This window comes from Loktanella fryxellensis (assembly GCF_900110065.1).
Classification (GTDB): Bacteria; Pseudomonadota; Alphaproteobacteria; order Rhodobacterales; family Rhodobacteraceae; genus Loktanella; species Loktanella fryxellensis.
Genome location: NZ_FOCI01000003.1, coordinates 1 through 56,887, shown reverse-complemented (window position 1 = coordinate 56,887; position 56,887 = coordinate 1). Strand labels below are relative to the sequence as shown.

The following is a 56,887-nucleotide window of genomic DNA, read 5'->3' as shown; positions in this document are numbered from 1 at the left end:
ACGAGCTGATCAGCCGCACCTGGCCGCTGGAGGAGATCAACGCCGCCATCGCCGATACCCGCACCGGGTCGGCAAAGCGGAACGTGATCGTCTTCGACTAACCGGCCCGGTCAGGTCGCGGGGCCCGCGTAATCGTCGCCGCTGACCGCCTGCCCCCATGTCACGGCGCTGCCATCAACCGCCTCATGCACGGCAATGTGGCTCATCGCGTGATCCGGGGTGGCCCCGTGCCAATGGTTTTCACCGGGGGCAAAGCGCACCACGTCGCCCGCGCGTATCACCCGCACCGGGCCGCCCATCGTCTGCACGCGCCCCACCCCTTCGGTCACGATCAGCACCTGTCCCAGCGGATGCGTGTGCCAGTGCGTCCGCGCGCCGGGGGCGAAGCGGACCAAAGCACCCGCCACCCGGCTGGGTGCTGCGTCGCCGAACAGCGGCGTCATCGTCACGTCGCCGGTGAACCAGTCGGGCGATCCTGCACGGCTGGGGCGGTCGGTCAGGGGGGTGATCTGCATGGATTGGCCTTTCGGACGGGGGTCCATAGTCGGCCTGCGCACGCCCTCGTGTAAAGCCCAAGTCATCACCGGGCATGAAAAAACCGGCCCCGCGATGGGGGCCGGTTTCGTGTCGCATGCAGTAGGTCAGCAGACCTTGACGGCGGCGCGGCGCGCCTCGGGGATGTCGAAACGGTCGAGCATCATGACCTTGTGCCACGCCTTGACGAAGTCGCGGACCAGCCGCGCATGGCCGTCGGCTGCGGCATAGACCTCTGCCACCTGACGCAGTTGCGCGTTGGCGCCGAACACCAGATCGCAGCGCGTCGCGGTATACCGGGTCTCGCCGCCGTTCCGCGTGACCAGATCGAAGGTCTGCTCACGGCTGTCCTGCGGCTTCACCTCGTACTCCATGCTGGTCAGCACGGTGAAGAAGTCGTTGGTCAGCACACCGGGGCGGTCGGTGAACACGCCATGCGCCGATCCGTCGTAGGTGCCCGCGATGACCTTCAATCCGCCAGTCAGGGCGGTCCATTCCGGTGCCGTCAGTTCCAGCAGATGCGCGCGGTCAAGGAACAGATGCTCCGCTGCCACGTGATAGCCCACGTCCGGGTTGGTGTAGTTGCGGAAACCGTCGACGACCGGCTGCAGCCAGTTGGTCATCTCGATGTCCGTCCACTCCTGCGTGGTGTCCATGCGGCCGCCGACGAAGGGCACGTCGACCGCCACGCCCGCGTCACGGGCCGCCTTTTCCACGCCGGCGCAACCCGCCAGCACGATCAGATCGGCCATGCTGACGCGGCCGAAGTCGGCCTTCACGCCCGCCAGCACGTCCAGCACGCGCGACAGGTTGGCGGGGTTGTTCACCGCCCACGACCGTTGCGGTTCCAGCTGGATGCGCGCGCCGTTGGCACCGCCCCGCTTGTCCGACTTGCGATAGGTCGACGCAGAGGCCCATGCCGTGCCCACCATGTCCTGCACCGACAGGCCGGTGGCATGGATCATGTCCTTCAGCCGGGCCACATCCGCATCCGACAGCGCATAGCCGTCGTTGGCGGGGATCGGGTCCTGCCAGATGAAGTCGCGGGCGGGAACTTCCTTGCCGAGGTAGCGGTCCTTCGGCCCCATGTCGCGGTGGATCAGCTTGAACCACGCCTCGGAGAAGGCAGTGGTGAAAGCATAGAAATCCGCGAGGAAATGCTCGCAGACGGCGCGGTAGGCCGGATCGACCTTCAGCGCGATGTCGGTCGTCATCATCATCAGCGGGTTCATCTGACCGGGGATGTGCGCGTCGGGCGTCTTGGGCGCGTCAGGATCGACGGGTGTCCACTGCAACGCACCGGCGGGCGACTTGGTCTGCTGCCACTCGAACTTGAACAGGTTCGTCAGATAGTCGTTGTCCCACATCGTCGGATTCGGAGTCCAAGACCCTTCGATGCCGTTGGTCATCGTGTCCGCACCGTTGCCGGTGCCGCGCGGGTTGTGCCAGCCAAAGCCCATCGCCTGCAGGGGGGCCGCCTCGGGTGCGGCACCGATCTGGGTCGGCGGCGTCATGCCGTGCGATTTGCCAAAGGCATGGCCACCGGCGATCAGCGCCACGGTTTCCATGTCGTTCATGCCCATGCGGGCGAACGTCTCGCGGATGTCGCGGGCGCTGTCCATCGGTACGCCGTTGCCGTTCGGACCTTCGGGATCGACGTAGATCAGCGACTGGTTCGACGCCGCCAGCGGGTTTTCAAGGTCGTAGTGATCCTCGCCCGGCTGGCCTTCCCATCGCAGGGTGCGCGTGACCATCTGCTCGGGCTGGCCGATGCCGCCACCGGCGGGCGTTTCGGTCGGCCGCTTGCCGTGCCAGCCTTCGGGACCCCAGTAGGTCGCCTTGTCGGCCTCCCACGCGTCCTCTCGGCCACCGGCAAAGCCCGTGGTCGGGAAATCCATGATCTCCAGCGCGCAGTTGCCGGTCAGCACCATCAGATCGGCCCAGGACAGGGTGGCGCCGTACTTGGCCTTGATCGGTGCGACAAGGCGGCGCGACTTGTCGATGTTGCCGTTGTCCCACCACGAGCTTGTCGGCGCGAAACGCTGCATCCCCTGCCCCGCGCCACCGCGCCCGTCGGCGATGCGGTAGGTACCGGCGGAATGCCATGCCATGCGGATCATCTGCGGACCGTAGTTGCCGTAATCCGACGGCCACCATTCCACGGACGTGGTCAGGAACGCCTTGATGTCGGCCTTGACCGCGTCGAGGTCGAGTTTCGCGAATTCCGCGGCATAGTCGAAGTCGTGGCCCAGCGGGTTGGCATGCGGTGGGTCCTGATGCAGCAGCTCGACCTTGAGCCGGTTCGGCCACCAATGATCCAGTTGCGGCTCGGACCCGATGGCGCCGCCGATGCGGGTGCCACGGAACGGGCACGCGCCCTGTGTGGCTGCGTGTTCCTTGGAAGTGTCGTCTTTCATGGCGTGGCCTTTCTGGGAGGAGCGGTCTTTGTGCGCAAGATAGCGCGCAGCACATGGCGGGCCACTTCTGACGGCACACACCACAGCGTCACCCTGTCGCAGGTGCCGCCCCGGTCAGCACATGCCGTTTGCCCCCTCGATCCGCAGGGCGGGCCCGTCGCGCATCGCCGCCCGCAGCCGCCGCGACAGGGTGTCCACCAGCAGCGTCAGCAGCACGCAGACCGCCAGCAGCGCCATCACCCGGTCCATCCGCAGGGTGGCCACGTTGCTTTGCACATAGAACCCAAGCGTGCCGATCCCCAGCAGGCCCATGATCGCGCTGTCGCGCAGGATGATCTCCCAGCGATAGAGGCACAGCGCCCAGAATGCGCCTGACAGGCGCGGGAACAGGTCCCACGCCCACAGGGTCAGACCCTGCGGCGCATCTGTCCGCTGCGGCAGGGCATCCGCCTGACGGCCCAGCAGATGCGCCACGATCGCCCCGTTGTGCAGCGCCAGCGCCAGCACGGCGGGCAGCATCGACGGGCCAAGGATCTGCAGCAGCACGAACGCCAGCATGTAGTCTGGAATCGACCGCAGCACGACCAGTACGCCATGCCCCAGTGCCGCCCCCACGCGCCCCACCACGCGGCGCACGATCAGCGGGAACAGGGCAGCGGCCAGAACCGCAGCACCCGCCAGCGCGATCTGGCTGACCACCAGCGTCGCCACCGACCCCGGCAGCGCCTGCGCCACGAACACCGTGTCCAGCCAGACGCCCCAGTCGGCACCCGTGCGCAAGGGCGCGGGCACGATGCCGGTCAGGAACCGCCCCACCGCCCCCGCGCCCATCGGCGGCGTCGGCACCAGCGCCAGCGCGGCAATGGACGCCGCCAGATACAGCGGCACCAGCCGCCAGATCACCCAGTGCCGCAGTGGCAGGATCAGGGCGAGGATCAGCAGCAGCACCGCCACCGCCTCGCCATACAAGCCCTGACGGAAGGCGGTCTCCAACTGATAGCCCAGCGTCGGCAGGCCGATAAAGCCAAGGACGGCGGATGACCGCAACCCGCATTCCAGCCGGTAGAGCGTATAGGTCCGCATCATCGGCAGCGCCTGCGGCAGGCGCACCCACAGCAGTTGCACGACGAACGGCACGCCGCGCGGCAGCGGTGCCGTGCCGGGCGCTTCCTCCAGATACTCGGCAAAGACCTTGGCGAAGATGCCCGCATAGGGCACGCCGATGGCCAGCACGCCGGTCAGCGGCGACAGCCCCGTGATGCCCAGCAGCAGCAGCGCCCAGAACAGTTCGTGCACCGCGCGGATGGTGATGCAGAACAGCGGCACGGGGGTGCGGTGATAGAGGGGGGCCATCAGCAGCCCCGCAACAGCGCCCAGCGCCACGCCGCAGACGGCGAAGGCGACGGTCAGCCCGGTCGCGCGCGCAAGGCCCCAAGGATCGCCGAAATCCGGCGACAGCAGCCCCGCGCCGATGGCCCGCAGCGTCAGCCACGGATCGGGCCGCGCGGCACCCAGATCGGCAAAGGCCACCGCCAGCAGCGTCAGCGCAGCAAAGCCTGCAAGGACATGGCGTCTGCGGATCACCGGTAGAGCGCCAGCAGATCGACCGCGGTCAGGTCGGCGGCTGGCGCGTCCAGCACGATGCCGCCTCCGCGCAGGCCGACGATGCGGGTGGCCGTCCGCAACGCCTGATCGATATCATGCAGCGCCAGCACCGCCGTCGGAAACTGCGTCACAAGATGCGTCAGCAGCAACGCCCCCTGCGACGGGTCCAGCGCCGTGACAGGCTCGTCGCCAAGCACCACGTCGCCACGGCGCAGCAGGGCCCGTGCCAGCGCCACGCGCTGCCGCTGGCCGCCGGACAGACGGCCCACCGTGCGGCGGCCAAGGGTGCCCAGACCCACGACCTCCAGCACCGCCTCCACCCGCGCGCGCTGCGCCTTGGCAGGCCAGACCAGCGTGCGCAGATTAGACGCCGTGCCGTGGTCGTCCAGCACGCCCATCCAGACGTTGTGAAACACGCTGAGGCTTCCGACCAGCCCGTGGTCCTGCGGCACCAAGGCGACGCGGGCCGCGATGCCGCCCTGCAGGGCGGCCAGCAGCGTGCTCTTGCCCACGCCGCTGCGCCCCAGCAGCACCACACGTTCGCCAGCGCTCAGCGAAAGATCGATGCCGCGCAGGACCGCCTGACCACCCCAGCCCAATGTCTGGTCCTGCAACCCGACCAGTGGCGCGGTCATCAGTCGATCAGGTCCAGCTCGCGCGCGACGTCGACGATGGGCTGATACATCGCATCGTCGGCGACGATTAAGGCCTTGCGCGGGAACAGGTCCAGCAGCGCGGGATCGTCCATGCCGATCAGCGCCGCCTGCACGCGGTCGCCAAAGCCTTCGCCGAACCGCGCATCCACATCGCCACGGATCGTCCAGTTGTAGTCGGGATAGGGTGGCGTCTGCCAGATGACCTTGGCGGTCTCGACCTCGGCAGCACCCTCGGCCACCGCCGTGTCATAGACGGTGTAGTTCAGGGCACCGACTTCGAACGCACCGGACGCCACCAGCCGCAGGGTCTGGCCGTGGTCGCCGGAATAGCCGACCTCGGAAAACAGGTCGGTGGGGGCCTGTCCGGTCTCTTCGCGGATGTGGAACTCCGGCATCAGGCGGCCCGAGGTGGAGGTTTCAGCACCGAAGGTGAAACGGCGGCCCGCCAGATCGGGGAAGGCGTCAGACTGTGTCAGGCCCGTTTCGGTGTTGGCGATGAAATACGTGACGAAGGTCTGATCCTCGTCGCCTTGCGCAATCGCGCGGCTGTCGGGCACCGCGATGCGCGCCTGCACGCCCGACAGACCACCGAACCAGCCCAGCTGGATCTGGTCATTGGTGAATGCGGTGACGGCTGCGGCATAGCTCTTGACGGGCACGTATTCGACCTCGACCCCAAGCTCGGTCGACAGATAATCGGCGACGGCGCCAAAGCGTTCGGTCAGGCGGGTCTCGTCGTCGTCGGGGATGGCCGAGAAATAGAGGGTCTGTGCAGCCAGCGGCGAGGCGGACAGCAGCAGCAGCGATATCAGAATGCGTTTCATCGAGGGGGTCCCTTGGGTGGTGGAGGCTGCGCGGGTTTAATCCCGATCCGCCCCCACCGCTACGGGGTATTCACTCAGGCGTCCTGCGTGACCTGCACCGACTGGGTCTGCATCGTGACGGGACCGAAGCTGGAGAAGAATGCCACTTCTGCCGCATCGAGACCGACGCCGATGCGGGCGATCTGGTTGGCGGCGGCCATGCCAGTCGCATCGACCAGATGCCACGTGCCGTCCAGATACACCTCCGCCACCGCATGGAAATCCTGCGGCGTGACATGTGGCGCATAGACCGACGCGAACCGTGCCGGAATCGCCGATGCACGGGCGAGCGCGATCAGCACATGGGCGAAATCGCGGCACACGCCCTTGCGCTGCACGAAGGTATCGAGTGCGGTGGTCTGCGCATTGCTCGACCCCGGCACATAAGCGAACCGCTCGAAGATCCAGTCGCGCAGCTTGGCGATGCGCGCGCCGCCCTCGCTGTCGCCGAACTCGGCCAGCACGAAGCTTTGCAACTCGTCGGACTGGCAATAGCGCGAGGGCATCAGATAACGCACCGCATCGCCGGGCAGTTGGTGCGGCGGCGTGGCGGGCAGCAGGGCGATGTCCAGCGCGGGACGGTCGATCTCGACCTTGGCGGCATAGTTGCACTCGAAATCCTGATCGACGCGCAGCAGGGTGCGTTCGCCCATGCCCTCCTCGGCCGCGACGGTGGCGCGGTGCATGGTCTCGCCAAAGGCGATCTCTTCGGTGATGACGCGCTGATCGGCAAAGCTGGGGACGGCGATCTGCAGGATGATGTCGGTGGGCGCGGCGATGGAATAGTGCATCTGCACGCCGATCTGGAGGATCATGGGATGTGGTTCCTTGGGACGGGCCGCTATCCGGCCACGCTGCTGCTGTCGCAACACGGCACGGACGCTCCGGTTCCCTCAGACCGCGCCAAAACCCCCGCCACCCGGCGTGTGCATGACGAACACGTCGCCGGGCTGCATCAGTGCAGCGTCGTTGCCCTGCAACGTCTCGACCGTGCCATCCCCACGTTCGACCAAGTTCACACCCGGTTGCCCGTCGCCGCCGCCGGCCATGCCCGCTGGCCGCGTGATGCGATGCGACGACAAAACGGTGGCGGTCATCGGTTCCAGAAAGCGCAGCCGACGGGTCACGCCATCACCGCCCCGGAAGGCGCCGTCGCCGCCAGACCCCTGCCTGATCGCGAACGCCTCCAGCCGGACCGGAAAGCGGGTTTCCAGCACCTCGGGGTCGGTCATGCGGGTATTCGTCATGTGGCTGTGCACCGCACTGGCCCCGTCGAACCCCCGTCCCGCCCCGGTGCCGCCGCAGATGGTTTCATAGTTCTGATGGCGGTCGTTGCCCCAGGTGAAGTTGTTCATCGTGCCCTGCGATCCCGCCACGACGCCAAGTGCGCCGAACAGCGCGTCGGCGATGGACTGGCTGACCTCGGTATTCCCCGCGATCACCGCCGCCGGATGGGCGGGGTTGATCATGCTGCCGGCGGGCACCTGCAGGGTCAGCGGCTTCAGGCAGCCTTCGTTCATCGGGATGTCGGCCCCCACCAGCGTGCGAAAGACATAGAGGACCACCGCCCGGCAGATCGCCAAAGGCGCGTTGTAGTTCAGCGCGTCCTGCGCCGAGGTGCCGGTGAAGTCGATCACCGCCTGCCGTGCCGCGCGGTCCACGGTGACCGACACCGCGATCTGCGCGCCGCTGTCCATGGGATAGGTAAAGGCGCAATCCGCCAGCCCGTCCAGCACGCGGCGCACGCTTTCCTCTGCATTGTCCTGCACGTGACCCATATAGGCCTGCACCACGTCCAGCCCGAACTGGTCCACCACGCCGCGCAGCGCCGCCACGCCGGTGGTGTTGGCCGCGATCTGCGCGCGCAGGTCGGCCATGTTCTGGTCGATGTTGCGGCAGGGCCAGTCGCCGGATGCCAGCAGGTCTCGGGCGGCATCCTCCTGCAAAGTGCCTTCCCTCACGAGGCGCAGGTTGTGGATCACCACCCCCTCTTCACTGATGCGGCGGCTGTCGGGCGGGGCCGATCCGGGGGTGGTCCCGCCGATGTCGGCATGGTGCCCACGGCTGGCAACGGTCATCACGATGCGCTCGCCGCCCGCGTCGAAGACCGGGGTGATGACGGTCACGTCCGGCAGGTGCGTGCCGCCGTCGTAGGGATCGTTGGTCATGAACACGTCGCCGGGGCGGATCGTGCCCGCCCCTTCACGCAGGATCATGCGCACGGAATCGGCCATCGACCCCAGATGCACCGGCACATGCGGCGCGTTCGCCACCAGATCGCCCGCCGCGTCGAAGATCGCGCAAGAGAAATCATAGCGTTCCTTGATGTTCACCGAATAGGCGGTGTTGGCCAGCGTCGCGCCCATCTGTTCGGCGATCGACATGAAGAGGTTGTTGAACACCTCGAGCATCACCGGATCGACGCGGGTGCCGATGGCGATGCCCCGCGCCTGCGCCACCACGCGCCGCAGGATCAGGTCGCCCCCCGTCTGTGCGGTCGCCTGCCAGCCACAGCCCACCAGATTGGTGCCGGTGGGTTCCACGATGATCGCAGGCCCCGCGACCGTCTGGCCCGGCACCAGCCCGGCCCGGTCGACCAGCGGCACATCGCGCCACGCACCCGCCAGATACAGCGGCGCGGTGGTGGCCGGGATGGCGGTGGTGGTGGCGGGCGGCGTGATGGCCACGTCCTGCCCGGTGGCCCCCACCCCTTCCGCCGTCAACTGATCGAGGATCAGCGCATCCGTCGCGGGCGCGAACCCGAACCGCTGGCGGTGGGCTGCGACGAAGGCTTCAGCGATCGCCTCGACGGTACCGAACGGCACGATCAGCGTCTGCTGCGCCCCCTCGGCGCGAACATGGACGCTCCGCTGCACGGTGATCGCGCTTGGTGCGATGCCCTGCGCCGCGACCTCCGCCCGCACCGCATCGGACAGCCTGTCCAGCACCGCACCGGCCTCTGCCACCTGGGCCAAGGGCCGCGCGAACTGATACTCGCGGATCGCCCGGACATCGGCCAGACCCATGCCGAATGCGGACAGCACCCCGGCGAAAGGATGCAGATAGATCGTCGTCATGCCCAGCACGTCGGCGACCTGACAGGCGTGCTGCCCGCCCGCCCCGCCAAAGCAGTTCATCGCATAGCCTGTCACGTCGTAACCGCGCTGCACGCTGATCTTCTTGATCGCGTTCGCCATGTTCTCGACCGCGATGCGCAGGAATCCTTCGGCCAGATCCTCGGGGCTGCGCGGTGCCTGCCCGGTGTCGGCGGCAATCACCTGCGCCATGTCGGCAAAGGCCGCGCGTGCCGCGTCCGCATCCAGCGGCGCGTCGCCGTCGGGGCCGAAGACCGCGGGAAAGCGGTCCGGCACGATCCGGCCCAGCACCACGTTGCAGTCGGTCACGGTCAGCGGCCCGCCCCGGCGGTAGCAGGCGGGGCCGGGATCGGCACCGGCGCTGGCCGGTCCCGCCTGCATCCGGCCGTTCGCATAGCTCAGGATCGACCCGCCACCCGCCGCGACCGTGTGGATCGCCATCATCGGCGCGCGCATCCTGACGCCAGCCACCTCGGTCTCGAACGACCGCTCATACGCGCCCGCGAAATGGCAAACGTCGGTGGATGTGCCGCCCATGTCGAAGCCGATCACCTTGTCGAACCCCGCCGCCTGCGCGCTGCGCACCATGCCGACGACACCGCCCGCCGGCCCCGACAGGATCGCATCCTTGCCCTGAAAGCGCGCCGCATCGGTCAATCCGCCGTGCGACTGCATGAACATGAGCTGCCCTTCGCCGCCCAGCGCGGTGCTGACCTGCGCCACGTAACGGCGCAGGATCGGCGACAGGTAGGCATCGACGACCGTGGTATCGCCGCGCGACACCAGCTTGATCAGCGGCGAGACCTGATGCGACAGGGAGATCTGGGTGAAGCCCGCCTCCTCGGCCAACCGCCCGATGGCCACCTCGTCCTGTGGCGCGCGGTAGCCGTGCATCAGTGCCACCGCGACGGACCGCAGGCCGCCCTCATGGGCCGCGCGCAGCAGATGTCGCACCTGCCCCGCGTCCAGCGGTGTCACGACGCCGCCGTCCGCCGCGCGGCGCACGTCCACCTCGGCCACCTGCGCGGGCAACTGATCAGGCAGGACGATGTGCAGGTCGAACAGGCGCGGGCGGTTCTGCGTGCCGATGCGCAAAAGGTCCCCGAACCCGCGGTTGATGACCAGCAGCGTGGGCGCTCCCTTGCGCTCCAGCAACGCATTCGTGGCGACCGTGGTGCCCATGCGGACGGCACCGATCACACCCTTGGGCACCGGGTCGCCGGGCTGCAGCCCCAGCAGGTCGCGGATGCCCTGCACGGCGGCGTCGGCATAGCGTTCCGGTGCCTCGGACAGCAGTTTGTGGGTGTGCAGGGTGCCTGCGGGATCACGCGCCACGATGTCCGTGAACGTGCCGCCGCGATCCACCCAGAACTGCCACATGATGCGCCCCCTGCCGTCAGTGGCTCATTGGTGCGGCGAATGGCGGGAGATGACAAGGACCGCGCCGCTTGCAACCCCCCGCCGCCACCCACAGATTGAACCCAACCGAAGAAGAGGACCGCCATGACCCGCCCCCTGCCCGCCCCGCCCGGCGCACCGCAAGCCGCCCGCCGCCCGGTGACGACCACCGTGCACGGCGTCGATCTGCACGACGACTACGGCTGGCTGCGCGCCGGGAACTGGCAGGACGCGATGCGCGACCCCACCGTGCTGCCCGCCGACATCGCGGACTACCTGCGGGCCGAGAATGCCTATTACGACACCGCCATGGCCCCCACCGCCGCCCTGCAGGACAGGCTGATCGCCGAGATGCGCGGCCGCATTCAGGAGGACGACAGCAGCGTGCCGCGCGTCCACGGCGACCATGCCTACAGCGTGCGCTTTGCCGCCGGGGCGGAATATCCGCTGATCCTGCGCACGCCCGCTGCGGGTGGCGCAGAGACGGTCCTGCTCGACGTGACGGCAGAAGCTGCGGCGCAGGCGTATTTCTCGCTCGGCCAGACGCAGGTCAGCCCGGATCACGCCACGCTCGCATGGGCGGCGGACGTGAACGGGTCGGAGTTCTATCAACTGAACCTGCGCGACATCGGCACCGGGCGCGACCTGCCCTATCACATCGCCGACGTGGCATCCGTCGCGTGGGCGGATGCGCGGACGCTGTTCTATGTCCGCGTCGATGCGCGTCACCATCCGAACCGGGTCTATCGCCACACCCTGCACAGCGATCCCGCCACCGACGCGCTGGTCTATGAGGAATCCGACACCCGCTATCACGTCAGCGTCGGTCGCCAGCGGTCGGGCGCCTATGTTACGATCAACACCGGCATGAACGACGAGAACGAGGTTCACCTGATCCCGACCGTGGATCCCACCGTCGCACCCATGCTGATCGAGGCGCGCACCACCGGGCTGGAATACGAGGTCGAGCATCAGGGCGACCACCTGCTGATCCTGACCAACGCCAACGGGGCGGTGGATTTCAAGGTGATGACGACGCCAGTCGCCACACCGTCCCGGAGCCACTGGACCGACCTGATCCCGGCCGAGGACGGTCGCATGATCGTGAGCCTGTCGGCTTACCGTGACTGGACGATCTGGATGGAGCGGCGCAATGCCCTGCCACGCATCTGCTATGTGGCACGCGGCGCGCCCATCGACACCGCGCAGGTGATCGGGTTCGCAGAGGATGCCTACGCGCTGGGCAGCGACCCGAGCCCCGATTATGCCACCGACGGTTTCAGGTTCACCTATTCCTCGCCCACGACGCCAAGCCAGGTCTACGACTTTGACCTGTCCACGGGCCTGCGCACCCTGCGCAAGACGGCGGTGATCCCGTCGGGGCACGATCCTGCGGATTACGTCACGGTGCGCACCACGGCCCCGTCACACGACGGCGCACCGGTGCCCGTCACGCTGCTGTTCCACCGCGACACGCCCCGCGACGGCACCGCACCCTGCCTGCTCTATGGCTACGGGTCCTATGGGGCCAGCATGCCAGCAGGCTTCTCGGCCAACCGCCTGTCGCTGGTGAACCGCGGTTTCGTCTATGCCATCGCCCATGTGCGCGGCGGAGAGGAGCGTGGCCGCGCGTGGTACGAAGCCGCCAAGGGGGCAGGCAAACCCAACACCTTCCACGACTTCATCGCGGCCGCCCGGCACCTGATTGCCGAAGGGTACACCGCGCAGGGCCGCATCGTCATCAACGGCGGCTCTGCGGGCGGGCTGCTGGTCGGCGCGGTGCTGAACATGGCGCCGCAGCTCTGGGCCGGGGCCGTGGCCGACGTGCCCTTCGTCGATGTGCTGTCGACCATCCTCGACGACACGCTGCCGCTGACGCCGGGCGAGTGGTCGCAGTGGGGCAACCCGATCACCGACCGCGCGGCGTTCGACACCATCCGCAGCTACTCGCCCTATGACAACGTGACCGCTCAGGCCTATCCGCCGATGCTGGTGACCGCTGGCGTATCCGACCCGCGCGTGACCTATTGGGAGCCTGCGAAATGGGTCGCCCACCTGCGCGTGATCAAGACCGACGACGCCGTGCTGCTGCTGCGGACGAACATGACCTCCGGCCACTTCGGCCAGACTGGGCGGTTCGCGGCGTTGGCGGACGCGGCGCGGACCTATGCCTTTGCGCTGGCCGTGACCGGGGCCGACCTGTCGCCCCCCTCCGGCTGAGGCGGGGTGACGCGCGCGCGCTGGGCGGATGCACTCGCCCGGCGCGCCGCCTCGGCGACTACGGCGGCGGCGTAGCACAGCAACACGCCCACGGGCGGCAGACCCCACGGCAGCCACGCCTGACCGGCGAACACGTCCATGATGATCTGCCCGATCAGCGACAGGATCGTGCCAAGACCGAACACCAGCAGCCCGTGCCCGCCCATCAGCCGCAGGGGTGCCGCGATGGGATGGGCGCACAGGCGCGTGACCAGCGGCAGGCATGACAGCACATAGGCCAGTGCCAGGATGTGCAGGAACCGTGGAAACGCGAGGATCGTCTTGTTATGGGTCGTGATATTCGACGGCGCACCAAGCCAGCTGAGTTGCGCCATCTTGTGGTTCATGATCGGCGCCAGCCCCGGCAGGTGCCGCCACGCAAAGATGAACACCAGCAACGCAACCGCCCCCCAGAACAGACCGCGATGCACGGGCACCAGCCGCTGGTCCTGCCGGTGGCGGATGCCGATGACCAGACCGATCACGAAGATTGCCTGCCACTGATACGGGCTCAGGAACCAGCCACCGCCGCCGGGATGATTGGGAATATTCCAACCCTGCGCCCCGGCGATGAACCACAGCACAAGACTGGCCGCCACCGTCAGCCACGGCGCACGCACCCCGGCCATCAGCACGAAGGGGGCCGCGATCAGCAGCACGATATAGCTGGGCAGGATGTTCACATAGCCGATCTGATAGCCGAGCGTCCCAAGTCCCACCAATGCAGGTCCGGTCTGTTCGTAGATCAGCGCAAGGTTGTGCATGTCGCGGAATTCGGCCCGCACGAAGGTGCTGGCCGCCCAGCCGAACAGCGCCAGCGCCAGCACGGTCAGCAGGATCTGCACGACATAAAGCTGCCATGCCCGCCGCCACATCGGTGCCATCGCGGGCCACAGGCTGCCTGCGCCGTTCAACCAGCGCGCGATACCCGGCGAATAGGCGATCCCCGCCGCGATGCCGGACATGATGAAGAACGCCTCTGCCGCGTCGGAAAAGCCGATGTTGCGCACCGTGATCTCTTCCCACGGATTGCCGGGCATGTGGTCGATCACGATCATCATCAACGCCAGACCGCGGAATGCGTCGATGCGCGGGTCGCGCGGGCGCGACGGTGCGACGACACCCTGCCGGATCGGGACAAGCTTGGCGTCAGGCCGAACGGGTGTTTGGGCCATGCGGCAGTCCTTCCGGCTCGATCATCCGCGACAGGCGGCTGCGATAGGCTGCCACGACGGGAGAGGTCAGTCTTTCCTGCGGCACGACGAACAGGCTGCGCCCGATGCCCCACGACGTCAGGGTGATCAGCACCGGTGCCAGCGTCATCGGCACGGTCACGGGCATCAGCCACCAGATCAGCCCCGGCGTCAGCCACAGCACAAAGACCATGGCCCCCGCCCCCCAGGCGGCGATCCAGCGGCCCGCGATCCAGCCTTCGGTCAGGGTCAGGCGGCCTTCGCCGCGCGCTGTAGATGGCCAGCCGCCATCGCGGCCCGACAGCACCTCGACGACGGCACGGGTCTGGTACATCAGCATGATGGGCGCAATCAGAGAGGTCAGCAGCGTCTCGCACGTCACTGAAAAGAACGACCGGACCGTGCCACCGAAGCCGCCTGTCCGCCGCGACAGCACGGATTCAAAGAAGATCGCCAGCTTCGGCAGGACCAGCAGACCGCCGATGCCCACGGCCAGTGCGATGATCTGGAACGTGCGGTCGTCGGGAAACACGGGGAACAACTGGTAGGCGTCGGGAAAATAATCCGGGTTGCGCGACGTGGCGGCGGCCAGCAGCGACACGATCAGGAACGCGCCCCACAGGACCGACACCAGATAGGACATGATGCCCTGCACGAAGACGAACCTGCTCCACCCGCGCAGGCCGGGCGCGCGCAACAGGCGCACATGCTGCAGGTTGCCCTGACACCAGCGCCGGTCGCGGCGGGCGAAGGCCAGCAGGTTCTCCGGCCCCTCCTCGAAGCTGCCTTCGATGCGGGGGTCCATCTCGACCCGCCAGCCGCCACGCACCAGCAGGGCCGCTTCGACGTAATCGTGGCTCAGGATCGTGCCGCCGAAGGGCGGCGGTCCCGACAGTTCGGGCAGACCGCAGCACTGTGCCAGCGCGTCCACGCGGGCGATGGCGTTGTGGCCCCAGAACGGACCGGCATAGCCCTGCATCCGGGCCAGCCCGCGCGCGAAGACGGGCGAATGGAAACTGGCAGAGAATTGCATCGCGCGCCCGAACAGGGCGCTGGCACCGACGATCTTGGGCAGCGTCTGCAGCAGGCCGATGCCCGGCTCCGCCTCCATCCGGGCCACGAGGTGGCGGATCGTCTCGCCTTCCATCAGGCTGTCGGCGTCCAGCAACACCGCATAGGTATAGGCGCCGCCGCTGGTGCGGATGAAATCCTCGACATTGCCGGCCTTGCGGCCGCGACGGTCCTTGCGAACGCGGTAATAGACCGGGTTCGGACCGTCGTTGTCGTTGAAGAGGGGGGCCAGTGCCGCCGCTTCGGCCAGCAGCGCTTGGGGATCGGATGTATCGGACAGGACGGCAAAATGCGCAGGCACACCGGCCTGCGCCAGCGACTGCCGCATGGCGGCGATCCGCGCACAGACCTCGACCGGGTTCTCGTTGCAGATGGGAACCAGGATCGCCGTCGGGGGAAACGCGCCACCGGACAATGCGGGATCCGGCATCGGGCCAAGGTCGGGCAGGCCCATCATGGCCTGTCCGGCACCCCAAGCAAGCCAACCGGTGGTCAGCGCGATCAGCCCGACCGCAGCCGCATCCCACGGATCGAAACCGGTGTTCAGCCCGGCCTGTGCTAGGGTGGCAGCAGCCGCCGCCGCGCAGAAAAACGCGAACAGCAGTCCGACCGTGCGGCACAACCGGGCCTGTGACCGCCGCAGATGGCCCTGCACGTCAGGCGCTGCGCGGCCACAGGCGCGCGACCATGTCGATCATGCCCTGAAGGGCGCCTGCCTCTTCCTGTTGCTCGAGGACCTGCCGCGGCAGGTCCAGCGGTGCGACACGGGGTGCCACGTCCGCAGGCGCGAACGATTGGTGGATCGTGGGGGCCTCATTCGACTTGCGTGACACTTGGGTCATTCTCTCAACCACTGATAAATCCAGGCTTCGGTCAGTTGCGTCTCACCCGCAATCAAACTGGCCGACATTTCCACACCTGCATCGCCTTCACCTCTGACGTCGATGATCAGCCGCCACATCCGGTCTTCGCCATCGACCCGTTGCAACACTTCGCCAACCACCTCGCCACCGGAAACATTGATACGCGCCTCAACCGGGAACTCGGGATTAGGTTCCATCAGCGTATCGCCGACGAAGTCGATGACGAATTTGCGCAGGTCCGTGCGCGGTGCGATGCCGGCGACGCCGCCATGTCCGGTCAGCGTCCGTGACACCTGCGCCAGTTGCGACACCGCACCCGGCGGGTTCGATCCCCAGTGCAGGCGATACCCGATGCTCAGCGCCGACCCGGCCACGAAATCACCTTCCGGCACCCAGAAGGCGACGATGTTGTCGTTCGCCTCGAGGTCGGACGGAATCTCGATCAGACGGATGGCGCCATTGCCCCAGTCGCCCAAAGGCTCCACCATGAGGGAGGGCCTGCGTTCATACTGCGCACCGGCGTCGAGGAAGTCCTCGAAGTCACGGTGCCGCTGCACAAGGCCGAAGGACTTTGGCGACTGGGCGCTGAAATAGGAATTGGCCAGCCGCGGCGGGTTGTTCAGCGGGCGGAACAGCGGCACCGCGCCGGAATTGACGATCAGCGCCTCGCTGTCATGGACCCGCTCGCGGTAGTCGTCGAAGGCGACGCGGTCGTTGGAGCCGAAGAGGTACATCGAGGTCAGCGGCGCGATGCCAAGCTGTTCCACGTCACGGCGGAAGAACAGCTCGGTCGTGACGTCCATCGTCGTCGTCTCGCCGGGGCGGAGCACGAAGCGGTAGGCACCCGTGACCGACTCGCTGTCGAGCAGGGCATAGAACGTCAGCATCGTGGCGCCCACGACCGGGCGTTCCAGCCAGAAGGCGCTGAAGCGGGGAAACTCCTCTGCCTCGGACGTGGCGGTGTTCACGGCAAGGCCGCGCGCCGACAGGCCGTAGTGGTTGCCCGCCCCCAGCGCGCGGAAATAGCTGGCCCCGAGGAAGGACACGGCCTCGTCAAAGCGGTCCGGCGCGTTCAGCGGCACGTTCAGACGGAAGCCGGCCACGCCCGGCAGCTGCGTGCCGGCCGCAATGTCGGTCGCAATGTCGGTCGCCGTGTCGCCGAAATAGTTGAAATCCTCGGCGGTGAAGGTCAGCGGGCGGGCCTGACCGTCGACGATCTCGGACAGGGACACGGTGCTGTCGAACAGCCAGCCCGGATGATAGGCCTGCAGGATCGCGGCCGCGTCAACACCCGCCCAGCGGGCGCGGTTGTCGCGAAACTGGATGTTGCGATAATCGTCGTAGTCGAGATCCGTGAACGGCGGACCAAGGGCTTGCGGTGCCGCATATTCCGTCGCCGCCGCCGCGCGTGCGCGCTCCACCAGCGTCTCGAACGTGAAGGGTGCCTGCGCCGGAACCGATTCGGCCTGTGCGGTCGCACGCCCCGGCAAACCGAGTGTCACGACGCCCACGGCCAGGGCGGAACTGCCCAAGCAAAGAAGGGCGCGGCGTGTCAGGTGGGGCAAGATGTTCTGGGTCATAGGGTCGCGATCATCCATCCTCTGCCGCAGTGCAGAATGCTCCGGTTAAGACCGGTTCTGCAATATGTCGATGATTTTCTGCGCAACTTTTCTTCATCGGCGTCGGTGCAGGTGCTGCTGTGGCGGACAAGGTCGGCACCCCCGGGCGGCTGCGGCGCGAATGCCGAAGATTCAGGCAGACCGCGAAACGCGGCGACCATGCCGGGTCACCGCGAAACGCGGCGACCATGCCGGGTCGCACAACCGAAGCCGGAGCCGTGCGCGGATGGACCGACGGGGCGGGGCAGCCATGGGCGCGGTCCGGCGCAAGCGCTGGCATCTGGCGGGGTCTGCCCGGGCGCCGGACCCGGTGGCTGATCAGCCGGACGGCGTGTCGGCGCGGTCAGCACGGGGGCCCATGCACATACCACCGCCACCCCCTGCCCCGCCGCCACCGCCACCGCCGCCGCGACCGGCACCGTCGCCCTTGCCACCGCGTCCGCCGCTGCCCTGCGGGCGCGTCGGGCCCTGCAACGGGATCGCCACGCCGTCTGGGATCGGGTCGAGGTCGAGCGCCTCGCGGATGAAGTCGCGCAGACTGATCACCAGATCCGCGGTGTGGATCGGCCGGCCTGCGGCCATGTCGCGCGCGGCCTGTCCCGCCAGCCGGACATGCTCCTCGGTGCCCAGCAACAGGATGTCCGCCAAGGCCGCCTCGACCGCATCGCGGATGCGGCGCGGGCGGTCGGGTGGGGCGTCGGCGGGCGGTGCACTGCCGGTCGTGGCGTCGGGTACTGCGGCTGCCGTGCGCAGGTCGCGCAAATGGGCGGGATCGACGGTCAGCTCGCCGGTGAACGACCCGCCCAGCGTGCGATAGGCCGCCATCAACGTGCGCAGCCGTTCGTTGATCTGCCGGTTCATGCGCTGCTGGCGTTGCTGGATGGTCAGCATCATCAGCACGCGGATACCCACACCGATCAGCGCGATCAGCGCGACACCCAGCAGGGTCGTCAGGATGCTCTGCCAAGAGCTGAAGTCCATGAACCGCACGTGTGCCCCCTTGCCTGCGTCAGATCAGCCGCACAGGCACGACCGCATCATTCCGCAGCCATTGACGGCGCATCGCCCTGCTGCGGGACATAATTCAGGATCGGCCCCAGCCAGCGTTCGACCTCTGCCACGGGCATCCCCTTGCGGGCGGCGTAATCGTGGACCTGATCCAATTCGACCTTGGCCACGCCGAAGTAATACGCATCCGGGTGCCCGAGATAGAGGCCGGAAACAGATGATCCCGGCCACATCGCCATGCTTTCGGTCAGGCGCACGCCCGTTGCATTTTCGGCATCCAGCAAGCTGAACAGCGTCGTCTTTTCGGTGTGGTCGGGCTGCGCCGGATAGCCCGGTGCGGGGCGGATACCGCGATAGGGCTCACCGATCAGATCGGTCGGCTCCAGCGCCTCGTCCGGGGCATAGCCCCACAGCTCTCGCCGGACCAACTCGTGCATGCGCTCGGCAAAGGCTTCGGCGAACCGGTCGGCCAGCGCCTTCACGAGGATCGCGTTGAAGTCGTCGCCCGCAGTCTCGAACCGTTCGGAGATCGCGATTTCACCGATACCAGCCGTGACGACGAAGCTGCCGACGTAATCCGGCGTGCCGACCGGGGCCACGAAATCCGCCAGCGCCAGATTGGGCCGCGCGTCACGCTTGCTGACCTGCTGGCGCAGGGTGTGCAGCGTGGCCAGATCGGTGTCGCGCCCCTCGTCGGTGAACAGGCGGATGTCGTCGCCCACGGCATTCGCGGGCCAGAACCCGACCACGGCGCGGGGCGTGAACCACTTCTCGTCGATGATCTGCGCCAGCATCGCCTGCGCATCGGCGAACAGGGCGCGTGCCGCCTCGCCTTGGCGTTCGTCGTCGAGGATCTTGGGATAGACGCCCTTCAGTTCCCACGTCTGAAAGAACGGCGTCCAGTCGATGTAGCGCGCGAGGTCCGCCAGATCCCAGTCCTGATAGACGCGGGTGCCGAGGAACGATGGCGCAGGGACACGGTAGTCGGACCAGTCGATCTTCATCGCGTTGGCACGCGCGGCGGCCAGCGGCAGGCGCGTCTTGGCGCGTTCGGCGCGGGCGTGGGCCTCTGCCACCTGCACGTATTCGGCGCGGATGCCGTCGAGGTAGGCACCCTTCTGCTCGGGCGACAGCAGGGCCGACACAACACCGACGGCGCGGCTGGCATCGGTGACATAGACGGTCTGACCACGGTTGTATTTCGGGTCGATCTTGACCGCCGTGTGCACGCGGCTAGTGGTCGCCCCACCGATCATCAGCGGAATGTCGAAGCCCTCGCGCTCCATCTCGGCGGCGACATGCACCATCTCGTCCAAGGACGGCGTGATCAGACCCGACAGGCCGATGATGTCCACCTTGCGCTCGCGCGCAACCTCGAGGATCTTGGCCGCCGGCACCATCACGCCAAGGTCGATGATGTCGTAGTTGTTGCACGCCAGCACGACGCCTACGATGTTCTTGCCGATATCGTGCACGTCGCCCTTCACGGTCGCCATCAACACGGTGCCCGCACTTTCGCGCCCGGTGCCGCCGTTCAGGCGCTTTTCCTCTTCCATGTAGGGCAGCAGGACGGCGACGGCCTGCTTCATCACGCGGGCGGATTTCACCACCTGCGGCAGGAACATCTTGCCCGCACCGAACAGGTCGCCGACCACGTTCATGCCCGCCATCAGCGGCCCTTCGATGACGTGCAACGGACGTTCGGCAGTCAGCCGCGCCTCCTCGGTGTCCGCGTCGATGAACTCGGTGATGCCGTTCACCAGGGCATGTTCCAGACGCTTTTCCACGGTCCAGTCGCGCCACGCCAGATCGCGGACGCGCGCCTCTCTCGCGCCGGTGGATTTGAAGCGTTCGGCGATCTCCAGCATCTGTTCAGTCGCCGCAGGCGTGCGGTTCAGGACCACGTCCTCGCACGCGGCGCTCAGGTCGGGGTCGATGCTGTCATAGACCGCCAGCTGCCCCGCGTTGACGATGCCCATATCCATGCCCGCCTGAATGGCATGATACAGGAACACGGCGTGCATCGCCTCTCGCACCGGATCGTTGCCGCGAAAGCTGAACGACAGGTTCGACACCCCGCCAGAGATGTGAACGTGCGGCAGGTCCGCCCGGATGCGGCGCGTGGCGTTGATGAAATCGACGCCGTAGTTGTCATGCTCTTCGATGCCCGTCGCCACGGCGAAGACGTTGGGGTCGAAGATGATGTCTTCAGGCGGAAAGCCCACCTGATCGACAAGCAGTCGGTAAGCGCGCGTGCAGATCTCGACCTTGCGATCTTCGGTATCCGCCTGACCCTGCTCGTCGAAGGCCATGACGACCACGGCAGCGCCATAGGCGCGGCACAGGCGGGCGTGGTGCAGGAAGGCCTCTTCGCCTTCCTTCATGCTGATCGAATTGACGATGGGCTTGCCCTGCACACATTGCAGGCCCGCCTCGATCACCTCCCATTTGGAGCTGTCGATCATGACGGGCACGCGGGCGATGTCGGGTTCGGCGGCGATCAGGTTCAGGAACTCGATCATCGCCTGTCTGCTGTCGATCAGCCCTTCGTCCATGTTGATGTCGATGATCTGGGCACCATTCTCCACCTGCTCGCGTGCCACGTCGAGGGCGGCGGCATAGTCGCGGTTGGTGATCAGCTTGCGGAACTTGGCGGACCCGGTGACGTTCGTACGCTCGCCCACGTTGACGAAGCGGATGTCGGGGGTCAGCGTATAGGGCTCCAGCCCCGACAGCTTCATCTGCGGCACATGGGTCGGGATCGCGCGGGGGGCGTGACCCGCCACGGCGGCGGCGATGGCGCGGATGTGGTCGGGTGTCGATCCGCAGCAGCCGCCAACGATGTTCACCAACCCGTCGCGGGCGAACTCGGCGATCTGCGACGCCATGAAATCGGGGGATTCGTCGTATTCTCCGAACTCGTTGGGCAGGCCTGCGTTCGGATAGGCGCAGATCAGCGTGTCGGCAGCCACTGACAGCTCTGCCAGATGCGCGCGCATCTCTGCCGCACCCAAGGCACAGTTCAGGCCGATGGTCAGCGGGTCCGCATGGCGCACCGCGTGCCAGAACGCCGTCGGCGTCTGCCCCGACAGGGTGCGCCCCGACCGGTCGGTGATCGTGCCGGAAATCATCACGGGCAACCGGATGCCGCGTTCCGCGAACGCCTCTTCGCAGGCGAAAATCGCGGCCTTGGCGTTCAGCGTGTCGAAGATCGTCTCGATCAGGATCAGGTCGGCACCGCCGTCGATCAGGCCGCGCAACTGCTCTGCATAGGCCACGCGCAGCTGATCGAAGGTGACCGCGCGGTAGCCGGGGTTGTTCACGTCGGGCGACATGGACGCCGTGCGGTTGGTCGGCCCAAGCGCGCCTGCGACGAAGCGCTCGCGCCCATCCTGCGCCGTCGCCCGGTCCAGCGCCTGCCGCACGAGGCGGGCCCCGTGATAGTTCAGGTCATAGACCAGATGCTCCAGCCCGTAGTCGGCCTGCGCGATGGTGGTGGACGAAAAGGTGTTCGTCTCGACGATGTCCGCGCCCGCCATGGCGTAGGCATAGTGGATATCCTCGATCGCCTGCGGCTGCGTCAGGATCAGCAGGTCGTTGTTGCCCTGCTGCGGATGCGGCGCGTCGCCGAACATCGGCGGATGGCACGCGCAGCCCGCACCATGCGCCGTGAACTCGTCCTCGCCAAAGCCCAGCGCCTGTATCTGCGTGCCCATGGCCCCGTCGAGGATCAGGATGCGCTCGGCGGCAGCCGCGCGGATGCGCGCAAAAGCGGTCGATGGCGTGGGGGCAGCGGTCATGGCGGGGCTCCGATCAAACGACGACGGGCACCAGAAGTGCCTCTCCGTCAGATAGGACGATGCGTGCCGATAAGCAAACTCATGATCTGCACAAAGATCATGCGGAACATTCATACTATATATGCCGGCGCGGGCCGCAACCGCCCGTTGCGCCCCCCGCCGAGCGTCGGACGCTCAGCCCTGCAGCCGCAGCAACAGCGCCACACCTGCCCACGCGCAGAACCCGGTCAAAACCGCGCCCCACAGCGTGTCGGTCGCGACCATCTGCCACGACCACGCCTTCATGATCGACATGGAGGTGAATTCGTAGGTGCCATAGGCCATCGCGCCGATGATCGCGCCATGCAAGGCCGCCCGACCGGGTGCCGCATCGCGCAGTGCCGGAACCGAAACGAGAAAGACCAGTCCCGCCACGTAGGCCAGATAGAACAGGCCCGCCGGCGCCAGCATCGGGCTGTCGCGCATCGCGTCGCCCAGATGGCGGGTGAACAGCGGTTTCATGACCAGCGACAGCATGATCGCGTCGATCACGAGGAAGAGGGCGGCGGTAACGAGATAGAGGATCATGGCGCTGTCCTTTTGTTGCGTGTCCTGGACGACATAGCACGATGATCCGAATGGCGAAGGATCGCCGCCGTCGTGGCCGTCCGGGATCGGGATCGTGACAGGACTGGCTGCCGGACGGGCAACCGTGGCTGTTTTGTATCGAAAGTGCACAAGGTGCTGTCGCAGGTCCCAGCGGACGCAAGCATGGGCCGACATGCAATGTCTGGACCATGACATATAAACATGCATTGATACGTCAGAAGTGAGGAGAACCGGATGCCACATGCCGATCACGACGCACATGCGCATGCGCATGGCGACCAGCACGGTCACAGCCACGCACCCACCGTGTCCGATGCGAACGCACGCAAGGTACTGGTGTCGTTCTGCCTGATCTTCGCTTTCATGCTGGTCGAGGTCGTGGGCGGCCTCATGTCGGGCTCACTCGCGCTGTTGGCGGATGCGGGCCATATGCTGACCGATGCGGCCGCGCTGTCACTGGCCTATGCGGCGTTCGTCATGGGGCGCAGACAGGCGGACGGACGGCGCACCTACGGCTATCTGCGGTTCGAGGTGATCGCGGGTTTCGTCAACGCGCTTAGCCTGTTCGCGATCGTGGGCTGGATCCTGGTCGAGGCGGTCGCCCGCCTGCGCGACCCCGGCCCGGTGCTGGCAGGCCCGATGATGCTGGTCGCCGTCGGCGGCCTGATCGTCAATCTGGTCGTGCTTTGGATCATGACGCGCGGCGACACCGATCACGTCAACATCAGGGGTGCGATCCTGCATGTGGCGGGCGACCTGCTGGGGTCGGTCGGTGCCATCGCGGCGGCGGTGGTGATCCTGCTGACGGGCTGGGCGCCGATCGACCCGATCCTGTCGGTACTGGTGTCGCTGCTGATCCTGCGCAGCGCATGGGGCCTGCTGGCCAGCACGTTGCATATCCTGCTGGAAGGCGCGCCGCACGGTGCGGACCCCGCCATCATCACACGACACCTGCTGGCGACCGTGCCGGATCTGGCGGGGGTGGGGCACGTCCACGTCTGGCAGATCACCAGCGGGCGGACCATGGCGACGCTGCGCGTGCGGCCCCGGACCGATGCGGCGGCCCGCGCCGTCGCGCGCGCGGTCGAGGCGGTCCTTGCGTCGACCTTCGGGATCGAGCATCCGACCGTCGCCATCGACTGGAACGACGGCCCCGACGGGCACTGCAGCCTGCTGGGGGCCCAGCACGACGACGCGCACGCAGCCGCCTTGGCCGGGCACCGGGCGTGACGGTGATCCCGGCCCTGACACCGGATCAGCTGTCGCTGCTGGCCGATGCCTTTCGCCTGCTGGGCGATCCGACGCGGTTGCGGATCGTGATGCATTGCATGGACGGCCCCCGGTCGGTCGGGGCCATCGCCTGCGAACTGGGCCTGTCGCAACCGCTGGTCAGCCACCACCTGCGCCTGCTGCGCACCGCGCGGCTGCTGCGCGCCGTACGGCAGGCGCGGCATGTGTTCTATACGGTGTCGGACCACCACATCAGCCACATGATCGCCGATCTGGCCGCCCACATGGCCGAGAAGACGACGGACCAAGACGCGGCACAGCATCCCTGAGGCTGCATCTGCCTGACCGCCCCCGCCTAGCCCGGGGCGCGCGCCAGATCGACCGGCGACACCAGTGGACGGTTCGCGAAGTGCGCGTCGAGGTTGTCCACCGCCATCTGCGCCATGGCGTCCCGCGACGTGGCCGTGCCGGATGCGTGATGCGGATAGAGCGTGACGTTGTCCAAGGCGGTCAGGCGCGGATCGACATGTGGCTCGCTCGCGAAGACATCCAGCGCCGCGTGGCCCAGGGTGCCGTCCGACAGCGCCGCGATCAGCGCCGCCTCGTCCACGACGGATCCCCGCGCCACGTTGACCAGCAGGCCCTGCGGGCCCAGCGCCGCGATGACGGCTGCGTCGATCAGGTCCTGCGTGCCCGCGCCGCCTGCCACGATCACGATCAGCGCGTCGCACTGTCGCGCAAGGTCCGTCAGGTCGTCGACGCGGGTCCACGCCACGTCGCGCGCACTGCGGTTCCAATAGCGCACGTCCTGCCCCATCGCCGCAGCGCGCGTGGCGATGGCCTGCCCGATGGTGCCCATGCCGACGACCCCCAGCACGCGCCCGGACAGGCTGGTCTGCAACGGAAACGCGCCCTTGGCACCCCAGTCGCCTGACTTCACATGGGCGTGGGCGGGGATCAGACCGCGCCGTGCGGCCAGCAGCAGCATGATCGCCGTGTCCGCCACGTCGTCGCACAGCGCGGGCGAGGCATTGGTCAGCGCGATCCCGCGCCGCGCCAGCGCCGCCACGTCGAAGGTGTCGTAGCCCGCCGAGGCACAGGACACGATTTCCAGCGCCGGCAGGGCGTCGATCATGGCCGCATCCAGCGGTGCATGGCCGTAACCCACTGCCGCGCGGCACAGCGGCCCAGCCTCAGCCAGAAACGCGGGCTTGTCCGCCGCCTCGTCCCAGCGGTGCAGGGTATAGCGGTCGCGCAACTGCGCCATGGCGGCGTCGCGCAGGGGATGCAGCATCAACACGTCGGGTTTCGTCATGAGTCGTCCTCTCAGGGTCGGGATTCGCGCCTGTCCGGTGGCAAACCGGCTTGCCAGACGGGCAAGGCCGGCGCGTGCCTCACGGGTTTGTCGCAGACGCCGGGGCAGGATACCAGCAGGCCACCCCGTTCCGAGGACCGCACGTCCGCGTCCCGCCCGGTCTTTCGCCCGACGGGCCACTATCGCGGTTGCCGGCAATGCGCGAAAGGCATATGTTATGTTATATCATAACGCAGGCACACTGCCGTCGCTCGTTCCAAAGGATGACACCATGACACGTCTCGGTCTGGCCATGATGGCCGCCCTTACCGCCGCCCCCGCCCTTGCGCAGGACACGCGCGAACTGGACGCCCATGTCCATGGCACCAGCACGCTGGATCTGGCCGTCGACGGTGGGATTGTGACCATGGATCTGACGGCCCCCGGCATGGACATCGTCGGGTTTGAGTATCCCGCCAGCACGGGCGCGGACAAGGATGCGGTCGCCACGGCCATCGCGGCGCTCCTGCAGGCGGATCGCATCGCGGCCCTGCCAGAGGAGGCCGGGTGCCGATTGACGGAAGCCGCCGCGCATCTGGACGGCGGCGACCATGACCATGACCATGATGCGGATCACGCAACCGAGACATCGGATGCGCACGACCATGCCGAGGACGCTGCCAACGCGCATGACCACGATCATGCTGACGACCACGCGGCGGAGGGCGACGGCCACACCGCGTTCCACGCGACCTACGCCTTTGACTGCGACGCACCGGATGCGCTGGACACCATCACCTTCCCGTTCTTCGACACGTTTGCGGGTGCCATGCAGATCGAAGCGCAGTATGTGACCGCCACCGGCGCCGGCAGCGCCGCGATCACCCGCGACGCCGCAACACTGACGCTGAACTGACGCACGGACCCGCCTGATGACCGACCCCGCCCCATGACAGACCCCGCCCTCGCCCTGACAGACCTGCGCTTTGCGTGGCCGGGCCGCGACGGCTTTGCGCTGCGCTGCCCGGACTTCGCCCTTGGTCAGGGCGAGACGGTCCTGCTGCTGGGCGAGAGCGGGTCCGGCAAGTCCACGCTGCTGTCGCTGATCTGCGGCATCGTGGCGGCGGGGCCCGGTCAGGTGCGCATCGGTGGCACCGATCTGGGTGCGTTGCGCGCCGGGGCCCGCGACCGGTTCCGCGCCGAAGGCATCGGCGTGATCTTTCAGCAGTTCAACCTGCTGCCCTATGCCAGCGTCGCCGACAACATCCTGCTGCCCCTGCGGTTCGCCCCGCAGCGCCGCGCGCGGGCCGCCAAGGGCGGCTGCGTCATGGCCGAGGTGCAGCGCCTGTGCGCCGCCATCGGCCTGCCCGACGACATCGTGACCCGCCCCGCAGGCCGCCTGAGCGTGGGCCAGCAACAGCGCGTCGCCGTCGTGCGCGCGCTGATCGGGCAGCCGCCGCTGATCGTGGCGGACGAGCCGACCAGCGCGCTGGACGCCGCCACGCAGGACGCCTTTCTTGCGCTGCTGTTCGGCCAGTTGCGCGCGGCAGGCGCGGCCCTGCTGATGGTCAGCCACGACGAACGCCTTGCACCCCGCTTCGACCGCACCGTGCATCTGCGCGACATCGTGACGACGCCACGGGTGGCCGCATGATCCTGCGTCTGGCCACACGGTCGCTGATGGCACGCGCGCTGACGGTGGGACTGACGGTGCTGGCCATCGCCCTGTCGGTGGCCCTGTTCCTCGGCATCGAAAAGGTGCGCACGGGCGCGCGCGCCAGTTTCGCCGACACCATATCGGGCACCGACCTGATCGTGGGGGCGCGGTCGGGGTCGGTGCAACTGCTGCTCTATTCCGTGTTCCGCATCGGCAACGCCACCAACAATGTCACATGGGACAGCTATCAGGACATCGCCGCCCGGCCGGAGGTGGACTGGATCGTCCCCATCTCGCTCGGCGACAGTCACCGGCAGTTCCGGGTGATGGGCACGACGCCCGCATTCTTCGACCGCTACAAGTATCGCGGCGACCGCGATCTGGTCATCGGTGAGGGTGCGGGCCTGAACGACCTTTATGACGCGGTGATCGGCGCGGACGTGGCGCAGGCCCTGGGCTATGCGGTGGGCGATGCCATCGTGGTGTCGCATGGCGTGGCGTCCTTTACCGATCACGACGACCAGCCGTTCCGCGTCGCAGGCATCGTGGAAAAGACCGGCACGCCGGTCGACCGGACGGTGATCGTCAGCCTCGAGGCGATCGAGGCGATCCACGTGGACTGGCAGCAGGGCGGCGTGGCGCTGGGCGGGCCCGCGGGGCCCGCCACCCCGGTCGAGACGATCCGGGCGATGGACCTGACGCCGTCCGCAATCACGGCGGCCCTTGTCGGCGTGGATCAGCGCACGCAGATCTTCGGCCTGCAGCGCTGGGTCAACGACTATTCGCAGGAACCGCTGCTGGCGGTGCTGCCGGGCGTCGCCCTGCAGGAATTGTGGCAGATCGTCGGCGTGGCCGAAACGGCGCTGGTCGCCGTATCCGGCATGGTCGTCGTCACCGCCCTGTTGGGCATGATGGCGATGATCCTGTCCAGCCTGAACGAACGCCGCCGCGAAATGGCGATATGGCGTGCGATGGGCGCCCGCCCGGCCACGATCCTGAGCCTGCTCGTGCTGGAGGCTGTCGTGATGGCCGCCCTTGGCGCGATCCTCGGGTTCATGCTGCTCTATGCCGGGTTGTGGATCGCGCAGCCGCTGTTTGATGCGGCGTTCGGGCTGTGGCTGCCCATCGCGGCCCCGCATGCGCAAGAGTTCGCCGTACTGGGCGCGGTGGTGCTGGCCGCGGCGGTGGCCAGCCTTGTGCCGGCCCTGCGCGCCTATAGATTGTCGTTGGCCGATGGAATGATGGTGAAGATATGATCCCCAAGACGACCCTGACGCGCCGGCAGTTCGGTCTGGGGCTGGCCGGCAGCGGGCTTTTGCTGCCCGCGATGGCCCGCGCGCAGACCGCGCCAGAGGATTACACCGAGATCACATGGGACGATCTGGTGCCCCCCGGCGTCCCCTTTGCCGAGATCATCGGCGAGGGCGAGATGGACGAGGCCAACGACACATGGGCGCCCATCTTTGACGAGAACGGGGTCAAGCTGAATACGGCGCTGGACGGCAAGCAGATCAGGATGCCGGGCTATATCACGCCGTTGCAGATCGGCGCGGACGGCATGACCGAGTTCCTGCTGGTGCCCTACCTTGGGGCCTGCATCCACGTGCCGCCACCGCCGCCGAACCAGCTGGTGTTCGTGACCACGCAGACGCCGTGGCCCGGCGACGACATCTGGGACGCGATCTGGGTCTATGGCACGCTGAACGCCCAGCTACAGACGACCACGCTGGCCGAGATCGGCTATAACCTGATTGCCGACAAGATCGAGCTCTACAGCTGGACCTGACAGCAGCGCGGACGCCCGGCCAAGGCCGCGTCATCGCGCTGCCGTCCGCCATCGCGGAAATAGGCGCGGCACCGGGTTCGTGCCCGCCATAGCGCCCCGCCGCGCGCAACTGGCACTTGCCCCATGCGCAGACGCCCGCATACCCTGCGACATGGGGCGTGCGACCCCCGCGACACGGGTGACGCCACGATGCAGCAGCAGACACGGCTGACAGAGGAAGGGCTGCTGAAGCTGTCGATCGCTGCGACCATAGCGATCGCCGGTTTCGGCATCGCCGTGGGCCTGATCACCCGGTCGTTCGCGATCACCTTCGACGGCATCTATGCGCTGCTCGACGCGGTGATGAGCGGCGTGGCGCTGATCGTCGTCGGCCTGATCAAATCCCATGCCGCAGCGACCATGGCGAACAAGCGGCTGGAGCGGCGGTTCAGCTATGGCTTCTGGCATCTGGAGCCGATGGTGCTGGGCCTGAACGGCATCCTGCTGGTCGGCGTCGCGGCGTACGGCCTGATGAATGCGGTGATCGTGTTGCGCGACGGGGGCCGGATGCTGTCCTTCGACGTGGCGCTGATCTATGCGCTGGTGGCGACGGTCGTGTGCTTCTGTGTCGCCGCGATCGGCGCACGGGCCAATCGCACCATCCGCTCGGCCTTCGTCGCATTGGATGTCAGGGGCTGGGTCATGTCGGGCGGTATCAGCGCGGCGCTTGTGGTGGCCTTTGGCGCGGCGATGGCGGTGGAAGGCACGGCGCTGGCGTGGATCCTTCCTTTCGTCGATCCCGCAGCCCTGGCCATCGTCTGCCTGATCGTGATCCCGCTGCCGTTTCCAACGATCCGTCAGGCGTTCTCGGACATCCTGCTGATCACGCCGGACACGCTGCGGGCCGACGTCGACCGGGTCGCCGCCGCAATCGCCGCCGCCGAAGGCTTTACCGGTTTTCGCACCTACGTGGCCCGGATCGGGCGCGCGCGGCAGATCGAGATCTATTTCATCGTGCCCACCGGCCGCCCCGCCGTGCCGCTGGAACAGTGGGACGCCCTGCGCGACAGGATCGGGCATCAGATCGGCGAGGAGGGCCCCGACCGCTGGCTGAGCATCATCTTTACCACCGACCCGGAATGGACGGCCTGACCGCGTGTCAGGGCGCGCCGATCCGCAGTCGTCCGCCGCAACCCGTCATGCTCTTGCCACGGAAAGGAGCATTCGGTGCACGGTAGAGCGAGCGGAAGCGGCTTCGTGCGGCTTGGTGCGGGATCAGCAACACTCCACGCTCTTGACGTGTTAGGCCTCCGCCGACGCTGCCTTTCCCACACTCCGTCTTGACGATCCCCTCTCCCCGATGGTCGCCAGTGTCACGGCCCTGCCGTTTTGCACGGGCGATGCAGGGCACCCGCCACCCCTCCATGCGTACCGGCACGGCGATGCTCCGTCCAAAGCGCGTCGCGCCGTCATGCGGGATGGCGGCTTCGCTTGCGATGTCGGGCCAGACCGCCAATGCGGCACCACGGCCCGCGCCGTGGACGTTCGGTCCGGCCGTTGCCCGGGCCACAGAATCAGTGGCAGACGTGCCAACCCTGTGACGGTCCAGCGGCTGCGGGTGGCGGACATGGCGGCGCCGGCCATGCAGGCAGCGCCGCGGCAGGATCAGGGTCACCGATCCGCGGTGCCAGCGAACCGTCTGACGGACTGCCTGTCGGTCTGGTCCACGGCGATGTTGAGCTCTTCGACGATCACGCTGTTCCGACAGATGCCAGCGACGGTGGTGTCCGCGCCGGGTCGGTTCCGATCTGCGTCGCCCTGCCCCGCGTCCATCATGCCGCGGCATCGCTTCGCAAGGGCTTCGATCATGCGATGGCGTTCGGCTTGTCGGTCAGGTTTCGGGGCATCCTTCACACGTAATGGGGGGTCTGGGATGGCCGCAGCGGGATCGTCATCACGACCGCAGAGCGCCTCGATACGGGCAGTCGGTCCGGCGTCGGGACGTGATGATGGCGGTCCGGGTTTTCATTCGCAGTCAAAGGGTCCGCTATGGCCCGATCGGCAGGCAGCTGCGCGTGCCCGGCCTGTCGCGGCCCGTTCGTCCGTAGGCCGCACAGCAATGCGGGGACTTCGCATGGGGCGGCCAATGCGAAGTCTGTACAGCGAGCTCGCTCAGCGCGAACGGACCGAAATCGTCACCGGGTGACGGCAAAGGCTGGCGCAGCGCGCGCCGACCAGCTCAATTCAAGGGCTGTGACGAAGGTCGTCGAGGATATGACAGTTCAGACTGTATGATGCACCCGAGAGAGTATGGTAAACAGCTCACCGGGTGCTTCAATCGCACTCCGCCACCCCCCAACGTGTCCGTTCAGGGCGAGTCGCTCGCGTACCGCAGCTTACGCCGCGCGTCTGCGTTATCAGGAAGTTAAATGGCGGACTGGGGAGGATTCGAACCCCCGACCCCTTGATTCGTAGTCAAGTACTCTATCCAACTGAGCTACCAATCCGCGTAGGGGCCGTTTAGCCAAGCCGCGGGAGGGGCGCAAGCCTGAAACGCAAAAATCGTCAGGCTGCCGCAGGGGCAAGGGCAAAGTCCGCCTTTGGCATCTCGATGATGAAGGTCGTCCCCGCATCGCCGGTGTCCTGCAGGGTCAGCCGCCCGCCGTGGCCGCGCACCAGATCGCCCGAGATCACCAGCCCCAGCCCTGCCCCGCCCTTGCGCACGCCGCCCTGAAACGGCTGAAATAGGTGCTCGCGCGCCTTGGGCGGCAGGCCGGGTCCGGTGTCGGTGACGGTGATGCGCCAGACGGTGTCGTCCTCCTCGCCGTGCAGGCAGATTTCGCCGGGCTTGCCCGTCGCCATGATGGCCTGACGGGCATTGCGCACGAGGTTGGACAGCACGCGGAAGATCTGCTCGCCGTCCGCGCGAAGGGTCATGGTGGCTGGGATGTCCTCGGCAAAAGACAGCGCATAGTCGCCTGCGGCCAGACGCTCGCCCTCGACCACGTCGTCGACGATCTGGGACAGGGACACGCGCGCAAGGCGGGGGGCCGGTTCGTCCGCGCGGCCGAAGGCCAGCGTGCTTTCGCACAGGTGCACCGCGCGGGTGATGGATCCCACCAGCTTGGGCGCCATCCGCTTGACCAGCGGATCGTCGGACCCTTCGATGCGGTCGGTAAAGAGCTGGGCCGAGGTCAGGATGTTGCGCAGGTCGTGACTGACCTTGGCGACGGCCCCGCCCAGTTGGGCCAACCGATCCTTTTGCTTCAAGGCGCCGGTCAGCTGCGTCTGCATGGTCTGCAGGGCCACCTCGGCGTCGCGCAACTCGCGCACACCCGCACGGGGTTCGATGATGCGGCGGGCATCCTCTGGCGCTTCGGCATAGCTCAGGACCTGCCCGATCACCGCCTTGATGGGGCGCACGAGGAACGCCTGCACCGCGAGGAACAGCAGCAGCGCCGTGATGACCGAGATGACGGCGGAGAGCAGCAGCACGTTCAGGCCGTATTCGAGCATCGCCGTGCGCAACGGCATCTGCATCATCGTGACCTCGATCTGCACACCGGCCCCCTGCACCGGGTTGCCGATCACGCGGATGATGCGCGGGTCCGCATCCAGCAGCGTCGCCATGGCATCGCGGATCAGCACCGGACCGGACGGGTCGCGCATGTCGTAGGTCGCGGCGATCTCGTCCGGGATCGGCGAGGACAGCGCCAGTTGCCGCATGTCGTCACGGCGCAACACCACGTTGAACACGCCCGCGTTCTTCAGCAGCTCGCGTTCCAGATCGGGCGAGATCATGTCTGATGCCTCGACCGCCAATGACGCGATCTGCGCCCGCTCCAGCCGGTCGAGCAGGTAGTCCTGCCTGAACCGCGCGACGGATGGCACGAAGATGAACACCTCTGCTAGCATCACGAAGATGACGGTCAGGATCAGGAAGCGGCCCGACAGTGTGTTCAGCATCGACCCTCCGACCTCAGGGCAGCCAGCGCTGCACCAGCCCCACCACACGTTTCACCGTCGCACTCTCGAACAGCTTGGGACTGAAATACGCGCCAGCGGCCCGTTTGTTCAATTCCATATAGGTCGGATAGGGCAGAACGGTATTGCTGATCGCGGTCATCTTCAGCTTGTTGGCGATGGCCATGGCCCACATGCCGATCAGCTCGCCCGCCAGATGGCCGACGATGGACGCGCCCACCGGGCGACCGCCCACCACCATGACCTTGATCAGGCCCGTGGTGCGGCCTTCGGTATTGGCGCGGTCGTTGTGGGCGTATTCCGACCGGACCACGGTCAGCTTGTCGCCGTGACGCTTGCGGGCCTCAGCCTCTGTCAGGCCGACGTGGGCCAGTTCGGGGTCGGTGTAGGTGGCCCAGGGGATGTGGTCGGTGCGGGCGCGTGCCGGCAGGCCGAACATCAGCGCCCGCACGAGCTGTCCGCCGTGGTAGCCCGCGACATGGGTGAATTGCAGGCCGCCCGCCACGTCACCTGCCGCATAGACCGCCTTGTTGCTGACCGACCGCAAGTTGGCGTCCACCGTGATGCCCTTGCGGTCGTGATCCACGCCCGCGACGTCCAGACCCATGCCATCCACCTTGACCGCGCGGCCGACGGCGACCAGCAGGTGCGTGCCGGTCACGCGGCCTTTGCTGGTGTGGACGGTGATTGCACCACCCTCGCCGCCGCTGACGCGCTCGGCCTTGGCATCCTCCATGATCGCGACACCCTCACCCCGCAGGCGGTCCAGCACGATGGCGGCGAGTTCGGGGTCGTCCTTGCCCATCGCCTTGGCGCCCTCGATCACAGTGACGGCGCAGCCGAGGCGGCGGTGCGCCTGTGCCATCTCCATCCCGATGGGGCCGCCGCCGATGATGATGAGGTGGTCGGGCTTGTCGCGCAGATCGAAGATCGTCTCGTTCGTGTGGACCATCACGCCGTCCAGACCGGGTATCGGCGGCACGAAGGGGCCGGACCCGGTGGCGATTACGAATCGCCGGGCGGTGATGATGGTGTCCCCCGCCTGCACCTCTGTCCGGCTGACAAAGCGGGCATCGGCGCGGATCACGGTGCAACCCAGCCCCTCGAACCGCTCCTGACTATCGACGGGGGCAATGGTGTCGATCACGCGGCGGACGTGATCCTTGACGGCGGCGAAATCGACCTGCGGGGTGGTATCTTCGACGCCGAACGCCGCGCCGTGCTGCGGTTGATAGGCATGTTTCGCGGCGGCGATCAGCGCCTTGGACGGGATGCAGCCCGCGTTCAGGCAGTCGCCCCCCATCTCGGCCCGTTCGATCAGCACGACGGAGGCCCCCATCTGGGCCGCGCCCGCGGCGACCGACAGACCGGCGGACCCCGCCCCGATGATGCACAGATCGACCTTGAGATGCGTCATGTCACAGACCTTTTCAACTTACAGACCTTTTTGGCCGCGCACGGCCTTCAGCACCAGCGGCAGCGCCGCCAGCAGACACAGGCCCAGGATCGGCAACAGGATCGCAGGCTGAAAGATGATTCCCAGATCCGGCGTCTCGCCACGCGCGAAAACCTCGCCCAGACCGGCACCGACCGAGGTATAGACGACCGCCCCCGGCATGATGCCGAAGAACGTGCTGACCGCAAAGCGATGGAGCGGGACGCCGACCAGCGCGGGCACGAGGTTTGCCACGAAGAACGGCACGGCGGGCACGAGGCGGATCAGGAACAGCATGGACCACTGGTTGCCCTCGTCGTCGATGCCGTCCTTGATCCGCTTCACCACGCCGTCGCTGGCATCCATGCGCGTGGCCAGCGCCTGCCCCAGTCCCCAGCGGGCCGCCAGGAACAGCAGGATCGCCCCCGTGGTGGCCCCCGCCACGTTGAACAGCGCGCCGGGCAGCACCGGAAAGGCTGTGGGCCAGGTGCCGAACAGGAACCCGCCGGTCAGCGTGGCGATGGTCGCCCCCGGCAGGCTGAAGGCGACGATGGCGGCATAGGCGGCCATGAATCCCAGCGCGCACAGCAGATAGTTCGCATCGCGGAAGGCGATCAGCGCCTCTCGGTTGCGGGCCAGCGCGTCGAAGGACAGATAGTCGCGCAGCGCCCATGCCCCCACCAGCGCCACCACGACGATGGCGATCAGCGGCAGGCGCCGCACAAGGGGGGTCGCGGTGGTGGTCTGGGTCATGGGATCGCTTTCGATGCGGCAATGCGGCGTGATGTAGCATAGATGGGGCATGGTCCCCAGCCTGACGCCCCGGATCACGCGCCCTTGATCGGCGGGGGCGGTACCGGCCCGCTTTCGTGCGATCGGTCCCGCGATCTGTAACACGGGCGCGCCCTTAAATCGCGTCGCTGACACATCTTGTGGTCCGCTGCGGCGTTGACAGGGCCAGATGGGCCGCCTAAAGGGCAGGTCTGAATGAATGACGGGCCTCGAATCCATCCCGGATTTGGCCCCCGAACCGGAGGACACGCGATGAAGCGCACGTTCCAACCCAGCAACCGCGTCCGCAAGAACCGTCACGGTTTCCGTGCCCGCATGGCCACCCCCTCGGGCCGCAAGATCATCAACGCCCGCCGCGCCAAGGGCCGGGCCAAGCTGAGCGCATAAGCGCCGCCTTGGACGTGACCGACATGCTGCCGCCGGACCAGCCCGATGATGCGGGCACACCGGCGGCTTTGTCATGTCCACAGCCTGCGATGGCAAGTCCAGCGATGCCGGGTCCCGTCATGCCCGTGACCCTGACGCAGCGTCGCGATTTCGTCGCGGCCAGCCACGGGCGCAGGCAGGGCACGGCGGGAATCCACCTCCAAGGCCGCCCCCGCACCGACGCAGACGGGCCGATGCGGGTGGGATATACGTGCTCCAAGAAGGTCGGCAACGCGGTGGCCCGCAACCGGGCCAAGCGCCGCCTGCGCGAAATCGCGCGGCTGGTGCTGCCGCTGCATGGGCGCGCGGGCTGGGACTATGTCCTTGTCGGGCGGCCACAGACCACGGCCACCCTGCCCTTTGGCCAATTGCAGACCGACCTGATCCGCGCATTGGAGCGGGTGCACGGATGACGCCGCTGGCGCATCTTGTCGCCCTGCCGATCCGCGCTTACCGCCTGCTGCTGTCGCCTTGGGTGGGACACGGCTGTCGGTTCCATCCCACATGTTCCGCCTATGCGCTGGAGGCTTTGCAGCGCCATGGTGCCATGCGCGGTACGTGGCTGACGCTACGCCGGTTGGGGCGCTGTCACCCGTGGGGCGGGTCCGGCATCGACAACGTGCCGGACTGAGGTCTAGTCCAGCTTCTCGAACGAAATGCTGACGTCGCCGATGTCCACGCCATAGCGCTTGACGTAGGCGCGGTTGAACAGGCGGGTGTCGGTCTGCAGCCACATCCAGTCGTCGAAGGTGACGCGCATCGTCTCGCTCGTGCCGTCCGCGGACGGGACGGCCAAGTCGATCTCGTATTTCCAGTTGAACCGGTTGTCCTGTTCCTGCCCCGTGGCGGTCCCGATCACGCCGGGGGCGGTGCCGGTCCACGACTCCGGCCCGGTCTTGGTCAGCGACCAGATCCGCTGTTCGGTGCTGCCGTCCTCGTAGACGAAATCCTCGGTCAAGGTCAGCACCTGACCGTCCCAGTCGCCCGTGATGTTCACCACGAAGCTGCGCCGCACGGTGCCGAGGATGTCCTGAAACTGACCGTAGGCCACCAGCTCTCCATCGAAGAACTCCTCGATGTCGAGCTTCTTGTCCGACAGCGTGGCGTCGTCGAACGACGGCTTGCCGGTGCAGGCGGCCATCAGGGCCAAACCGCCGAGGATCGCGAAACGCATGAGGGGTGCCTCCTTCTTGTGCGCAGGAACCTAGCGTGCCGCCCACGGCGGGCGAGTGCAATTCGGCTAGCGTTTTTGCCACCGCCGCAGTAGGGACGCGCCATGCTGGACGAAACCGACATCCATCCCCTGTTCAACGGCGCGCCGGATTCGGTCGCGTTCAAGAAGCTGCGCAAGCGGCTGGTCCGCGACACGCGCGAGGCGATCGACCGTTACGGCATGATCGCACCGGGCGGCAAATGGCTGGTCTGCCTGTCTGGCGGCAAGGACAGCTACACCCTGCTGGCTGTGCTCTATGAATTGCAATGGCGCGGCCTGCTGCCGGTCGATTTGCTGGCGTGCAACCTCGATCAGGGACAGCCCGGTTTTCCGGCGACCGTCCTGCCGGAGTTTCTGGCCCGCATGGGCGTGCCGCACCGCATCGATTACCGCGACACCTATTCCGTCGTGATGGACAAGACGCCCGTCGGCCGCACGCTGTGCACCATGTGTTCGCGCCTGCGCCGCGCGAACCTGTACCGCATTGCGCGCGAGGAAGGCTGCACCGCTGTCGTGCTGGGCCATCACCGCGACGACATCCTCGAGACGTTCTTCCTCAACCTGTTCCACGGCGGAAAGCTGGCCACGATGCCGCCCAAGCTGAAGAACGACGACGGCGATCTGTTCCTCTACCGCCCCCTTGCCCATGTGGCAGAGGCGGACTGCGACGCCTTTGCCCGCGCAATGAACTATCCCATCATCCCCTGCGACCTGTGCGGCAGTCAGGACGGATTGCAGCGCCAGCAGATCAAGCGTCTGCTCGACGGGTGGGAGGCGAACAGTCCCGGCCGGCGCGGCAAGATATTCAGCGCGCTGATGAATGCGCGGCCCAGTCACCTTCTGGATCTGGGCCTTTTCGATTTCGCCGGGCTGACGCTGGACCCCACGGCCGCCCCGGCCGCTGATCACAATACCACGGACACCCCTTGACCTTTGGGGGTCGCAGGGATTGAACCAACCAACCCACCCTTCTGACAGACGGACGTTGCGACCCATGCAAGATCAAAACAAGAACCTGATCCTCGCGCTCGTGCTTTCCACGGTCGTGATCATCGTCTGGACATTCCTGTTCCCGCCAGAGGTGCAGGCCCCCGCCACGCTGGAGGAGGTGCAGGCCCAACAGGACGCAGGTACCCTCGCCGTGCCCGGTGCCGATGCGGCGACGACCGATGCCACCGCGCTGGCCGCCCCCACCGAAGAGACCGAGGCGCTGGCCGAGGCCCCGCGCATCCCCGTACAGACCCCCGAACTCGACGGGTCGATCTCTCTGCTTGGCGGTCGCATCGATGATCTGCGCCTGACGCAATACCGCGAGACGACGGACGACGGCTCTCCCACCGTCACGCTGCTGTCGCCCAGCGGCACGCCGGACGCCTATTTCGCCAGCTTCGGCTGGACCGGGGTCGACGGCGTGGCCGCCGACGCCGTGCCCGGCCCGGATACCCTGTGGACGCTGGAGGATGGGACCACCCTGACCCCCGACACCCCCGTCACGCTGGCGTGGGACAACGGCGCGGGCCAGATCTTCCGGAACGCGATCTCGGTCGACGACCGCTACATGTTCAGCGTGGCCCAAAGCGTCGAGAACACCACCGATGCCCCCGTCAGCCTGCGGCCCTACGGTCTGCTGCGGCAGGAAGGCACGCCGTCCGACCTGCAGAACTTCTTCATCCTGCACGAGGGTCTGGTCCGCATGACCGACGGCACGCTGGAGGAAGTGAAATACAAGAACATGGTGGATTTCGAGGTCGACGACCGCGAAGGCACCAATGCCGAACGGTTCGACGTCACGCAAAGCGGCTGGATCGGCTATACCGACCACTACTGGATGACGACGCTGATCCCCGATCAGACCGCCGCCTTCCGGTCCACCGCCAAGTACTTCCCCAGCCGCGACATCTTTCAGGCCGAAGCGGTCCGTGAACCGCAGACCGTCGCCGCCGGTGCCACGACCACGATCACCACCCAGCTGTTCGCCGGTGCCAAGGAATGGGAGGCGATCCGCGACTATCAGCAGTCGGGCGTCACCGGGTTCATCGACAGCATCGACTGGGGCTGGTTCTTTTTCCTGACCAAGCCGATCTTCTGGGTGCTGCATCACCTGAACCTGCTGATCGGCAACATGGGCTGGTCGATCATCGCCCTGACTTTCCTGCTGAAACTGCTCGTGCTGCCGCTGGCCTACAAATCCTACGTCAGCATGGCGCGGATGAAGGAACTGCAGCCCGAGATGGAAAAGCTGAAGGAGCGGACCGGCGACGACAAGGCCGCCCTGCAGCAGGGGATGATGAAGCTCTACAAGGACAACAAGGTGAACCCGGCCGCCGGGTGCCTGCCGATCCTGATCCAGATCCCGATCTTTTTCTCGCTCTACAAGGTGATCTTCGTCACGCTGGAACTGCGGCACGCACCGTGGTTCGGCTGGATCAACGACCTGTCCGCGCCCGATCCGTCCTCCATCCTGAACCTGTTCGGCCTGCTGCCGTGGGCCACGCCGGAACCGGGCAGCATCTTCTTCATCCTGTCGCTGGGCGTACTGCCGATCCTGCTGGGCATTTCCATGTGGCTGCAGCAGAAACTGAACCCGGCCCCCACCGATCCCACGCAGCAGATGATCTTTGCGTGGATGCCATGGGTGTTCATGTTCATGCTGGGCAGCTTCGCCAGCGGCCTCGTGATCTACTGGATCGCGAACAACACGATCACCTTCGCGCAGCAATACCTCATCATGCGCAGCCACGGGGCCAGACCCGACGTGTTCGGCAACATCAAGTCCACGTTCAACCGCCGCAAGACGGCGGCGGCGGCGGCCAACGCCAACACCAACAAGAAGCCCAAGTAGGCGACACGACATGACGACGACGACGGGGGGCGGGATCACCGCCCCCTTCCCCATTTTCGGGACGATCCTGCGTCCCCCGCGAAAGGCCCCGCCCATGGAAATGCGTTTCCCCCCCGTCGAGCTTCCGGACGCCGAGGCGCTGGAAAAGGGCCGCCTGCTGTTCGCGGGCCAGACCGACTTCGTCAAGGGCGTGGTCGCGATGGACGGCCTGCCCCCCGCAGACCGGCTGGAGGTCTGCTTTGCCGGGCGGTCCAACGTGGGCAAGTCGTCGCTCATCAATGCCCTCACGGGGCGCAAGGGGTTGGCGCGGGCCTCCAATACGCCGGGCCGCACGCAGGAGATCAACTTCTTCACCGCAGGCGATCTCTATGTCGTCGACCTTCCGGGCTACGGCTTTGCCAACGCGCCCGTGGCCGTCGTCGCCAAATGGCAGGCGCTGTTGAAAAGCTATCTGCAGGGCCGCCCCACCCTGCGCCGGGTGTTCGTTCTGATCGACGCGCGCCACGGCGCCAAGGCAGTGGACGAAGAGATCATGACGCTGCTCGATCGGTCCGCCGTCACATTCCAGGCGGTGATGACCAAGACCGACAAGGTCAAGGGCGACGCGCTGGATGCGGCGATGGCCGCGACACGCACGGCCCTCGCCCGCCACCCCGCCGCCTATCCGGAGCTGATCCTCACCAGTTCCGAAAAAGGCGAAGGGATCGAGACGCTCCGTGCCGTGATTGCCACCATCGAGGCCTGATCACCCGCGAACGTCCCTCGTCCTCCGACAACATCCTGCCCTTAGCCCAAGGGCGCGTCATCCCCGCTTGAGGGGGTGACGCGCCTCCGCTATCCCTTGGCCGAACCAACCCCGGAGGGGCGACCATGAGGACGCAGGACATGAACCGAGACTGGATCGCCACGGCCCGCACCCTGTCGGAGGCCCTGCCCTATCTGCAGCGCTACTCCGGCGCGGTGGTTGTGGTGAAGTTCGGCGGTAACGCCATGGGCGACGCGGATGCAATGGCCGAATTCGCCCGCGACATCGTGCTGATGAAACAGGTCGGCATGAACCCGGTCGTGGTCCACGGTGGCGGCCCGATGATCAACGAGATGCTCGACAGGCTTGGCATCAAATCGACCTTCATCCGCGGCAAGCGCGTCACCGATCAGGCCACCGTCGAAGTGGTCGAGATGGTGCTGACCGGCCTTGTGAACAAACGCATCGTGCAGGCGATCATGGACGAAGGCGGCCGTGCCGTGGGTCTCTCCGGCAAGGACGATGACCTGATGGTCGCCGAGGCGGACGACCCGGAACTGGGCTTCGTCGGCCGCCCGGTCGAGATGAACGTGCAGGTGCTGCGCGACCTCTATGGCGCCGGGATCATCCCCGTCGTGGCCCCGGTGGCGACCGGCATGGACTTCCTCGAGACATTCAACGTGAACGGCGACACCGCGGCGGGCGCCATCGCGGGGGCGCTGAAGGCCGACCGCCTGCTGCTGCTGACCGACGTTCCGGGGGTCAAGGATGCGGACGGCAAGGTGCTGACGCAGCTCAACCCAGACCAGATCCGCGCCATGATCGCCGACGGCACCATCGCGGGCGGCATGATCCCCAAGGTCGAAACCGCGCTGAAGGCGATCGAGGACGGCGTGCGCGCGGTCGTGATCCTCGACGGTCGGCTACCGAACGCATCCTTGCTGGAACTGTTCACCGAACACGGGGCCGGGTCGATCATCAGATCCACCGAATCCCGCCTGAAATCGCGTCAGGACTAACCCCGTGACGCTGACCCTGATCCTGCTGCGTCATGCGAAATCCGGCTGGGACGACCCCACGCTGGCCGACCACGACCGCACGCTGAACGCGCGGGGCCGCAGGGATGCGCCCGCTTTGGGACACTGGCTGGCGGCGCAAGGTCACCTGCCGGACCTGATCCTGTGTTCCGATGCGGAGCGCACGACGCAGACCGTCGACCTGATGCTGACGGGTGCTCGCGCCGACGTGCCCGTGCGGCACCTGCCGCAATTCTACAACGCAAGCCCCGATATGCTGCTGCGCCATATCCGCAAACAAGGCGACACCGCCACCCTGCTGGTCTGCGCCCACAACCCGGGCATCGGAGAGTTGGCGCACCATCTGGTCACGACCGCGCCCGACCACGCCCGCTTTGCCGACTACCCGACGGCGGCCACAACGGTCATCACGTTCAACGTGGCATCATGGGCCGACATCGCACAGGGGGATTGCACCGCCTTCGTCATTCCTGCGGACCTCTCGGACTGACGCAAGGGTCCCTGCCCTTCTTCTGGTTGGAAATATCCCGGGGGCGCGGGGGCTGGCCCCCGCAGCCGCCCCCGCCCCACACGCCGCCGTCGGCTCAGTGACCCAGAATCTGGCTCAGGAACAGCTTGGTCCGCTCGGACTGCGGGTTGTTGAAGAACGCCTTCGGCTCGTTCTGCTCCACGATCTGGCCCTGGTCCATGAAGATCACGCGGTTCGCCACGGCCTGCGCAAAGCCCATCTCGTGCGTCACGCACAGCATGGTCATGCCCTCTTCAGCGAGCTCGATCATCGTGTCCAGAACCTCCTTGATCATCTCGGGGTCCAGTGCCGATGTCGGCTCGTCGAACAGCATGATGCGCGGCTTCATGCACAGGCTGCGGGCGATGGCCACACGCTGCTGCTGACCACCGGACAGCTGGCCCGGATACTTGTGCGCCTGCTCGGGGATCTTCACCTTCTTGAGGAAGTGCATCGCCGTTTCCTCGGCGTCCTTCTTGGGCGTCTTGCGCACCCAGATCGGCGCGAGCGTGCAGTTTTCCAGGATCGTCAGATGCGGGAACAGGTTGAAGTGCTGAAAGCACATCCCCACTTCCGACCGGATCTTGTCGATGTTCTTGAGGTCTGAGGACAGCTCCGTCCCGTCCACGATGATGCGGCCCGACTGGTGTTCCTCCAGCCGATTGATGCAGCGGATCAGCGTGGACTTCCCCGACCCGGACGGCCCGCAGATGACGATGCGCTCGCCCCGGTTCACCGTCAGGTTGATGTCGCGCAGCACGTGGAACGTGCCGTACCACTTGTTCATCGCAGAGATTTCGATAGCAACCTCGTCGGTGACCTGCATGGCGGCGCGGTTGACGTTGCGGTCCTGTTGTGCGGCGTCTGACATGGTCATGCCCTTCCCTTAACGGTTTTCACGTTGAAGCTTGCGCTCCAGATACATCGAATAACGGCCCATGCTGTAGCAGACGACGAAGAACAGCACGCCGATGAAGATGAAGAGTTCCCAATAGATGCCGTTCCAGTCGGTGCTGGCGCGGATCGCGTTGGTCAGGCCCAGCGGATCGAGCAGGCCGATGAACAGCACCAGCGTCGTGTCCTTGAACAACCCGATGAAGGTGTTGACGATGCCGGGGATCGAGATCTTCAGCGCCTGCGGCAGCACGATCAGCTGCATCGACTGCCAATAGGACAGGCCCAGACTGTCGGCCCCTTCGTATTGTCCCTTCGGCACGGCCGCCAGACCGCCACGCACCACCTCGGCGATGTAGGCGGCGGAGAACAGCGTCACCATGATGATCACCCGCAGCGTCAGATCAAAGCTAGTGCCCGGCGGCAGGAAGTAGTTCAACAGCAGGGACGCGGTGAACAGCCACACGATCAGCGGCACGCCGCGCACGATCTCGATGAAGGCGATGCTGATCTTGTTCACGATGAACAGATCGGACGCACGCCCCAGCGCCAGCAGGATGCCAAGCGGCAGCGACAGCACGATGGCCGCCACGCCGATCACCACCGACAACAGGAAGCCGCCGAGTTGGTTCGAACGCACCGGGTCCAGCCCGATAGGCAGCGCATCCGACAGCACCGCGGTCAGCGGACCGACCAGGAACAGCCAGAACAGTATCGGCAGCACGATCCCGGCAAAGGTCGCCAGAATGGCGTTGCGCTTGACCAGACCCCGAAACGCCACGACGGCGATGACCAGCCCCAGCGCCACGACGATGGGCACCCAGATCGTGCCGCCCCAGATCAGCGTGAAGATGATGAACGGGGACGCCAGCGCGAACGCCATGAACCACCGTGGGAAGCCGCCGAAGAGCACCGGTGCGAGGCCTGCGAGCAGGACGAACAGCGCCACCGTGGGTCGCCAGTACAACTCGGCGGGGTAGAAGCCGAACATCAACTGGCGCCAGCGGTCGTTGATCACGCCCCAGCAGGCCTGATGCGTCGATTGCCCCAGTTCGGTGAACAGCGCGCGGCAGGCGGACAGCGACGGCTGGTCCCACGTCGGGCTGATGAACCACGGCAGCAGGCCCGACACGATGCGGTAGATCACGTAGATGGCGATCAGCGTCATGATCCCGTTGATCCAGTTCGGGAACAGGTTGTCGCGCATCCAGCGCAGCGGACCCGATGCGGTCGCTGGCGGGGGTTGTTGTGGCAGGACCGCGTCGCGGACGAAGGCGGTGGTGTGGGCGTGTGTCTCGCTCATCTCAGCGCTCCTTCAGTTTCATCGACGCATTGAACAGGTTCATGACGAAGGAAATCGCCAGCGACAGGGCCAGATACAGCAGACCCAGCATCAACATGCATTCCAGCGCACGCCCGGTCTGGTTCAGGCTGATGCCGCCCAGCGTGGCGCGCACGTCCGCATACCCCACCGCGATGGCCAGCGACGAGTTCTTGGTCAGGTTCAGGTATTGCGAGGTCAGCGGCGGAATGATGACGCGCATCGCCTGCGGCAGGATCACGAGGTTCATGGTGCGGTTGGGGCGCATTCCCAACGCGGACGCCGCTTCGGTCTGGCCCTTGGACACCGACAGGATGCCGGCGCGCACGATCTCGGTGATGAAGGCCCCTGTATAGAGTGACAGCGCCAGCCACAGGGCCAGCAGCGCATTGTCCACCCGCAGACCACCGCTGAAGTTGAATCCGGCAAGCTCGGGGTAGGACAGCGACACCGGCTGCCCAAGGACGAAGTAGGCGGCGATCACCGGCAGCAGCGCGATGACGACCATCGGCCAGAGCATCGGCAACATCCGCCCTGTGTCGAACAGCACCTTGCGCGCATAGCGGCGATAGAGGACCGCCGCGACGACCGACGCGACGAAGACCGCGACAAGCACGCCGGACCCGGGGCCCCAAACCGGCGCGGGCATGTAAAAGCCGCGGTTGGTGGCGGCAAAGGCGCCCCAGGTCATGCTCGCAGCAGACACGGCGCCCTCGACCTCGCGGAAATCGCGAGGCTGCGGCAAGGCCTCCGAGAAGATGGAATAGATCAGCAGGATCCACAGCAGCAGGGGGACGTTGCGGAACCCCTCGACATAGACGGCCATCATGCGGCTGACCAGCCAGTTGCGCGACAGGCGCAGCACACCGGCGATCACACCGAGGACCGTCGCAAGGATGATGCCCAGAAACGCGACGAGGAGCGTGTTATAGACGCCGACCAGCGCCGCGTCCCAATGGGTGGCCGCACTGGTATAGCCCGTGATCCACGTGCCGATGCTGGGCGTGATGTCGTAACCCGCGCGCGAGTTCAAAAAGGCGAAGTTCGGTTGCAGTCCCAGGGACGCAAGGTTGGTCAGCAGGTTCTGACCCAGCCAGTAGATCCCGATACACACGAGGACCAGCGTGAACACCTGGATCGTCAGCGACCGATAGCGCGTGTCATAGATCAACTGGCTCAGGCGAAAGCTTTCGCGTGGCGGACTGTCCGTCATCGATGACATGAATATAATCTCCCCGGGCATCGCCAGACTTGCTTGAGGTTGCTCCGGTTGGCCCGGATGCACCACGCGCTGGCAGGCGTTTCTTGATCGCGTCGCAGAAAACGACGAAAGGCCCGGCGCAAACCGGGCCTTTCGCCTGTTATTTTAGCGGAACGGAGGCGTGTAGAGCAGGCCGCCGTCGGTCCACTGGGCGTTCAGGCCACGGGCCAGGCCGATCGGAGTGTTCTCGCCGATGTTGCGCTCGAAGATCTCGCCATAGTTGCCACCCGCCGAAATCGCGGCCACGGCCCAGTTCGGCTCGAGGCCCAGCATGGCGCCATACTCGCCTTCGGTGCCCAGGATGCGGTTCACTTCGGGGTTGTTGGTCGGCGCTGCGGCCATTTCGGCGACGTTGGCCGAGGTTATTCCCAGCTCTTCGGCGGCGATCAGGGCGTTCAGAACCCAGCGGTTCAGGTCGGCCCAGTCGCTGTCACCGTGACGGACCAGCGGGCCCAGCGGCTCTTTCGAGATGATCTCGGGCAGCAGTACGTGATCGTCGGGCGCCTCGAACGTCGCGCGCGTCGCAGCCAGACCCGATGCGTCGGTCGTGTAGGCGTCGCAGGCGCCGGCCAGATACTGCTGCTGGCCTTCGGCGTTGGTCTGCACGGCGACCGGCTGATAGGTGATGTTGTTGGCACGGAAGAAGTCCGCGAGGTTCAGCTCGGTCGAGGTGCCGGTCTGGATGCAGACGGTCGCGCCGTCCAGATCCTTGGCCGAGGTGACGCCCAGAGCGGTCGGCACGAGGAAGCCCTGACCGTCGTAGTAGTTCACGCCGATGAAGTCGAACTTCAGTTCCACATCGCGCGAGAAGGTCCAGGTCGTGTTGCGGGCCAGCAGGTCGATCTCGCCGGACGACAGCGCGGTGAAGCGGGTCTCGCCGGTGGTCGGCACGAATTCGACGGCATTCTCGTCGCCGAAGATCGCGGCAGCGACCGCACGGCACACGTCGACGTCGAAGCCTTCCCAGACACCGTTGGCGTCGGGTGCACCGAATCCAGCGAGGCCGGTCACGACGCCGCAGTTCAGATTGCCGCGTGCCTTGACGTCATCCAGCGTCGCAGCCGAAGCCGCGGCGGCAGAGAGACCGGCCATCGCCAGCGTTCCAAAAAGTACGGAGTTTTTCATTCTTACCTCTTCCTGAGTTTCCGCCCGCCAAGGGACGGCCAATTATTCCACCCATCCGGGCGGTTGCGTCATGACGGGTCGCCCCTTCAATCCGCCTAGAGTGAGCGATTTGTTGCGCAGAGGTCAAGAGCCACAGCCAACTGGACCGGACTCGATTGCACAAGCCGCATGCATTTCATGGAAAAGTGCTTTTTATCAGGCAGCGCTGTCGGTGACCTGATCGCCGTGTCAGTCGGCGCTGCTCATCCGCACGAAGGTTTCCGCATGCAGGAACGCCTGCCGCTTCAACGCCGCCACCGCGGCGGCGTCGTCGTCGTCGCCCCACTGGCTGATCTGGAAATCCTCGTCGATGCGGCTGATGTCCCACGCCTGCGCTGCAGGCAGCTTGCCAGCGATCACCGCCAGCGCCAGCACGAGAGAGCCGGAAAGCTGCACCAGGTCGTAGAATCCCGTCATGGCAAAGTTGTCCAATTGCCGCACGCGCACGTGCAACCGGTCGAGCGACGCCTGCGGCTGATCCACCGGCATGATGCCCGATGTCACATGCAGCGGCGCATCCAGCGCCTGCGCAGACCACGCCAGCCACGGGTCCCACGCCGCGTTCTGCCGCGCGATCAGCGCGTCGGGCTGCGTGGCACGGTAGCACAGCAGATCACTCTCGCCATAGGCGGCCAGCAAGGCCGCCACGTCGTCGCGCTGCGGGGCGACCTTGTCGATGGCCGAGTTTGTGGCGCGGGTGACGGGCATGGTGCCGGGGTCGATCCGCTCGCCCTGTGCCTGCCATTCGGCGGCAATGGCGTCGGCCATGGCGCGGGACGGCACGATCAGGGCCGACTTGTAGGGGGTCTTGACGGCGCGTCCGTCCAGATCGACGGCCCAGCCGCCATCGCGGGGCACGCTCGCGGCCAGTGTCCAGAATCGGCGGGGAGCCCAGTCGTTCATGCGATCACTCCTGACCTGTCACGGATGGCTGCCGCCATCAGTCGGGCATGTTGAACGGATCGACGGGGGCGTGGCTGACGTGCCAGCCCACGAAATCCCACGTCCGCTGCATGTGGTCCGGCAGCGGCGCCGTCAGATGCAGGATCGCGCCCGTTTCGGGGTGTTCGATGGTCAGCGACCGTGCGTGCAGGTGCATCTTGCGGCTGATGTCGCCGCCCATGCCGGCGCCCCAGCCATCGCCGAGGTTTTCCTGATCGGTGCCGCCATACTTGCCGTCGCCGATGATCGGGTGACCGATTTCGGCCATATGGGCGCGCAGCTGGTGCGTCCGGCCCGTGATCGGCACGAGGGCGACCCATGAGGCACGTTTGGCCAGCGTATCGAGGACGGCGTAATCGGTCGTGGCGCGCTTCGCACCTTCGGTGCTGTCCACCTCCTTGGGGTGGATGCAGCGCATCTTTTCGTTCTCGCCGCCGCTGCCGTGGCCGGGGGCCTTGATCAGCCCGTATTTGATCGTCGCCGCACGCGGATGCGGCACGCCGGCGACGGCGGCCCAATAGATCTTGCGCGTGGCGTGGTGTTTCAGGTTGTCGGTCAACTGCTTGGCCGCCATCCGGGTCCGCGCAAGGATCAGGACGCCGGAGGTGTCCTTGTCCAGACGGTGCACCAGACGCGGCTTTTCGTCATAGCCGAACATCAGCGCCTCGCTCATCGCGTCGACGTGGCGGGTGGTGTTGGTGCCACCTTGGGTCGCCAGACCCGCAGGTTTGTTGATGACGATCATGTGGTCGTCGCGGTAGATCACGCAGGACTGGATCAGGGCCGCATCCGCCTTGGTCACGCCCTGCTTCAGCAGGCTGCGCTCTGCCTCCACCTGCGCCTCGGTCGGCAGGGGCGGGATGCGGATGCTTTGGCCCACGTCGAGGCGGGTGTTCGATTTGACGCGCCCACCATCGACGCGGATGTCGCCCTTGCGGCACATCTTTTCGATGCGGCCCTGCGTCAGGTGCGGGAACAGCCGCCGCAGATAGCGGTCGAGCCGCTGGTCGCCGTCGTCCGGGCCGATCACCCGCGTCTGCACACCGCCACTGCTCATATCACCATCCGCGTCAAAGTCATGCCAAGCACCAGCGCCGCCAGCCCGATCAGAACCGTGCCGCCAGCGTTGGCCACCGCCAGCATATACTGTCCCCGTTCCACCAGCGCCACCGTATCCAGCGTGAATGCAGAAAACGTGGTGAAGCCGCCTAGAACGCCCGTCATCAGGAACGGTGCGGCGCGCTGGCCACCCCGTTCGGCCAGCACCACGACCAGCACACCCATCAGGAAAGAGCCGAGGACGTTCACCGTGACCGTCCCCCACGGAAACCCCGGCCCGATCAGCCGCAACGCCGCCTGCCCGGTCAGCCAGCGCAAGGTCGATCCGATCGCGCCGCCAAGGGCCACGGCCAGTGCGGTGCCGATCAATTCGTCGTCCCTTTGCGCTTTGCCCGCAAACCCGCAAAGAAATCGAGGCGCTTCTTCAACTCCCGCTCGAACCCGCGATCCACGGGAAGGTAATAGATGCCGCGCTTCATCGTTTCGGGGAAATAGTCCTGACCGGAAAACGCATCCTCCGCGTCGTGGTCATAGGCATAGCCCGACCCGAACCCCTGTTCCTTCATCAGCCGCGTCGGCGCGTTCAGGATGTGGCGCGGCGGCGGTTCCGACCCGGTCTGCTTCGCCGCCTGCATCGCCGCCTTGAACGCGACGTAGCCCGCGTTCGATTTCGGCGCGAGTGCGAGGTAGGTCACCGCCTGCCCCAGCGCCAATTCCCCCTCCGGGGAGCCCAGGCGTTCGTAGGTTTCCCACGCCTGCTGGCACACATGCTGCGCCTGCGGGTCGGCCAGTCCGATATCCTCGATCGCCATGCGCAGGATGCGCCGCGCGAGGTAGCGGGGGTCCTCGCCCCCGGTCAGCATCCGCGCCAGCCAGTAGAGCGCCGCATCCGGGTCCGATCCCCGGACGGATTTGTGCAGGGCGGAGATCAGGTTGTAGTGTTCATCCCCGGACTTGTCGTATTTCGCCGCCCGCTTCATCAGGCGGCGGGTCAGCGCGTCGGGGCCCAGCGGGTCGGTCACGCGCCACGCCGCCACCTGCTCGATCAGGTTGAGCAGCGCGCGGCCGTCGCCATCGGCCATGTTCACCAATTGTACCCGTGCGGCGGCGTCCAGCGGCAGCGGACGGCCCAGATCGCCCTCGGCCCGCTGGATCAGGCGTTCCAGATCGTCGTCGGTCAGCCGCGTCAGGATCAGCACCTGTGCCCGGGACAAAAGTGCTGCATTCAGCTCGAAACTGGGATTTTCCGTGGTCGCGCCGACCAGAAGGATCGTCCCATCCTCCATGTGCGGCAGGAAACCGTCCTGCTGCGCCTTGTTGAAGCGATGGATCTCATCCACGAAGAGCAGCGTCCCCCGCCCCTGCTGGCGGCGCAGGCGGGCTGCATCGAACACGCGGCGCAGGTCCGGCACGCCGGTGAAGATCGCGCTGATCTGTTCGAAATGCAGATCCGTCTCGGCGGCCAGAAGGCGGGCGATGGTGGTCTTGCCCACGCCGGGCGGCCCCCACAGCACCAGCGACGACAGCGACCCGGACGCCAGCATGATGCCCAGCGGCGCGTCTGGTCCCAGCACCTGTTCCTGACCGATGACTTCGGCCAGCGTCTGCGGCCGCAGACGGTCGGCCAGCGGTCGGGGGCCGGAACCGGGGCCGGGGCTGGGTGTTGCGGGGGTGTTGGTGTCGAACAGGTCGGCCATGCCCCTGTGGTAGTGTGCCGGCGGCCGTTTTGAAAGCCCGCGCCGCTAGAGCAGGCCTGCGATCCGCGCGCGTTGCACCGCCTCTGCCGTGGTGCGGGCCTGCAGGGCGCGGCGCGCATTGGCCAGTCGCGCCTTGAAGGCGCTGCGGGAAATCCCCAGCCGTTCGGCCCCGGTCCCCTGCCGTTCACCATCCGCGATCAGGCGCAGCGCCGCGACCTGACCGGGCGACAGCAGGCGATTGCGGTGAGTCTGCGCGTGAAGGCGAGTGAAATGCCCTGACAGCGTCGCTATTTCGGCGTCCGTGAACTCTCGGTCGGGACGTGACACCGCGCCGATCGACCGGCTCACCACCGGCCCCGCGGCAAAGCTGACGCCGAATATCAGCCCCTGCTGCCGGGCAAGGCCCACGATGTTCCACGGATCGGCCAGCGTCGGGTCGGACCAGCGGATCGCGTCACCCTGCGCGGCAAAGGCCCAGGCCAGGATCGGATCGCGCAGCGCCAGCGACTGCTGGTGATACAGGGTGAGCCACCGTTCGGGAAAGGTCTGCACCGTCATGAGGGGGACGGAGGCGCGGATATGCATCGCCAGCATGATGCCCAACGGCGACATGTCAGCGATCTGCTGGATCGTGCCGTCGATCGTGGTCCGGGGCGTCATGCGGTGTGACCTGCGAGTTGGAATGGATCGCTGTGGTCTAGGCGGACGGCACCTGACACCCGATTAAGGGGCCAGCCGTTGAGATAAATGCAAGGCAAAAAGAGACCGGATAAAGCAAGGGGAAACGGGACACTGATGAACGGCAGGCCATGACACGGCCCGGGATACACGAAAAGGCCCAGTGCATGACCGGGCCTTTCATTATCGGATTGCACGGTAAGGCTTACGCCTCTTCGTCGATCTCGATCATGCGGGCCTTGTCGGCGGCACCCTTGGCGTCGCGGTCGCGGTCCACCAGTTCGATGATCGCCATCGGCGCCATGTCACCGTAACGGAAACCGGCCTTCATCACGCGGCAGTAGCCGCCCTGACGTTCCGCATAGCGCGGGCCGAGGATTTCGAACAGCTTGGCCGTGTGGATGTCCTGCTTCAACTGGCTGTCGGCCTGACGACGGGCGTGCAGATCGCCGCGCTTGCCCAGCGTGATCAGTTTGTCGATGATCCGCTTCAGTTCCTTGGCCTTGGGCAGGGTCGTCTTGATCTGCTCGTGCTCGATCAGGGACCCGGCCATGTTGGCGAACATCGCCTTGCGGTGTTCGTGGGTCCGGTTCAGTTTGCGATAGCCGCTTGCGTGACGCATTTGGTCAACTCCGTCTTATACTTTGTCCAGCGGTCTGATGCGTGTCAGCCGCATTATTGGGGCACCATTGCCCGGATGTTCCCCGCCATGTGCGGGCATTGTCGTGAACGGGGGCGGATCGTTGTCCGCCCCCTTTTGTCTTCAGAACTGGTCTTCGAACTTCTTGGCCAGATCCTCGATGTTGTCTGGCGGCCAGTCCTCGACGTCCATGCCAAGGTGCAGACCCATGCCCGACAGCACTTCCTTGATCTCGTTCAGGGACTTGCGGCCAAAGTTCGGGGTGCGCAGCATCTCGGCTTCGGTCTTCTGGATCAGGTCGCCGATATAGACGATGTTGTCGTTCTTCAGGCAGTTGGCCGAACGGACGGACAGTTCCAGCTCGTCCACCTTCTTCAGCAGCAACGGGTTGAATTCCAGCCCGTCGTCGTCGCCACCGGCGTTCGCGCTCTCCGGTTCGTCGAAGTTGACGAAGATCTGCAACTGGTCCTGCAGGATGCGCGAGGCATAGGCCACGGCATCGTCGGGGGTCAGCGAGCCGTCGGTCTCGATCTTCATTGTCAGCTTATCATAGTCCAGCACCTGCCCCTCGCGGGTGGGCTGCACGTCGTAGCTGACCTTCTTGACCGGCGAATAGATCGCGTCGATGGCAATCATGCCGATGGGCGCGTCTTCCGGCTTGTTCTTGTCGGCCGAGACATAGCCCTTGCCGGTGTTGACCGTCAGTTCCATGTAGAGCTCTGCACCGTCGTCGAGGTGGCAGATCACGTGGTCCTTGTTCAGGATCTCGATTCCGGCAGTTTCCGAGATGTCGCCGGCCGTGACGATGCCCGGACCCTTGGCCTGCACGCTCAGACGCTTCGGACCTTCAACGTCCATGCGGATCGCCACGCCCTTGAGGTTCAGGACGATGTCGGTGACATCCTCGCGCACGCCGGTGACGGACGAGAATTCGTGCAGCACGTTGTCGATCTGCACGGCGGTGATGGCGGCCCCCTGCAGCGACGACATCAGGATGCGGCGCAGCGCGTTGCCCAGCGTCAGGCCGAAGCCCCGCTCCAGCGGTTCGGCGATCAGTGTCGCCTGACGTTGCGGGTCGTTGCCCGGCTTCACGTCCAGCTGTGTCGGCTTGATCAGCTCAGCCCAGTTCTTGTGGATCATAGTCCCTCCATCCTTGTCCGCCTTCATGTCCAGAAAGGCCGACGCTCGAGGTTTCAAAACGGCAGACAGGGGCCGTGCAACGCAGCACGGCCCCCGGCTTCAAATGGTGGGGTCAGACCCGGCGACGCTTCGGCGGGCGGCAGCCGTTGTGCGCCATCGGGGTCACGTCACGGATCGACGTGATGTTGAAGCCTGCGGCAGCCAGCGCGCGCAGCGCGGACTCGCGGCCCGAACCGGGGCCCTGCACTTCGACTTCCAGCGTCTTCACGCCGTGTTCCTGCGCCTTCTTACCCACATCCTCTGCGGCCATCTGGGCTGCATAGGGCGTGGATTTCCGCGACCCCTTGAAGCCCATGGTGCCGGCTGACGACCATGCAATCGCGTTGCCCTGCACGTCCGAGATCAGGATCTTGGTGTTGTTGAAGGAAGAGTTCACATGCGCAACGCCAGCTGCGATGTTCTTGGAGACCTTTTTCTTGCCGGTCCGGCGGGTATCTCGTGCCATGACGGGGACTCCTTATTTCTTCTTGCCGGCGATGGCCTTTGCGGGGCCCTTGCGCGTGCGTGCGTTGGTGTGCGTGCGCTGACCGCGGACGGGTAGGCCACGACGGTGACGCAGGCCGCGGTAGCAACCCAGGTCCATCAGACGCTTGATGTTCATCTGGGTCTCGCGGCGCAGGTCGCCTTCGACCGTCACATGCTCGTCGATGTATTCGCGGATCTTCAACACTTCGGCGTCGGACAGATCGTTGACACGACGCTGCATGTCGATGCCGGTTGCTTCGCAGATCTGTACGGCGATGGTGTTGCCGATACCGGCAATGTAGGTGAGGGCGATCGGAACCCGCTTTGCAGAGGGGATGTTGACGCCGGCAATACGTGCCACGTGTGTCTTCCTTTTCGTTGCGGGTCCGTGATACCAGACCCTTTTTTCACAACGCAGACCCGACCGATGAACGGCGGGCCCAAGTCGTATGAGGTAGTCCATGATGCAGGCAGACTGCGCCCGGTCATGTGCCGTGATTCCCGTGAAGGATGGGGGTATCTAGGGGGATGGCCCGGTCGGGTCAACCCCCTGCTGTCAAGCCTTAACCCAGCGCCGTGCGGATCGCCGCGGACACGTCGTCCATGCTGGCCAGCCCGTCCACCGTCGTCAGGTCGCCGCGTGCATAATAGTAGCCGACCAGCGGACTGGTCTGCTTGTAATAGGCCATCAGCCGCGTCTTGAGCGCGTCAGCGTTGTCGTCGGCGCGCCGCAGGAAGTCGGCCTTCTGACCGCATTTGGTGCAGACATGGTCGGCGGGGATCGGCGCGGTCTCGTCGTTGTAGACCTCGCCGCAGTTGGAACAGGTGCTGCGCGCGCTGATGCGGCCCACCAGCACCTCGTCATCGACCTTCATCTCAATCACGCGGTCCAGGTTTTCACCCAGCTCGGTCAGCAGGTTGCCCAGCGCGTCCGCCTGCCCCAGCGTGCGGGGAAAGCCGTCAAAGATGTAGCCCGCGGCGCGGGTGTCGCCGGTCAGTTGTTCGCGGATCAGGCCGATCACGATCTCGTCCGTGACCAACTCTCCCCGGTCCATCACGTCGGCCACGCGGCGGCCCATCTCGGTGCCCGACGTACGGGCGGCGCGCAGCATGTCGCCCGTGCTCAGCTGCAACATCTGCCGTTCGTCGGCCAGCCGTCGTGCCTGCGTGCCCTTGCCGGCACCGGGTGGTCCCAAAAGTATGATGTTCATCTGCGTGCCGGTCCCCTCCGCTTGGTCGTGCTGCGCTTGCCGCGCAGTTGCGATTTCTCGATCAGCCCCTCGTACTGGTGCGCCAGCAGGTGCGACTGAATCTGCTGGATCGTGTCCATCCCCACGGACACGATGATCAGCACCGACGTGCCGCCGAAGTAGAACGGGATCGCGAACTGGCTGCGGATGATCTCGGGCAGCAGGGCCACCAGCACCAGATAGGCGGAGCCCAGCACGAGGATGCGATTCACCACATAGTCGAGGTAGTCCTGCGTCTTCTTGCCCGGCCGGATGCCCGGCACGAAGCCGTTCTGGTTCTTGAGGTTCTCGGCGACCTCCTCGGTCTTGAACGCGACCTCGCGGGTATAGAAGTAGGTGAAGAACACGATCATCACCGTGAAGAACAGCAGGTAGAGCGGCTGCCCCGGTCCGAAATACGCGAGGACCGTGGACATCACAGGACCGGACGACCCGCCCGAGAACGTGCTGATCGTGGTCGGCAGTAACAGAAGGGCGCTGGCGAAGATCGCCGGGATCACGCCCGCCGGGTTCACTTTGATCGGCAGGTGGCTGCTGGACGCGTCGTAGACCTTCATGCCGCGCTGCTGGCGGGGATACTGGATGTGGATCTTGCGCAGCGACCGTTCCATGAACACGACGAAGGCGAAGGTGGCGATCACCATTAGGATCACGCCGACGATCACGAAGGGGCTGATTGCACCCGACCGGCCCTGGCTCAGGAACTGTGCAAGCGCCGCAGGCACCTCGGCGATGATGCCGACGAAGATGATCAGCGAGATGCCGTTGCCGATGCCGCGCGCGGTGATCTGTTCACCCACCCACATCAGGAACATGGTGCCGCCGACGATGGTGATGACGCAGGCCGCGGTAAAGAACAGACCCGGATCGGACGCGAGGCCACCGGCCTCCAGCGATTTGGCAAGGCCATAGGCTTGCGCCGTGGCCAGCAGGACCGTGCCGTAACGGGTATACTGGTTCAGCTTGCGCCGCCCCTGCTCGCCCTCTTTCTTGAGGTTCTTCAGCGGCTCCCACATGGCACCCAGAAGCTGCACGATGATCGAGGCCGAGATGTAGGGCATGATGCCCAGCGCGAAGATGCCCATGCGCGACAGCGCGCCGCCGGTGAACATCGACAGGATACCGCCGATCCCCGCCGCCGCTTCGTCCATGAAGGCCCGCAACTGCACGCCGTCGATGCCCGGCACGGGAATGTAGGTGCCCAGCCGGTAGACCATCAGCATGCCGATGGTGAAGAGGATGCGGCTGCGCAGCTCTGTCGCCTTGCCGAAGGCGCCCCAGCTCATGTTCGCGGCCATCTGTTCTGCTGCGGATGCCATGCACGTCTCACATATGATGAAGAAACGCCGCCACGCGGGTATCCCGATGGCGGCGTCTGGGAAAACTCAGGCTCTGTCTAGGCGACTGTGCAGTCGCCCGCAAGCGATCACGCAGCCTCGGCTGCGACCTTCGGCTTGGCGGTGACGGTGACGCTGCCACCGGCCTTTTCGATGGCCTCGATCGCACCCTGCGACGCGCCGTGCACGTGCAGCTTGATGGCGCTGGTGATCTCACCCTTGGCCAGCACGCGGATGCCGTCCTTCAGACGACGCACCAGACCGGACGCGATCAGCGCATCCTCGGTCAGGTCGGCGGTCGCGTCGATCTTGCCCGCGTCGATGAACTTCTGGATCAGACCCAGGTTCACGACCGAGTAGGTCTTGGCGTTGATGTTGTTGAAACCGCGCTTGGGCAGACGCTGGTACAGCGGCATCTGGCCGCCCTCGTAGCCCTTGATCGCCACGCCCGAGCGGGACTTCTGACCCTTGATACCACGGCCACCGGTCTTGCCCTTGCCCGAACCCGGGCCACGGCCGACGCGCTTGCGGCGGTGGGTTGCGCCTTCGTTGTCGGACAGCTCATTCAGCTTGAACATCGTCGCTTCTCCTGTCAGCCGGAGGACCCCGTCCAGCGACGGAAATGGGGCACACGGCATTGCATTGAGTCGGCACCACACGGCGCGGACTGGCGGCGTATAGCGGGGAGGACAAGACACGTCAACCGGAAGGAAGACTGTGTGCAGTTGGGACAGGCGACCCCTTAAGGAACATCTGATCAACGCTGTCGGCTGCGCCGCAATTACCGCCTGAGCGCTGCGGGGGCGGATTTAGGAGCCGAAAGCGGCATTGGTCATGCGTTTTGTGCCGCTGTTGCGGCCTGTCACCTGTTTCCAGGCGGACTCGTCCTCATGCCATCAGCTTTCGGCGCACGAGGAAGAGGTTGCCGAGGGCGAACAGCGTGAAGAGCTGGGCACGGTTCTTGGCGAGGCCGCGGTAGCGGGTCTTCACATAGCCAAACTGGCATTTGATGACACGGAAGGGATGCTCGACCTTGGCACGCACTTTGGCGATGATGCGGTTTGTTGTTTCCTCAATGGGGT

The 56,887-nt window shown here is 66.3% G+C and carries 54 protein-coding genes and 1 tRNA gene (1 of these 55 cut by a window edge); 17 read left to right on the top strand and 38 right to left on the bottom strand.

Annotated elements, in window-relative coordinates:
• Nucleotides 1–101, top strand: partial view of an alcohol dehydrogenase catalytic domain-containing protein gene (locus BMX16_RS03620; RefSeq protein ID WP_089898846.1) — the final stretch only. 985 nt of this gene lie to the left of the window's left edge; the window shows 101 of its 1,086 coding nt (coding positions 986–1,086); its start codon lies beyond the left edge, outside the window; its stop codon occupies nt 99–101.
• 9 nt (nt 102–110) lie between these two features.
• Here the strand turns inward: BMX16_RS03620 and BMX16_RS03615 are convergent, their stop codons facing one another.
• The 7 genes from BMX16_RS03615 to BMX16_RS03585 all read right to left on the bottom strand — a co-directional run bounded on the left by BMX16_RS03615 (nt 111) and on the right by BMX16_RS03585 (nt 10,550).
• Nucleotides 111–515, bottom strand: coding sequence for a (R)-mandelonitrile lyase (locus BMX16_RS03615; protein ID WP_089898843.1), 405 nt, complete (start codon nt 513–515; stop codon nt 111–113).
• Nucleotides 516–641: 126 nt separating this feature from the next.
• Complete coding sequence (gene katG, locus BMX16_RS03610) at nt 642–2,951, bottom strand: catalase/peroxidase HPI (protein ID WP_089898839.1); 2,310 nt, start codon at nt 2,949–2,951, stop codon at nt 642–644.
• Between the two features lie 114 nt (nt 2,952–3,065).
• Entirely contained in the window at nt 3,066–4,535 is a 1,470-nt protein-coding gene (locus BMX16_RS03605; RefSeq protein ID WP_089898835.1) for a PhnE/PtxC family ABC transporter permease, read from the bottom strand.
• Entirely contained in the window at nt 4,532–5,191 is a 660-nt protein-coding gene (locus BMX16_RS03600) for an ATP-binding cassette domain-containing protein (RefSeq protein ID WP_089898832.1), read from the bottom strand. Before BMX16_RS03600 ends, BMX16_RS03605 begins: the two co-directional genes overlap by 4 nt.
• Entirely contained in the window at nt 5,191–6,036 is an 846-nt protein-coding gene (locus tag BMX16_RS03595; protein WP_089898829.1) for a putative selenate ABC transporter substrate-binding protein, read from the bottom strand. Before BMX16_RS03595 ends, BMX16_RS03600 begins: the two co-directional genes overlap by 1 nt.
• 74 nt (nt 6,037–6,110) lie before the next feature.
• Nucleotides 6,111–6,890 carry a transglutaminase-like domain-containing protein gene (locus BMX16_RS03590; protein WP_089898826.1) on the bottom strand — a complete coding sequence of 260 codons (780 nt, stop codon included), beginning with the start codon at nt 6,888–6,890 and terminating at the stop codon, nt 6,111–6,113.
• A 78-nt stretch (nt 6,891–6,968) separates the two neighbouring features.
• Nucleotides 6,969–10,550, bottom strand: a complete 3,582-nt coding sequence (locus BMX16_RS03585; RefSeq protein WP_089898822.1) for a hydantoinase B/oxoprolinase family protein — start codon at nt 10,548–10,550, stop codon at nt 6,969–6,971.
• Between the two features lie 123 nt (nt 10,551–10,673).
• Between BMX16_RS03585 and BMX16_RS03580 the strand changes: the two genes are divergently transcribed.
• Nucleotides 10,674–12,788, top strand: a complete 2,115-nt coding sequence (locus tag BMX16_RS03580; protein WP_089898819.1) for a S9 family peptidase — start codon at nt 10,674–10,676, stop codon at nt 12,786–12,788.
• Here the strand turns inward: BMX16_RS03580 and BMX16_RS03575 are convergent.
• From BMX16_RS03575 to BMX16_RS03545, 7 genes are all read right to left on the bottom strand, one after another.
• On the bottom strand, nt 12,734–14,002 hold the full coding sequence (locus BMX16_RS03575) for an OpgC family protein (protein ID WP_089898816.1): 1,269 nt from the start codon (nt 14,000–14,002) through the stop codon (nt 12,734–12,736). The genes BMX16_RS03580 and BMX16_RS03575 overlap by 55 nt on opposite strands.
• Nucleotides 13,977–15,746, bottom strand: a complete 1,770-nt coding sequence (gene mdoH / locus BMX16_RS03570; RefSeq protein WP_089898814.1) for a glucans biosynthesis glucosyltransferase MdoH — start codon at nt 15,744–15,746, stop codon at nt 13,977–13,979. The genes BMX16_RS03575 and mdoH overlap by 26 nt, the downstream gene beginning before the upstream one ends.
• Nucleotide 15,747: 1 nt before the next feature.
• Nucleotides 15,748–15,933 (bottom strand): hypothetical protein, encoded by a 186-nt coding sequence (locus BMX16_RS03565; protein ID WP_089898811.1) that lies wholly within the window; start codon nt 15,931–15,933, stop codon nt 15,748–15,750.
• Nucleotides 15,930–17,534, bottom strand: a complete 1,605-nt coding sequence (locus BMX16_RS03560) for an OpgD/OpgG family glucan biosynthesis protein (protein ID WP_089898808.1) — start codon at nt 17,532–17,534, stop codon at nt 15,930–15,932. The genes BMX16_RS03565 and BMX16_RS03560 overlap by 4 nt, the downstream gene beginning before the upstream one ends.
• 357 nt (nt 17,535–17,891) lie before the next feature.
• Entirely contained in the window at nt 17,892–18,554 is a 663-nt protein-coding gene (locus tag BMX16_RS17535) for a hypothetical protein (RefSeq protein WP_089899200.1), read from the bottom strand.
• Nucleotides 18,555–18,610: 56 nt separating this feature from the next.
• Nucleotides 18,611–22,381, bottom strand: coding sequence for a methionine synthase (gene metH / locus BMX16_RS03550; protein ID WP_089898805.1), 3,771 nt, complete (start codon nt 22,379–22,381; stop codon nt 18,611–18,613).
• A 174-nt stretch (nt 22,382–22,555) separates the two neighbouring features.
• Nucleotides 22,556–22,948 (bottom strand): DUF2177 family protein, encoded by a 393-nt coding sequence (locus tag BMX16_RS03545; protein ID WP_089898801.1) that lies wholly within the window; start codon nt 22,946–22,948, stop codon nt 22,556–22,558.
• A gap of 255 nt (nt 22,949–23,203) precedes the next feature.
• Here BMX16_RS03545 and BMX16_RS03540 point away from each other — a divergent pair, with 255 nt between their 5' ends.
• Nucleotides 23,204–24,199 (top strand): cation diffusion facilitator family transporter, encoded by a 996-nt coding sequence (locus BMX16_RS03540; RefSeq protein WP_089898798.1) that lies wholly within the window; start codon nt 23,204–23,206, stop codon nt 24,197–24,199.
• On the top strand, nt 24,196–24,528 hold the full coding sequence (locus tag BMX16_RS03535; RefSeq protein WP_089898796.1) for an ArsR/SmtB family transcription factor: 333 nt from the start codon (nt 24,196–24,198) through the stop codon (nt 24,526–24,528). The genes BMX16_RS03540 and BMX16_RS03535 overlap by 4 nt, the downstream gene beginning before the upstream one ends.
• Before the next feature lie 26 nt (nt 24,529–24,554).
• Here BMX16_RS03535 and BMX16_RS03530 read toward each other — a convergent pair whose 3' ends face one another.
• Nucleotides 24,555–25,514, bottom strand: a complete 960-nt coding sequence (locus BMX16_RS03530) for a 2-hydroxyacid dehydrogenase (RefSeq protein WP_089898793.1) — start codon at nt 25,512–25,514, stop codon at nt 24,555–24,557.
• A gap of 271 nt (nt 25,515–25,785) precedes the next feature.
• Between BMX16_RS03530 and zrgA the strand changes: the two genes are divergently transcribed.
• From zrgA to BMX16_RS03505, 5 genes are all read left to right on the top strand, one after another.
• Nucleotides 25,786–26,409 carry a zinc uptake protein ZrgA gene (gene zrgA, locus BMX16_RS03525; protein WP_089898790.1) on the top strand — a complete coding sequence of 208 codons (624 nt, stop codon included), beginning with the start codon at nt 25,786–25,788 and terminating at the stop codon, nt 26,407–26,409.
• A gap of 33 nt (nt 26,410–26,442) precedes the next feature.
• A complete protein-coding gene (locus tag BMX16_RS03520; RefSeq protein WP_089898787.1) occupies nt 26,443–27,147 on the top strand; it encodes an ABC transporter ATP-binding protein in 705 nt (234 codons plus the stop codon).
• Nucleotides 27,144–28,406 (top strand): ABC transporter permease, encoded by a 1,263-nt coding sequence (locus BMX16_RS03515; RefSeq protein ID WP_089898784.1) that lies wholly within the window; start codon nt 27,144–27,146, stop codon nt 28,404–28,406. Before BMX16_RS03520 ends, BMX16_RS03515 begins: the two co-directional genes overlap by 4 nt.
• Entirely contained in the window at nt 28,403–28,936 is a 534-nt protein-coding gene (locus tag BMX16_RS03510; protein ID WP_089898782.1) for a DUF3299 domain-containing protein, read from the top strand. The genes BMX16_RS03515 and BMX16_RS03510 overlap by 4 nt, the downstream gene beginning before the upstream one ends.
• 189 nt (nt 28,937–29,125) lie before the next feature.
• Nucleotides 29,126–30,067: a cation diffusion facilitator family transporter gene (locus BMX16_RS03505; RefSeq protein ID WP_089898779.1), complete on the top strand. Its 942-nt coding sequence runs from the start codon at nt 29,126–29,128 to the stop codon at nt 30,065–30,067.
• Between the two features lie 519 nt (nt 30,068–30,586).
• Here BMX16_RS03505 and BMX16_RS03500 read toward each other — a convergent pair.
• The 5 genes from BMX16_RS03500 to BMX16_RS03480 form a co-directional block, all read right to left on the bottom strand.
• Nucleotides 30,587–30,784 carry a hypothetical protein gene (locus BMX16_RS03500; protein ID WP_089898776.1) on the bottom strand — a complete coding sequence of 66 codons (198 nt, stop codon included), beginning with the start codon at nt 30,782–30,784 and terminating at the stop codon, nt 30,587–30,589.
• Between the two features lie 561 nt (nt 30,785–31,345).
• Nucleotides 31,346–31,422, bottom strand: a tRNA-Arg gene (locus BMX16_RS03495).
• 58 nt (nt 31,423–31,480) lie between these two features.
• Complete coding sequence (locus BMX16_RS03490) at nt 31,481–32,881, bottom strand: sensor histidine kinase (RefSeq protein ID WP_089898773.1); 1,401 nt, start codon at nt 32,879–32,881, stop codon at nt 31,481–31,483.
• 13 nt (nt 32,882–32,894) lie between these two features.
• Nucleotides 32,895–34,316 (bottom strand): dihydrolipoyl dehydrogenase family protein, encoded by a 1,422-nt coding sequence (locus BMX16_RS03485; protein WP_089898771.1) that lies wholly within the window; start codon nt 34,314–34,316, stop codon nt 32,895–32,897.
• 18 nt (nt 34,317–34,334) lie between these two features.
• The gene (locus tag BMX16_RS03480; RefSeq protein WP_089899197.1) at nt 34,335–35,087 is read right to left on the bottom strand and encodes a TVP38/TMEM64 family protein; all 753 of its coding nucleotides are present in this window, start codon (nt 35,085–35,087) and stop codon (nt 34,335–34,337) included.
• A 291-nt stretch (nt 35,088–35,378) separates the two neighbouring features.
• Here BMX16_RS03480 and rpmH point away from each other — a divergent pair, with 291 nt between their 5' ends.
• From rpmH to yidD, 3 genes are read left to right on the top strand one after another with little or no spacing between them, the layout of a single operon-like run.
• Nucleotides 35,379–35,513, top strand: a complete 135-nt coding sequence (gene rpmH / locus BMX16_RS03475; protein ID WP_072858510.1) for a 50S ribosomal protein L34 — start codon at nt 35,379–35,381, stop codon at nt 35,511–35,513.
• A gap of 23 nt (nt 35,514–35,536) precedes the next feature.
• The gene (gene rnpA / locus BMX16_RS03470; protein WP_089899194.1) at nt 35,537–35,965 is read left to right on the top strand and encodes a ribonuclease P protein component; all 429 of its coding nucleotides are present in this window, start codon (nt 35,537–35,539) and stop codon (nt 35,963–35,965) included.
• Nucleotides 35,962–36,183: a membrane protein insertion efficiency factor YidD gene (gene yidD / locus BMX16_RS03465; RefSeq protein WP_089898768.1), complete on the top strand. Its 222-nt coding sequence runs from the start codon at nt 35,962–35,964 to the stop codon at nt 36,181–36,183. Before rnpA ends, yidD begins: the two co-directional genes overlap by 4 nt.
• A gap of 3 nt (nt 36,184–36,186) precedes the next feature.
• On the opposite strand, the gene BMX16_RS03460 is transcribed toward yidD, so the two are convergent.
• Nucleotides 36,187–36,726 carry a DUF3833 domain-containing protein gene (locus BMX16_RS03460; RefSeq protein WP_089898765.1) on the bottom strand — a complete coding sequence of 180 codons (540 nt, stop codon included), beginning with the start codon at nt 36,724–36,726 and terminating at the stop codon, nt 36,187–36,189.
• A 102-nt stretch (nt 36,727–36,828) separates the two neighbouring features.
• Here BMX16_RS03460 and ttcA point away from each other — a divergent pair, with 102 nt between their 5' ends.
• The 5 genes from ttcA to BMX16_RS03435 all read left to right on the top strand — a co-directional run bounded on the left by ttcA (nt 36,829) and on the right by BMX16_RS03435 (nt 41,879).
• Nucleotides 36,829–37,695, top strand: a complete 867-nt coding sequence (ttcA, locus tag BMX16_RS03455) for a tRNA 2-thiocytidine(32) synthetase TtcA (RefSeq protein WP_089898762.1) — start codon at nt 36,829–36,831, stop codon at nt 37,693–37,695.
• Nucleotides 37,696–37,759: 64 nt separating this feature from the next.
• Complete coding sequence (yidC, locus tag BMX16_RS03450; RefSeq protein WP_089898759.1) at nt 37,760–39,607, top strand: membrane protein insertase YidC; 1,848 nt, start codon at nt 37,760–37,762, stop codon at nt 39,605–39,607.
• Nucleotides 39,608–39,701: 94 nt separating this feature from the next.
• Entirely contained in the window at nt 39,702–40,352 is a 651-nt protein-coding gene (yihA, locus tag BMX16_RS03445) for a ribosome biogenesis GTP-binding protein YihA/YsxC (RefSeq protein ID WP_089899191.1), read from the top strand.
• Nucleotides 40,353–40,492: 140 nt separating this feature from the next.
• Nucleotides 40,493–41,371 (top strand): acetylglutamate kinase, encoded by an 879-nt coding sequence (gene argB, locus BMX16_RS03440; RefSeq protein WP_245731259.1) that lies wholly within the window; start codon nt 40,493–40,495, stop codon nt 41,369–41,371.
• 4 nt (nt 41,372–41,375) lie between these two features.
• Complete coding sequence (locus BMX16_RS03435) at nt 41,376–41,879, top strand: SixA phosphatase family protein (protein WP_089898755.1); 504 nt, start codon at nt 41,376–41,378, stop codon at nt 41,877–41,879.
• Nucleotides 41,880–41,973: 94 nt separating this feature from the next.
• On the opposite strand, the gene BMX16_RS03430 is transcribed toward BMX16_RS03435, so the two are convergent.
• The 17 genes from BMX16_RS03430 to BMX16_RS03350 form a co-directional block, all read right to left on the bottom strand.
• Nucleotides 41,974–42,768 carry an amino acid ABC transporter ATP-binding protein gene (locus BMX16_RS03430; protein WP_089899189.1) on the bottom strand — a complete coding sequence of 265 codons (795 nt, stop codon included), beginning with the start codon at nt 42,766–42,768 and terminating at the stop codon, nt 41,974–41,976.
• A gap of 15 nt (nt 42,769–42,783) precedes the next feature.
• Nucleotides 42,784–44,094 carry an amino acid ABC transporter permease gene (locus tag BMX16_RS03425; protein ID WP_089898752.1) on the bottom strand — a complete coding sequence of 437 codons (1,311 nt, stop codon included), beginning with the start codon at nt 44,092–44,094 and terminating at the stop codon, nt 42,784–42,786.
• 1 nt (nt 44,095) lies between these two features.
• Nucleotides 44,096–45,334 (bottom strand): amino acid ABC transporter permease, encoded by a 1,239-nt coding sequence (locus BMX16_RS03420; RefSeq protein ID WP_089899184.1) that lies wholly within the window; start codon nt 45,332–45,334, stop codon nt 44,096–44,098.
• Between the two features lie 144 nt (nt 45,335–45,478).
• Nucleotides 45,479–46,498, bottom strand: a complete 1,020-nt coding sequence (locus tag BMX16_RS03415) for an amino acid ABC transporter substrate-binding protein (protein ID WP_089898748.1) — start codon at nt 46,496–46,498, stop codon at nt 45,479–45,481.
• 228 nt (nt 46,499–46,726) lie between these two features.
• Entirely contained in the window at nt 46,727–47,440 is a 714-nt protein-coding gene (locus tag BMX16_RS03410) for an ATP12 family chaperone protein (RefSeq protein WP_089898744.1), read from the bottom strand.
• 37 nt (nt 47,441–47,477) lie between these two features.
• The gene (locus BMX16_RS03405) at nt 47,478–48,536 is read right to left on the bottom strand and encodes an RluA family pseudouridine synthase (protein ID WP_089898741.1); all 1,059 of its coding nucleotides are present in this window, start codon (nt 48,534–48,536) and stop codon (nt 47,478–47,480) included.
• Nucleotides 48,533–48,907 (bottom strand): fluoride efflux transporter CrcB, encoded by a 375-nt coding sequence (crcB, locus tag BMX16_RS03400; protein ID WP_089898739.1) that lies wholly within the window; start codon nt 48,905–48,907, stop codon nt 48,533–48,535. Before crcB ends, BMX16_RS03405 begins: the two co-directional genes overlap by 4 nt.
• Nucleotides 48,904–50,235 (bottom strand): replication-associated recombination protein A, encoded by a 1,332-nt coding sequence (locus BMX16_RS03395; protein ID WP_089898737.1) that lies wholly within the window; start codon nt 50,233–50,235, stop codon nt 48,904–48,906. The genes crcB and BMX16_RS03395 overlap by 4 nt, the downstream gene beginning before the upstream one ends.
• A 45-nt stretch (nt 50,236–50,280) precedes the next feature.
• The gene (locus BMX16_RS03390) at nt 50,281–50,895 is read right to left on the bottom strand and encodes a helix-turn-helix transcriptional regulator (protein ID WP_089898735.1); all 615 of its coding nucleotides are present in this window, start codon (nt 50,893–50,895) and stop codon (nt 50,281–50,283) included.
• Nucleotides 50,896–51,118: 223 nt separating this feature from the next.
• Nucleotides 51,119–51,535: a 50S ribosomal protein L17 gene (gene rplQ / locus BMX16_RS03385; protein ID WP_089898733.1), complete on the bottom strand. Its 417-nt coding sequence runs from the start codon at nt 51,533–51,535 to the stop codon at nt 51,119–51,121.
• Nucleotides 51,536–51,676: 141 nt separating this feature from the next.
• Nucleotides 51,677–52,693, bottom strand: a complete 1,017-nt coding sequence (locus BMX16_RS03380) for a DNA-directed RNA polymerase subunit alpha (protein ID WP_089898731.1) — start codon at nt 52,691–52,693, stop codon at nt 51,677–51,679.
• Nucleotides 52,694–52,805: 112 nt separating this feature from the next.
• The gene (gene rpsK, locus BMX16_RS03375; RefSeq protein ID WP_072858530.1) at nt 52,806–53,198 is read right to left on the bottom strand and encodes a 30S ribosomal protein S11; all 393 of its coding nucleotides are present in this window, start codon (nt 53,196–53,198) and stop codon (nt 52,806–52,808) included.
• Nucleotides 53,199–53,210: 12 nt separating this feature from the next.
• Entirely contained in the window at nt 53,211–53,579 is a 369-nt protein-coding gene (rpsM, locus tag BMX16_RS03370; protein WP_089898729.1) for a 30S ribosomal protein S13, read from the bottom strand.
• Between the two features lie 202 nt (nt 53,580–53,781).
• A complete protein-coding gene (locus BMX16_RS03365) occupies nt 53,782–54,429 on the bottom strand; it encodes an adenylate kinase (protein WP_089898727.1) in 648 nt (215 codons plus the stop codon).
• Nucleotides 54,426–55,787: a preprotein translocase subunit SecY gene (secY, locus tag BMX16_RS03360; protein WP_245731257.1), complete on the bottom strand. Its 1,362-nt coding sequence runs from the start codon at nt 55,785–55,787 to the stop codon at nt 54,426–54,428. The genes BMX16_RS03365 and secY overlap by 4 nt, the downstream gene beginning before the upstream one ends.
• A 107-nt stretch (nt 55,788–55,894) precedes the next feature.
• On the bottom strand, nt 55,895–56,383 hold the full coding sequence (gene rplO / locus BMX16_RS03355; protein ID WP_089898722.1) for a 50S ribosomal protein L15: 489 nt from the start codon (nt 56,381–56,383) through the stop codon (nt 55,895–55,897).
• Between the two features lie 310 nt (nt 56,384–56,693).
• Nucleotides 56,694–56,887: transposase (locus BMX16_RS03350; protein ID WP_143057989.1), on the bottom strand; the 194-nt coding region annotated here is incomplete at its 5' end.

Coding starts and splice junctions, on each gene's coding strand:
- BMX16_RS03615 (WP_089898843.1), bottom strand. CDS start 515: ATGCAGATCACCCCCCTGACCGACCGCCCCAGCCGTGCAGGATCGCCC.
- katG (WP_089898839.1), bottom strand. CDS start 2,951: ATGAAAGACGACACTTCCAAGGAACACGCAGCCACACAGGGCGCGTGC.
- BMX16_RS03600 (WP_089898832.1), bottom strand. CDS start 5,191: ATGACCGCGCCACTGGTCGGGTTGCAGGACCAGACATTGGGCTGGGGT.
- BMX16_RS03595 (WP_089898829.1), bottom strand. CDS start 6,036: ATGAAACGCATTCTGATATCGCTGCTGCTGCTGTCCGCCTCGCCGCTG.
- BMX16_RS03590 (WP_089898826.1), bottom strand. CDS start 6,890: ATGATCCTCCAGATCGGCGTGCAGATGCACTATTCCATCGCCGCGCCC.
- BMX16_RS03585 (WP_089898822.1), bottom strand. CDS start 10,550: ATGTGGCAGTTCTGGGTGGATCGCGGCGGCACGTTCACGGACATCGTG.
- BMX16_RS03580 (WP_089898819.1), top strand. CDS start 10,674: ATGACCCGCCCCCTGCCCGCCCCGCCCGGCGCACCGCAAGCCGCCCGC.
- BMX16_RS03575 (WP_089898816.1), bottom strand. CDS start 14,002: ATGGCCCAAACACCCGTTCGGCCTGACGCCAAGCTTGTCCCGATCCGG.
- BMX16_RS03565 (WP_089898811.1), bottom strand. CDS start 15,933: ATGACCCAAGTGTCACGCAAGTCGAATGAGGCCCCCACGATCCACCAA.
- BMX16_RS03560 (WP_089898808.1), bottom strand. CDS start 17,534: ATGACCCAGAACATCTTGCCCCACCTGACACGCCGCGCCCTTCTTTGC.
- BMX16_RS17535 (WP_089899200.1), bottom strand. CDS start 18,554: ATGGACTTCAGCTCTTGGCAGAGCATCCTGACGACCCTGCTGGGTGTC.
- metH (WP_089898805.1), bottom strand. CDS start 22,381: ATGACCGCTGCCCCCACGCCATCGACCGCTTTTGCGCGCATCCGCGCG.
- BMX16_RS03545 (WP_089898801.1), bottom strand. CDS start 22,948: ATGATCCTCTATCTCGTTACCGCCGCCCTCTTCCTCGTGATCGACGCG.
- BMX16_RS03540 (WP_089898798.1), top strand. CDS start 23,204: ATGCCACATGCCGATCACGACGCACATGCGCATGCGCATGGCGACCAG.
- BMX16_RS03530 (WP_089898793.1), bottom strand. CDS start 25,514: ATGACGAAACCCGACGTGTTGATGCTGCATCCCCTGCGCGACGCCGCC.
- zrgA (WP_089898790.1), top strand. CDS start 25,786: ATGACACGTCTCGGTCTGGCCATGATGGCCGCCCTTACCGCCGCCCCC.
- BMX16_RS03520 (WP_089898787.1), top strand. CDS start 26,443: ATGACAGACCCCGCCCTCGCCCTGACAGACCTGCGCTTTGCGTGGCCG.
- BMX16_RS03515 (WP_089898784.1), top strand. CDS start 27,144: ATGATCCTGCGTCTGGCCACACGGTCGCTGATGGCACGCGCGCTGACG.
- BMX16_RS03510 (WP_089898782.1), top strand. CDS start 28,403: ATGATCCCCAAGACGACCCTGACGCGCCGGCAGTTCGGTCTGGGGCTG.
- BMX16_RS03505 (WP_089898779.1), top strand. CDS start 29,126: ATGCAGCAGCAGACACGGCTGACAGAGGAAGGGCTGCTGAAGCTGTCG.
- BMX16_RS03500 (WP_089898776.1), bottom strand. CDS start 30,784: ATGATCGAAGCCCTTGCGAAGCGATGCCGCGGCATGATGGACGCGGGG.
- BMX16_RS03490 (WP_089898773.1), bottom strand. CDS start 32,881: ATGCTGAACACACTGTCGGGCCGCTTCCTGATCCTGACCGTCATCTTC.
- BMX16_RS03485 (WP_089898771.1), bottom strand. CDS start 34,316: ATGACGCATCTCAAGGTCGATCTGTGCATCATCGGGGCGGGGTCCGCC.
- BMX16_RS03480 (WP_089899197.1), bottom strand. CDS start 35,087: ATGACCCAGACCACCACCGCGACCCCCCTTGTGCGGCGCCTGCCGCTG.
- rpmH (WP_072858510.1), top strand. CDS start 35,379: ATGAAGCGCACGTTCCAACCCAGCAACCGCGTCCGCAAGAACCGTCAC.
- rnpA (WP_089899194.1), top strand. CDS start 35,537: ATGCTGCCGCCGGACCAGCCCGATGATGCGGGCACACCGGCGGCTTTG.
- yidD (WP_089898768.1), top strand. CDS start 35,962: ATGACGCCGCTGGCGCATCTTGTCGCCCTGCCGATCCGCGCTTACCGC.
- BMX16_RS03460 (WP_089898765.1), bottom strand. CDS start 36,726: ATGCGTTTCGCGATCCTCGGCGGTTTGGCCCTGATGGCCGCCTGCACC.
- ttcA (WP_089898762.1), top strand. CDS start 36,829: ATGCTGGACGAAACCGACATCCATCCCCTGTTCAACGGCGCGCCGGAT.
- yidC (WP_089898759.1), top strand. CDS start 37,760: ATGCAAGATCAAAACAAGAACCTGATCCTCGCGCTCGTGCTTTCCACG.
- yihA (WP_089899191.1), top strand. CDS start 39,702: ATGGAAATGCGTTTCCCCCCCGTCGAGCTTCCGGACGCCGAGGCGCTG.
- argB (WP_245731259.1), top strand. CDS start 40,493: ATGAACCGAGACTGGATCGCCACGGCCCGCACCCTGTCGGAGGCCCTG.
- BMX16_RS03430 (WP_089899189.1), bottom strand. CDS start 42,768: ATGTCAGACGCCGCACAACAGGACCGCAACGTCAACCGCGCCGCCATG.
- BMX16_RS03425 (WP_089898752.1), bottom strand. CDS start 44,094: ATGAGCGAGACACACGCCCACACCACCGCCTTCGTCCGCGACGCGGTC.
- BMX16_RS03420 (WP_089899184.1), bottom strand. CDS start 45,334: ATGTCATCGATGACGGACAGTCCGCCACGCGAAAGCTTTCGCCTGAGC.
- BMX16_RS03415 (WP_089898748.1), bottom strand. CDS start 46,498: ATGAAAAACTCCGTACTTTTTGGAACGCTGGCGATGGCCGGTCTCTCT.
- BMX16_RS03410 (WP_089898744.1), bottom strand. CDS start 47,440: ATGAACGACTGGGCTCCCCGCCGATTCTGGACACTGGCCGCGAGCGTG.
- BMX16_RS03405 (WP_089898741.1), bottom strand. CDS start 48,536: ATGAGCAGTGGCGGTGTGCAGACGCGGGTGATCGGCCCGGACGACGGC.
- BMX16_RS03395 (WP_089898737.1), bottom strand. CDS start 50,235: ATGGCCGACCTGTTCGACACCAACACCCCCGCAACACCCAGCCCCGGC.
- BMX16_RS03390 (WP_089898735.1), bottom strand. CDS start 50,895: ATGACGCCCCGGACCACGATCGACGGCACGATCCAGCAGATCGCTGAC.
- rplQ (WP_089898733.1), bottom strand. CDS start 51,535: ATGCGTCACGCAAGCGGCTATCGCAAACTGAACCGGACCCACGAACAC.
- BMX16_RS03380 (WP_089898731.1), bottom strand. CDS start 52,693: ATGATCCACAAGAACTGGGCTGAGCTGATCAAGCCGACACAGCTGGAC.
- rpsK (WP_072858530.1), bottom strand. CDS start 53,198: ATGGCACGAGATACCCGCCGGACCGGCAAGAAAAAGGTCTCCAAGAAC.
- BMX16_RS03365 (WP_089898727.1), bottom strand. CDS start 54,429: ATGAACATCATACTTTTGGGACCACCCGGTGCCGGCAAGGGCACGCAG.
- secY (WP_245731257.1), bottom strand. CDS start 55,787: ATGGCATCCGCAGCAGAACAGATGGCCGCGAACATGAGCTGGGGCGCC.
- rplO (WP_089898722.1), bottom strand. CDS start 56,383: ATGTTCAAGCTGAATGAGCTGTCCGACAACGAAGGCGCAACCCACCGC.